Source organism: Alsobacter soli (assembly GCF_003004785.1).
GTDB lineage: Bacteria > Pseudomonadota > Alphaproteobacteria > Rhizobiales > Beijerinckiaceae > Alsobacter > Alsobacter soli.
Map to the genome: position 1 here is coordinate 1 of NZ_PVZS01000033.1, position 53,324 is coordinate 53,324.

Annotated in this window: 60 protein-coding genes and 1 tRNA gene (1 of these 61 running past the window's edge); 37 read left to right on the forward strand and 24 right to left on the reverse strand. The window is 67.3% G+C overall.

Annotation, left to right across the window (positions count from 1 at the left end; translation table 11 throughout):
• Positions 1-1,225: RluA family pseudouridine synthase (locus tag SLNSH_RS20945; RefSeq protein WP_106339632.1), on the forward strand; the 1,225-nt coding region annotated here is incomplete at its 5' end.
• Between the two features lie 68 nt (positions 1,226-1,293).
• Here the strand turns inward: SLNSH_RS20945 and SLNSH_RS20950 are convergent.
• Positions 1,294-1,467, reverse strand: a complete 174-nt coding sequence (locus tag SLNSH_RS20950) for a Flp family type IVb pilin (protein ID WP_106339634.1) — start codon at positions 1,465-1,467, stop codon at positions 1,294-1,296.
• A gap of 188 nt (positions 1,468-1,655) precedes the next feature.
• On the opposite strand from SLNSH_RS20950, the gene SLNSH_RS20955 reads away from it, so the two are divergent.
• The 5 genes from SLNSH_RS20955 (at position 1,656) to SLNSH_RS20975 (ending at position 6,096) form a co-directional block, all read left to right on the forward strand.
• Positions 1,656-2,306: an HAD-IA family hydrolase gene (locus tag SLNSH_RS20955; protein ID WP_106339636.1), complete on the forward strand. Its 651-nt coding sequence runs from the start codon at positions 1,656-1,658 to the stop codon at positions 2,304-2,306.
• 47 nt (positions 2,307-2,353) lie between these two features.
• Positions 2,354-3,145, forward strand: coding sequence for an ATP12 family chaperone protein (locus tag SLNSH_RS20960; protein ID WP_106339638.1), 792 nt, complete (start codon positions 2,354-2,356; stop codon positions 3,143-3,145).
• An 87-nt stretch (positions 3,146-3,232) separates the two neighbouring features.
• Positions 3,233-3,658: an organic hydroperoxide resistance protein gene (locus SLNSH_RS20965; protein WP_106339640.1), complete on the forward strand. Its 426-nt coding sequence runs from the start codon at positions 3,233-3,235 to the stop codon at positions 3,656-3,658.
• 139 nt (positions 3,659-3,797) lie between these two features.
• Positions 3,798-5,330, forward strand: a complete 1,533-nt coding sequence (locus SLNSH_RS20970) for an acyl-CoA carboxylase subunit beta (RefSeq protein WP_106339642.1) — start codon at positions 3,798-3,800, stop codon at positions 5,328-5,330.
• A gap of 136 nt (positions 5,331-5,466) precedes the next feature.
• Complete coding sequence (locus SLNSH_RS20975) at positions 5,467-6,096, forward strand: hypothetical protein (protein WP_106339644.1); 630 nt, start codon at positions 5,467-5,469, stop codon at positions 6,094-6,096.
• Between the two features lie 4 nt (positions 6,097-6,100).
• On the opposite strand, the gene SLNSH_RS20980 is transcribed toward SLNSH_RS20975, so the two are convergent.
• Positions 6,101-7,060 (reverse strand): glycosyltransferase family 8 protein, encoded by a 960-nt coding sequence (locus SLNSH_RS20980; RefSeq protein WP_106339646.1) that lies wholly within the window; start codon positions 7,058-7,060, stop codon positions 6,101-6,103.
• A 222-nt stretch (positions 7,061-7,282) separates the two neighbouring features.
• Here SLNSH_RS20980 and SLNSH_RS20985 point away from each other — a divergent pair, with 222 nt between their 5' ends.
• From SLNSH_RS20985 to SLNSH_RS20995, 3 genes are all read left to right on the forward strand, one after another.
• Positions 7,283-7,726 carry a hypothetical protein gene (locus tag SLNSH_RS20985; protein ID WP_106339648.1) on the forward strand — a complete coding sequence of 148 codons (444 nt, stop codon included), beginning with the start codon at positions 7,283-7,285 and terminating at the stop codon, positions 7,724-7,726.
• A gap of 145 nt (positions 7,727-7,871) precedes the next feature.
• Positions 7,872-9,875 carry an acetyl-CoA carboxylase biotin carboxylase subunit gene (locus SLNSH_RS20990; protein WP_106339650.1) on the forward strand — a complete coding sequence of 668 codons (2,004 nt, stop codon included), beginning with the start codon at positions 7,872-7,874 and terminating at the stop codon, positions 9,873-9,875.
• A 295-nt stretch (positions 9,876-10,170) separates the two neighbouring features.
• Positions 10,171-10,632 carry a gamma-glutamylcyclotransferase family protein gene (locus SLNSH_RS20995; protein ID WP_106339652.1) on the forward strand — a complete coding sequence of 154 codons (462 nt, stop codon included), beginning with the start codon at positions 10,171-10,173 and terminating at the stop codon, positions 10,630-10,632.
• A gap of 7 nt (positions 10,633-10,639) precedes the next feature.
• Here the strand turns inward: SLNSH_RS20995 and SLNSH_RS24705 are convergent, their stop codons facing one another.
• The 4 genes from SLNSH_RS24705 to SLNSH_RS21010 all read right to left on the reverse strand — a co-directional run bounded on the left by SLNSH_RS24705 (position 10,640) and on the right by SLNSH_RS21010 (position 14,366).
• The gene (locus SLNSH_RS24705; protein WP_146140343.1) at positions 10,640-11,095 is read right to left on the reverse strand and encodes a hypothetical protein; all 456 of its coding nucleotides are present in this window, start codon (positions 11,093-11,095) and stop codon (positions 10,640-10,642) included.
• Positions 11,088-12,380 carry an AAA family ATPase gene (locus SLNSH_RS21000; RefSeq protein ID WP_106339654.1) on the reverse strand — a complete coding sequence of 431 codons (1,293 nt, stop codon included), beginning with the start codon at positions 12,378-12,380 and terminating at the stop codon, positions 11,088-11,090. The genes SLNSH_RS24705 and SLNSH_RS21000 overlap by 8 nt, the downstream gene beginning before the upstream one ends.
• 126 nt (positions 12,381-12,506) lie before the next feature.
• The gene (locus tag SLNSH_RS21005; RefSeq protein ID WP_106339656.1) at positions 12,507-13,127 is read right to left on the reverse strand and encodes a glutathione S-transferase family protein; all 621 of its coding nucleotides are present in this window, start codon (positions 13,125-13,127) and stop codon (positions 12,507-12,509) included.
• A 66-nt stretch (positions 13,128-13,193) separates the two neighbouring features.
• Positions 13,194-14,366: an isovaleryl-CoA dehydrogenase gene (locus SLNSH_RS21010; protein ID WP_106339658.1), complete on the reverse strand. Its 1,173-nt coding sequence runs from the start codon at positions 14,364-14,366 to the stop codon at positions 13,194-13,196.
• 127 nt (positions 14,367-14,493) lie between these two features.
• Between SLNSH_RS21010 and SLNSH_RS21015 the strand changes: the two genes are divergently transcribed.
• Positions 14,494-14,973, forward strand: a complete 480-nt coding sequence (locus SLNSH_RS21015) for a methyltransferase family protein (protein WP_106339660.1) — start codon at positions 14,494-14,496, stop codon at positions 14,971-14,973.
• A 238-nt stretch (positions 14,974-15,211) separates the two neighbouring features.
• Here the strand turns inward: SLNSH_RS21015 and SLNSH_RS21020 are convergent, their stop codons facing one another.
• The gene (locus SLNSH_RS21020; RefSeq protein WP_106339662.1) at positions 15,212-16,147 is read right to left on the reverse strand and encodes a glycoside hydrolase family 25 protein; all 936 of its coding nucleotides are present in this window, start codon (positions 16,145-16,147) and stop codon (positions 15,212-15,214) included.
• Positions 16,148-16,241: 94 nt separating this feature from the next.
• The gene (gene mgtE / locus SLNSH_RS21025; protein WP_106339664.1) at positions 16,242-17,651 is read right to left on the reverse strand and encodes a magnesium transporter; all 1,410 of its coding nucleotides are present in this window, start codon (positions 17,649-17,651) and stop codon (positions 16,242-16,244) included.
• 178 nt (positions 17,652-17,829) lie between these two features.
• Between mgtE and SLNSH_RS21030 the strand changes: the two genes are divergently transcribed.
• A complete protein-coding gene (locus SLNSH_RS21030) occupies positions 17,830-18,693 on the forward strand; it encodes a polysaccharide deacetylase family protein (protein WP_106339666.1) in 864 nt (287 codons plus the stop codon).
• Positions 18,694-19,406: 713 nt separating this feature from the next.
• Here SLNSH_RS21030 and SLNSH_RS21035 read toward each other — a convergent pair.
• Positions 19,407-19,493, reverse strand: a tRNA-Leu gene (locus SLNSH_RS21035).
• 109 nt (positions 19,494-19,602) lie between these two features.
• On the reverse strand, positions 19,603-19,857 hold the full coding sequence (locus tag SLNSH_RS25460) for a FliM/FliN family flagellar motor switch protein (RefSeq protein ID WP_342587871.1): 255 nt from the start codon (positions 19,855-19,857) through the stop codon (positions 19,603-19,605).
• A gap of 141 nt (positions 19,858-19,998) precedes the next feature.
• Between SLNSH_RS25460 and lipB the strand changes: the two genes are divergently transcribed.
• The 5 genes from lipB to SLNSH_RS21065 all read left to right on the forward strand — a co-directional run bounded on the left by lipB (position 19,999) and on the right by SLNSH_RS21065 (position 24,415).
• Complete coding sequence (gene lipB, locus SLNSH_RS21045) at positions 19,999-20,712, forward strand: lipoyl(octanoyl) transferase LipB (protein ID WP_245422438.1); 714 nt, start codon at positions 19,999-20,001, stop codon at positions 20,710-20,712.
• A gap of 175 nt (positions 20,713-20,887) precedes the next feature.
• Positions 20,888-23,011: an excinuclease ABC subunit UvrC gene (gene uvrC / locus SLNSH_RS21050; RefSeq protein WP_106339731.1), complete on the forward strand. Its 2,124-nt coding sequence runs from the start codon at positions 20,888-20,890 to the stop codon at positions 23,009-23,011.
• Between the two features lie 56 nt (positions 23,012-23,067).
• Positions 23,068-23,685: a CDP-diacylglycerol--glycerol-3-phosphate 3-phosphatidyltransferase gene (pgsA, locus tag SLNSH_RS21055; protein ID WP_196240293.1), complete on the forward strand. Its 618-nt coding sequence runs from the start codon at positions 23,068-23,070 to the stop codon at positions 23,683-23,685.
• A 9-nt stretch (positions 23,686-23,694) separates the two neighbouring features.
• Positions 23,695-23,946, forward strand: coding sequence for a molybdopterin converting factor subunit 1 (gene moaD, locus SLNSH_RS21060; protein WP_106339672.1), 252 nt, complete (start codon positions 23,695-23,697; stop codon positions 23,944-23,946).
• 1 nt (position 23,947) lies between these two features.
• On the forward strand, positions 23,948-24,415 hold the full coding sequence (locus tag SLNSH_RS21065; RefSeq protein WP_106339674.1) for a molybdenum cofactor biosynthesis protein MoaE: 468 nt from the start codon (positions 23,948-23,950) through the stop codon (positions 24,413-24,415).
• Between the two features lie 20 nt (positions 24,416-24,435).
• Here the strand turns inward: SLNSH_RS21065 and SLNSH_RS21070 are convergent, their stop codons facing one another.
• Complete coding sequence (locus SLNSH_RS21070) at positions 24,436-25,320, reverse strand: S-methyl-5'-thioadenosine phosphorylase (RefSeq protein WP_106339676.1); 885 nt, start codon at positions 25,318-25,320, stop codon at positions 24,436-24,438.
• Between the two features lie 166 nt (positions 25,321-25,486).
• On the opposite strand from SLNSH_RS21070, the gene SLNSH_RS21075 reads away from it, so the two are divergent.
• From SLNSH_RS21075 to SLNSH_RS21085, 3 genes are all read left to right on the forward strand, one after another.
• Positions 25,487-26,320: an aldo/keto reductase gene (locus SLNSH_RS21075; RefSeq protein ID WP_106339678.1), complete on the forward strand. Its 834-nt coding sequence runs from the start codon at positions 25,487-25,489 to the stop codon at positions 26,318-26,320.
• 100 nt (positions 26,321-26,420) lie between these two features.
• Positions 26,421-27,134: a ribonuclease activity regulator RraA gene (locus tag SLNSH_RS21080; protein ID WP_106339733.1), complete on the forward strand. Its 714-nt coding sequence runs from the start codon at positions 26,421-26,423 to the stop codon at positions 27,132-27,134.
• Positions 27,135-27,162: 28 nt separating this feature from the next.
• Positions 27,163-27,993, forward strand: a complete 831-nt coding sequence (locus tag SLNSH_RS21085) for a YdcF family protein (protein ID WP_106339680.1) — start codon at positions 27,163-27,165, stop codon at positions 27,991-27,993.
• On the opposite strand, the gene SLNSH_RS21090 is transcribed toward SLNSH_RS21085, so the two are convergent.
• Both SLNSH_RS21090 and SLNSH_RS21095 read right to left on the reverse strand, forming a co-directional pair.
• Entirely contained in the window at positions 27,953-28,234 is a 282-nt protein-coding gene (locus SLNSH_RS21090) for a DUF3253 domain-containing protein (protein WP_106339682.1), read from the reverse strand. The genes SLNSH_RS21085 and SLNSH_RS21090 overlap by 41 nt on opposite strands.
• A gap of 31 nt (positions 28,235-28,265) precedes the next feature.
• The gene (locus tag SLNSH_RS21095; protein WP_106339684.1) at positions 28,266-28,961 is read right to left on the reverse strand and encodes a DUF599 domain-containing protein; all 696 of its coding nucleotides are present in this window, start codon (positions 28,959-28,961) and stop codon (positions 28,266-28,268) included.
• 124 nt (positions 28,962-29,085) lie between these two features.
• Between SLNSH_RS21095 and SLNSH_RS21100 the strand changes: the two genes are divergently transcribed.
• Entirely contained in the window at positions 29,086-29,517 is a 432-nt protein-coding gene (locus tag SLNSH_RS21100; RefSeq protein WP_106339686.1) for a rhodanese-like domain-containing protein, read from the forward strand.
• Positions 29,518-29,523: 6 nt separating this feature from the next.
• On the opposite strand, the gene SLNSH_RS21105 is transcribed toward SLNSH_RS21100, so the two are convergent.
• Positions 29,524-29,745 (reverse strand): hypothetical protein, encoded by a 222-nt coding sequence (locus tag SLNSH_RS21105; RefSeq protein WP_106339688.1) that lies wholly within the window; start codon positions 29,743-29,745, stop codon positions 29,524-29,526.
• 158 nt (positions 29,746-29,903) lie between these two features.
• Here SLNSH_RS21105 and SLNSH_RS21110 point away from each other — a divergent pair, with 158 nt between their 5' ends.
• The 7 genes from SLNSH_RS21110 to SLNSH_RS21140 all read left to right on the forward strand — a co-directional run bounded on the left by SLNSH_RS21110 (position 29,904) and on the right by SLNSH_RS21140 (position 36,511).
• Complete coding sequence (locus SLNSH_RS21110) at positions 29,904-31,511, forward strand: carboxyl transferase domain-containing protein (protein ID WP_106339735.1); 1,608 nt, start codon at positions 29,904-29,906, stop codon at positions 31,509-31,511.
• A gap of 37 nt (positions 31,512-31,548) precedes the next feature.
• Positions 31,549-32,127 (forward strand): Uma2 family endonuclease, encoded by a 579-nt coding sequence (locus SLNSH_RS21115; RefSeq protein ID WP_106339690.1) that lies wholly within the window; start codon positions 31,549-31,551, stop codon positions 32,125-32,127.
• Positions 32,128-32,140: 13 nt separating this feature from the next.
• On the forward strand, positions 32,141-34,105 hold the full coding sequence (locus SLNSH_RS21120) for an acetyl/propionyl/methylcrotonyl-CoA carboxylase subunit alpha (protein ID WP_106339692.1): 1,965 nt from the start codon (positions 32,141-32,143) through the stop codon (positions 34,103-34,105).
• Positions 34,106-34,183: 78 nt separating this feature from the next.
• Positions 34,184-34,621, forward strand: coding sequence for a DUF1489 family protein (locus SLNSH_RS21125; RefSeq protein ID WP_106339694.1), 438 nt, complete (start codon positions 34,184-34,186; stop codon positions 34,619-34,621).
• Positions 34,622-34,716: 95 nt separating this feature from the next.
• Positions 34,717-34,998 (forward strand): hypothetical protein, encoded by a 282-nt coding sequence (locus SLNSH_RS21130; protein ID WP_106339696.1) that lies wholly within the window; start codon positions 34,717-34,719, stop codon positions 34,996-34,998.
• A 62-nt stretch (positions 34,999-35,060) separates the two neighbouring features.
• Positions 35,061-35,792 carry a vWA domain-containing protein gene (locus SLNSH_RS21135; RefSeq protein WP_196240292.1) on the forward strand — a complete coding sequence of 244 codons (732 nt, stop codon included), beginning with the start codon at positions 35,061-35,063 and terminating at the stop codon, positions 35,790-35,792.
• Positions 35,793-35,797: 5 nt separating this feature from the next.
• A complete protein-coding gene (locus SLNSH_RS21140) occupies positions 35,798-36,511 on the forward strand; it encodes a J domain-containing protein (RefSeq protein WP_106339698.1) in 714 nt (237 codons plus the stop codon).
• A gap of 142 nt (positions 36,512-36,653) precedes the next feature.
• On the opposite strand, the gene SLNSH_RS21145 is transcribed toward SLNSH_RS21140, so the two are convergent.
• Positions 36,654-38,180 (reverse strand): serine hydrolase, encoded by a 1,527-nt coding sequence (locus SLNSH_RS21145; RefSeq protein WP_106339700.1) that lies wholly within the window; start codon positions 38,178-38,180, stop codon positions 36,654-36,656.
• Positions 38,181-38,484: 304 nt separating this feature from the next.
• Here SLNSH_RS21145 and SLNSH_RS21150 point away from each other — a divergent pair, with 304 nt between their 5' ends.
• The 6 genes from SLNSH_RS21150 to SLNSH_RS21175 all read left to right on the forward strand — a co-directional run bounded on the left by SLNSH_RS21150 (position 38,485) and on the right by SLNSH_RS21175 (position 43,530).
• Positions 38,485-38,826 (forward strand): phasin family protein, encoded by a 342-nt coding sequence (locus SLNSH_RS21150; RefSeq protein ID WP_106339702.1) that lies wholly within the window; start codon positions 38,485-38,487, stop codon positions 38,824-38,826.
• 328 nt (positions 38,827-39,154) lie between these two features.
• Positions 39,155-39,571 (forward strand): ATP-dependent Clp protease adapter ClpS, encoded by a 417-nt coding sequence (gene clpS / locus SLNSH_RS21155; protein ID WP_106339739.1) that lies wholly within the window; start codon positions 39,155-39,157, stop codon positions 39,569-39,571.
• 14 nt (positions 39,572-39,585) lie between these two features.
• Positions 39,586-42,072: an ATP-dependent Clp protease ATP-binding subunit ClpA gene (gene clpA / locus SLNSH_RS21160; protein ID WP_106339703.1), complete on the forward strand. Its 2,487-nt coding sequence runs from the start codon at positions 39,586-39,588 to the stop codon at positions 42,070-42,072.
• A gap of 153 nt (positions 42,073-42,225) precedes the next feature.
• Positions 42,226-42,417, forward strand: coding sequence for a hypothetical protein (locus SLNSH_RS21165; protein WP_106339704.1), 192 nt, complete (start codon positions 42,226-42,228; stop codon positions 42,415-42,417).
• 10 nt (positions 42,418-42,427) lie between these two features.
• Entirely contained in the window at positions 42,428-43,177 is a 750-nt protein-coding gene (locus SLNSH_RS21170) for an AzlC family ABC transporter permease (RefSeq protein WP_106339705.1), read from the forward strand.
• Positions 43,174-43,530 carry an AzlD domain-containing protein gene (locus SLNSH_RS21175; protein ID WP_245422440.1) on the forward strand — a complete coding sequence of 119 codons (357 nt, stop codon included), beginning with the start codon at positions 43,174-43,176 and terminating at the stop codon, positions 43,528-43,530. The genes SLNSH_RS21170 and SLNSH_RS21175 overlap by 4 nt, the downstream gene beginning before the upstream one ends.
• On the opposite strand, the gene SLNSH_RS21180 is transcribed toward SLNSH_RS21175, so the two are convergent.
• From SLNSH_RS21180 to SLNSH_RS21200, 5 genes are all read right to left on the reverse strand, one after another.
• On the reverse strand, positions 43,531-43,956 hold the full coding sequence (locus SLNSH_RS21180) for an HIT family protein (RefSeq protein ID WP_106339706.1): 426 nt from the start codon (positions 43,954-43,956) through the stop codon (positions 43,531-43,533). It lies immediately after the preceding gene.
• A gap of 88 nt (positions 43,957-44,044) precedes the next feature.
• Entirely contained in the window at positions 44,045-44,335 is a 291-nt protein-coding gene (locus SLNSH_RS21185; protein ID WP_106339707.1) for a hypothetical protein, read from the reverse strand.
• Between the two features lie 98 nt (positions 44,336-44,433).
• Positions 44,434-45,675, reverse strand: a complete 1,242-nt coding sequence (locus SLNSH_RS21190; RefSeq protein WP_106339708.1) for a GNAT family N-acetyltransferase — start codon at positions 45,673-45,675, stop codon at positions 44,434-44,436.
• Positions 45,676-45,771: 96 nt separating this feature from the next.
• Complete coding sequence (locus SLNSH_RS21195; protein ID WP_106339709.1) at positions 45,772-46,521, reverse strand: glycerophosphodiester phosphodiesterase family protein; 750 nt, start codon at positions 46,519-46,521, stop codon at positions 45,772-45,774.
• Positions 46,521-46,988, reverse strand: coding sequence for a RidA family protein (locus SLNSH_RS21200; RefSeq protein ID WP_106339710.1), 468 nt, complete (start codon positions 46,986-46,988; stop codon positions 46,521-46,523). Before SLNSH_RS21200 ends, SLNSH_RS21195 begins: the two co-directional genes overlap by 1 nt.
• 162 nt (positions 46,989-47,150) lie before the next feature.
• Between SLNSH_RS21200 and SLNSH_RS21205 the strand changes: the two genes are divergently transcribed.
• On the forward strand, positions 47,151-47,981 hold the full coding sequence (locus SLNSH_RS21205; protein ID WP_106339711.1) for a cell envelope integrity EipB family protein: 831 nt from the start codon (positions 47,151-47,153) through the stop codon (positions 47,979-47,981).
• Between the two features lie 10 nt (positions 47,982-47,991).
• On the opposite strand, the gene SLNSH_RS21210 is transcribed toward SLNSH_RS21205, so the two are convergent.
• Together SLNSH_RS21210 and SLNSH_RS21215 are read right to left on the reverse strand one after the other, a co-directional pair.
• On the reverse strand, positions 47,992-49,290 hold the full coding sequence (locus SLNSH_RS21210) for a DNA polymerase IV (protein WP_106339713.1): 1,299 nt from the start codon (positions 49,288-49,290) through the stop codon (positions 47,992-47,994).
• Between the two features lie 3 nt (positions 49,291-49,293).
• Entirely contained in the window at positions 49,294-49,578 is a 285-nt protein-coding gene (locus SLNSH_RS21215; protein ID WP_210202553.1) for a DUF3572 domain-containing protein, read from the reverse strand.
• A gap of 134 nt (positions 49,579-49,712) precedes the next feature.
• On the opposite strand from SLNSH_RS21215, the gene SLNSH_RS21220 reads away from it, so the two are divergent.
• From SLNSH_RS21220 to SLNSH_RS21230, 3 genes are all read left to right on the forward strand, one after another.
• Complete coding sequence (locus SLNSH_RS21220) at positions 49,713-50,084, forward strand: response regulator (RefSeq protein ID WP_106339715.1); 372 nt, start codon at positions 49,713-49,715, stop codon at positions 50,082-50,084.
• Between the two features lie 10 nt (positions 50,085-50,094).
• On the forward strand, positions 50,095-51,471 hold the full coding sequence (locus SLNSH_RS21225; RefSeq protein ID WP_106339717.1) for a PleD family two-component system response regulator: 1,377 nt from the start codon (positions 50,095-50,097) through the stop codon (positions 51,469-51,471).
• Positions 51,472-51,806: 335 nt separating this feature from the next.
• Positions 51,807-52,526: an aspartate/glutamate racemase family protein gene (locus tag SLNSH_RS21230; protein WP_106339719.1), complete on the forward strand. Its 720-nt coding sequence runs from the start codon at positions 51,807-51,809 to the stop codon at positions 52,524-52,526.
• A gap of 79 nt (positions 52,527-52,605) precedes the next feature.
• Here SLNSH_RS21230 and rpmG read toward each other — a convergent pair whose 3' ends face one another.
• A complete protein-coding gene (gene rpmG / locus SLNSH_RS21235) occupies positions 52,606-52,773 on the reverse strand; it encodes a 50S ribosomal protein L33 (RefSeq protein WP_106339721.1) in 168 nt (55 codons plus the stop codon).
• A gap of 172 nt (positions 52,774-52,945) precedes the next feature.
• On the reverse strand, positions 52,946-53,324 hold the 3' portion of the coding sequence (locus tag SLNSH_RS21240) for an NUDIX hydrolase (protein WP_106339723.1). Its footprint extends 359 nt past the window's final position; only the last 379 of its 738 coding nucleotides appear in the window; its start codon lies off the right edge, out of view; its stop codon occupies positions 52,946-52,948.

Consider the following 53,324-nt stretch of genomic DNA (forward strand, 5'->3'; position numbering starts at 1 on the left):
TCCCGCCGGGCGAGGGCAGGGGCCTGCCGCAAAGGCGGCGCGGCGCCCGGCCGCGGGCGCCGAGCGCGAGCGCGTCATCGGGGCCGAGCAGGCCGCGCCGCGGCGGGCCAAGGCCTGGACGGGCGAAGGCGCGGCCGATGCCACGTCACCTCTTCCCGCGAAGACCGCCAAGGCGAGCGCCGGCGGTCAACCTGCAGGCGTGGCCGGAGAGGCGGGCGAGTCTGTCATGACCGCCGTCCAGACCGTGACGGTGACGCCGGACGAGGCGGGGATGCGGGTCGATCGCTTCCTGGAGGCGAGGTTCCCGGGGCTGTCGTTCAGCCACATCCAGCGTGTGGTGCGGAAGGGCGAGCTGCGGGTCAACGGCAAGCGGGTCGAGACCAAGGATCGGCTCGAGGCCGGGCAGGCGGTGCGCATCCCGCCGCTGTCGCTGGCGCCGCCCAAGACGGGGCCGCGCGCCTCCAAGGCGGACGAGGAGACCCGGGCCTACCTCAGGTCGATCACCCTCTACGAGGACGACGACATGATGGTGATCGACAAGCCCATGGGCCTCGCGGTCCAGGGCGGGTCGGGCATGACCAACCATGTCGACAAGATGCTCCAGGCGCTGACCGACGAGAAGGGCCAGACGCCCCGGCTTGTCCACCGGCTCGACCGGGACACGTCAGGCTGCCTGGTGATCGCCAAGACGCGCTTCGCAGCGTCGGCGCTGGCCAAGAGCTTCCGGTCGCGCGATACGCGCAAGGTCTATTGGGCGCTGGTGGCCGGCGTGCCGCGGGTGAAGCAGGGGCGTATCTCGACCTATCTGGCGAAAGGCGAGGATGACGAGGGCGACGCCAAGATGCGGGTCGCGAAACATGGCGAGGAGGGCGCGAGTCACGCCGTGACCTACTACGCCGTCGTGGAGACGGCGGCGCAGAAGCTCGCGTGGCTGTCGCTGAAGCCGGTGACGGGGCGCACGCACCAGTTGCGCGCCCACACGGTCCACATCGGTCACCCCATCGTGGGCGACCCGAAATATTTCGACATCGAGAACTGGGAATTGCCGGGCGGCATCCAGAACCGGCTGCACCTGCTGGCGCGGCGGATCGTGATCCCGCATCCGCGCACGGGCAAGCCGATCGACGTCACCGCGCCCCTGCCGCCGCACATGCGCCAGAGCTGGAACCTGCTGGGATTCGACACGGCGCGGTACGATCCGATCGAGGAGGCGCCGGAGGCGTGATCCGGCGCCCGACCGCGGGAGGGCGCCTGGCCGACCCTTTGGGATCGGTCAGGCGTAATCGCCCGGCTTCACCAAGTGTTGAGGAGGGCTCCGCTGATCTGGTTGAACTTGGTATTCAGATTATTCCGCAGTCCCTGCAGTGAGGCGATGATGCCAATCGCAATGATCGCGGCGATGAGACCATACTCGATGGCCGTGGCGCCGGACTCGTCGCGAACAAAGGACTTGAAAAGCTCGGTCATGATCTTGGCTCCTTGCAATGATGCCATTCGCCTTGGCATGGCGTGACTATGGGTGCGTCCTGTTAATGTCAGGTTTAGCTACCGTTTTTTGTTTTCTTGATTCTTGTTCATCCTGCAGGATGGTGACCGGAGAGTGAAGAGTTGCAGGGCGCTATGGAAGATCCATGTGTGATGCGAAAGAAGGCCCCATGCGCCTGATCTTGTTCGATCTGGACGGCACGCTCGTGGACAGCCAAGACGCCATCGTGGCGTCGCATGCCGAGGCTTTCGCGTCACTAGGCCTTTCACCCCCGGACCGCCGCGATGTGCTCGCGCTGGTCGGGCTGTCGCTGAGGCCCACCTTCGAGACTCTCGTCGGGCCGGACGGGCCGGTGGAGCAATTGGCCGACCTCTACCGAGAGGCGTTTCGGCGGCGCGTTTCTGAGCCCGGGTACCGGGAAGCCCTGTTCGAGGGCGCGGATGCGCTGGTGTGGGCGTTGGCCGTCCAGCCCGGGGACCGCCTGGGCATCGCCACCGGCAAGTCTCGGCGCGGTGTGGCCCGCATCCTCGAGGCGCATGGTTGGACCCGGCTGTTCGCCACCGTGCAAACGGCCGATGATGCGCCCTCCAAGCCCCACCCGGCCATGGCGCTGCAAGCCATGCAGGAGGTTGGGGCGGAACCGGCCGGCACGGTGCTGGTCGGCGACACTTCCTACGATATGGCGATGGCGCGGGCCGCCGGCGCGCGGGCGATCGGCGTCGGCTGGGGGCACCATGCGCCGGAGGCGCTGCTCGCGGCAGGGGCCGAACGCGTGGTCTCCGATTTCGGGGCGCTCGCGGAGGCTCTGCGGGACCGCTGAGCGCGTTCGCGCTGGACAACGGCGGACGGGGACGCCATTTCCCCCTCATGCCTGACGACAGCACCACCTGGTTTCCCGACGACTATGGCGTCGACCCCATCCGCGCGGCCAGGGCCGCCTCCGCGGCCACGCCGCTGCCCCGTCGCTTCTACAAGGAAGCGGGCGTGGCGGAGACGGACGGCGGCTTCGTGCTCGTGCTCGATGGCCGGCCGGCCCGCACCCCCGCCAAGTCGCCGCTGGCGCTGCCAAGCCGCGGGGCCGGGGAAGCGGTGGCGGCCGAGTGGGCGGCGCAGGGGCAGGACATCAATCCCGCGAGCATGCCGCTGACCCGCCTCGTCAACACGGGGCTCGATGGCGTCGCGCGGATGCGGGAAGAGGTGATCGATGAGATCGCGAAATACGCCGGCACCGATCTGCTGTGCTATCGCGCCGGCGACCCGGCGCGCCTTGTGCAGCGCCAGTCCGACGCCTGGGACCCTGTGCTGGACTGGGCGCGGGACGAGATCGGCGCCCGGTTCTTCCTGGCCGAGGGCGTGATGTTCGCCGAGCAGCCGGCATCGTCCCTGGCCGCGGTGCGGGGCGCCGTCGCCGAGGTGATCGACCCGATCGCGCTGGCGGCCCTCTCCACCATGACGAGCCTCACCGGCTCCGTGCTGCTCGCCCTCGCCGTGTCGCGCGGCCGGCTGAGCGCTTCCGAGGCCTGGGCGGCCGCCCATGTGGACGAGGACTTCCAGATGGAGGTCTGGGGTGCGGACGACGAGGCCCTGGAGCGCCGCGCCCGGCGATGGAACGAGATGGAAGCCTCGGCCACCCTGTTCCGGCTGCTGCACGCCCCCTGATCCACAGGGCTCCCTTCCGGCCCAGGCGCCCTATAATCCCCGGGCATCTTCGTCAGGCCGCGCGCCTGTCCCCCGAAGGAGACCCCCATGGACCATCCGAAAGTCGTCTACACCGCCCATGCCTCCGCCACCGGCGGACGTGATGGCCGCGCCGTGTCGTCCGACGGCGTCATCGACGTGAAGCTGTCGGTGCCGAAGGAGATGGGCGGCGGAGGCGGGGCGGCGACGAATCCCGAGCAGCTGTTCGCGGCTGGCTATTCTGCGTGCTTCCTGGGCGCGGTGAAGGCGGTGGCCCGCAAGAGCAACGTCAAGGTGCCGGACGACGCCAAGGTGTCGGCGGATGTCGGCATCGGCCCGATCCCGACCGGCTTCGCCATCAAGGTCGACCTGCGCATCTCATTGCCCGGCATCGACCGCGAGCAGGCGGAGAAGCTCGTGCACGACGCCCATATCGTGTGCCCGTACTCAAATGCGACGCGGAACAACGTCGAGGTGAGCCTGACCGTCGAGTAGGGCTGATGGCGGCGGCCCGGCCGCCACCGTCTTCCCCTTCCGTCGAAGTTCCAAGAGGCGTCCGGCGCGTGCTAAGCAGCCGGACGCTTTTCTTTGCAAGAGGGCGCGCGACTCGGCGCGCCCACGGAGGCTACCGTCGATGAAGGACATCCTCGAGAAGCTCGACGAGCGGCGCGCCAACGCCAGGCTGGGCGGCGGCACGAAGCGCATCGACGCGCAGCATGCGCGCGGCAAGCTGACCGCCCGCGAGCGCATCGAGCTCTTGCTGGACAAGGGCTCCTTCGAGGAGTTCGACACCTTCGTGCAGCACCGCTGCAGCGACTTCGGCATGGAGAACACCAAGGTCCCGGGCGACGGCGTCGTCACCGGCTGGGGCACCATCAACGGGCGCACGGTCTTTGTCTTCGCCAAGGACTTCACGGTGTTCGGCGGCTCGCTGTCCGAGACGCACGCGGCCAAGATCACCAAGATCCAGGACATGGCGCTGAAGATGCGGGCCCCGATCATCGGGCTGTTCGACGCCGGCGGCGCGCGCATCCAGGAGGGCGTCGCGGCGCTCGGCGGCTATGGCGAGGTGTTCCGCCGCAACGTGATCGCCTCGGGCGTGATCCCGCAGATCTCGGTCATCATGGGTCCGTGCGCGGGCGGCGACGTCTACTCGCCTGCCATGACGGACTTCATCTTCATGGTGCGGGACACGAGCTACATGTTCGTGACCGGTCCGGACGTGGTGAAGACCGTCACCAACGAAACCGTCACGGCCGAGGAGCTGGGCGGCGCCAAGGTGCACACCACCAAGTCGTCCGTGGCTGACGGCGCCTGGGACAACGACCTCGAGGCGCTCCTGCAGGTGCGGCGGCTCATGGATTTCCTGCCGGCCAACAACACCGAGGGCTCGCCCGCCTGGCCGAGCTTCGACGCCGAGGACCGGGTCGAGATGTCGCTCGACACGCTCGTGCCGGACAATCCGAACAAGCCCTACGACATGAAGGAGCTGATCACGAAGGTGGTCGACGAGGGCGACTTCTTCGAGATCCAGGAGAGCTACGCCAAGAACATCGTCACCGGCTTCGCCCGCATCGAGGGCCGCAGCGTCGGGATCGTGGCGAACCAGCCGATGGTTCTGGCCGGCGTGCTCGACTCGGACGCCTCCCGCAAGGCTGCGCGCTTCGTACGCTTCTGCGATGCGTTCAACATCCCGATCGTGACCTTCGTGGACGTGCCGGGCTTCCTGCCGGGCACGGCGCAGGAATATGGCGGGCTGATCAAGCACGGGGCCAAGCTGCTGTTCGCCTACTCGCAGGCGACCGTGCCGCTGGTGACCATCATCACCCGCAAGGCTTTCGGCGGCGCCTATGACGTCATGGCCTCCAAGCATGTGGGCGCGGACGTGAACTACGCCTGGCCCACGGCGCAGATCGCCGTGATGGGCGCCAAGGGCGCGGTGGAGATCATCTTCCGCCAGGACATCGGCGACGCCGAGAAAATCGCCGCGCGCACCCAGGAATACGAGGAGCGCTTCCTGTCGCCCTTCGTCGCCGCCGAGCGCGGCTACATCGACGAGGTGATCATGCCGCACGGGACCCGTCGGCGGATCGCCCGGGCTCTCGCGATGCTGGCCGAGAAAAAGGCCGAGCAGCCCTGGAAGAAGCACGACAACCTGCCGCTCTGATTTCGCCGGTAGGTTGCTGTTGGGGGCGCTTTACGCGCCCTCAATCATGTCGGGAGATCGAAACGGGTCCTTAACGCCAGGATGAGCATTTCGCGCGAAATTGACGGCCAACCCGTCCGTTTCAGTGGAGCTTCCCGTGTCGTTTTCAGCTTTCGATCCCGATTTTCACGTCCTCAGCCAAGGTCCAAAGGAGCCCTGCGCCGTCCTGCTCGCGGAAATGCGAGCCTTGCGAACGGAGGCGGCGGCCGGCGCGGCGGTGGCGCACCGCCTGCGCAAGGCGCTGCTGAGCGGCGGATCGCGCCCGGTCAGCCGCCGGGAGGCGGAGATCCTGTGCGAGATCGCGGAAACCACGGCGGAAGGTGGGTCGGACGATTTCGCCGGCCTCTATGCGGCGGCCCTGGCCAACCACCTGCTCGCAGCCGGGTCCGCCGAGTGCGCGCCGTGCCTGGACCGGCGGCTTTGGCTGGACGACGCCATGCTCGCCTGCGTGGGCGAAGGCGAAGATGTCGCCGCGCTGCTGGCCCGGGCCGTCACGGCAGCGCTCTGCGAGGAGGCGCCGTGCGACTGTGCGGGCTGGAGCGCCCGTCCGGCTTCGGACGCCATGCTGACGGATCTGGCCGCGGCGGCCGCGCCGGGCCGGAGCTGGCTCGCCGAGCGCCTCCTGCCGCGGGGCGGGCGTCTGACGCGCGCCGAAAGGCAGCTGGCGGCCGCCATGGCCCCTTGCTGCGATCTGCTCTGCGGCGCTCCTGAAGCCAGGGCAGCCTGAACTTTCAGTCGGCGAACTTCCAGCCGTCGGCGAAATCCACCGTGCCGAGGAAGGCCCGCAGGCGCTCGCGAAAGAGCGCGAAGCGGGCCTTTTCCGTTGGGTCCAAAGTCGCCGGCGACGGGCGAGCCGACCCGGCCAGCTCGGGCCAGGGAGAGCGCTCCAACCAGTCCCGGTAGGCCTGCGCGTGTCCAGCCGCTCCCGGATAGCCGGGCTCCCACGGCTTGGGCCGGTTCACGAAGTGGCGGACCACCGGGCGGATCTCGTCCTCCAGGTCGAGCAGCAGGAAGTCGCCCATGAAGTTGAAGCGCGGCGAGAGCGGCGCAAAGGCGCCGTGGATCACGCTGTTCAGGGCGCTCTGCTCCAGGAACGGGTAGCGGCCCGGCTCGCCCCGCAGCCGTTCCGCGGCCTGCTCGGGGATGCGCGCCTTCGTCCAGGCGTGGCGATCAACGAGCGTCAGGCCGTTGTTGAAGTAGGGCGTGTCCGGCGCGAGTCCGAGGCGTCCCCGATAGGCGCGGAACTCGGCCGTGAGCGGCCCGTCCTCGAAGTCCTTCAGGAAGATCATGTCGTAGGCCGCCGCCAGCGGGAGGCCGCGGAGATCCAGGCTCGCCAGGCTGGCCAGGCCAGGGCGGATCACCTGCATGTCGGCGTCCATGGAGACGAAACGCTCGCAGCGCTCGGGCAGCACGCGGTGGAGGGCGAGGCGGCGGTTGACCGCCGAGGTGAAGTGGCCGCGGGTGGGCAGGTCGGCCACGTGCGCCGCCCAGTCCACCGGAAGGAGCGTGATGCGCGCCCGAAGCCTCGGGTCAAGGCGCTCGAAGCCGGGCGCGGCATCCGCCTCCTCGCAGACGAACAGAATCTCGAGACCGTCCGCGTCGTCCTGGGCGAGCAGCGAGGCGGCCGTGAACACGGCCGGGACGAAATACAGGCGGTCGGGCGTGAAGCAGACGGGGAGGGGAGCGGGCATGCGAGGCTTCCGGAAGTCGTCCCTGAGTAGCGCGGCGCGAGGTCCAAGGGAAATCGAGTCTGCGACTGGATTCAGATTCAAGAAAGCATGCGTGATCAGGCCTGTTTAACCTGAACAACTGTTAGGATTGCCGCCTTAACCTACCATCCATACGTGTGGAGCGATAGTTACTGCACGAAAGAGACACAAGCAGCGACAATAATGCTGCGGAGGCGTAGACAGATGAACGGCAACCGCATCCAGAACATCGCAATCCGAACCATCGAAAAGCAGTCGATCGGCGAGGATGACGTTCGCGAGCTGAAGATCGCCTTGGAAGAGGGCGCCCTGTCCCAGGCCGAGGCTGAAGCGCTCATCCGCATGGAGCGCATGGTGGCCGAGACGTGCCCCTCCTGGGACGCGTATTTCGTCGACACCATCACGGCCCACCTGGTGTGGGAGCGCCGGCCCACCGGCTACGTGAAGGACGAGGACGCCGCATGGCTGACCACCTGCCTCCAGCTCACGCGCGTGGGGCCGGCCCGCAACGTGGGGCCGCTGCTCGTGAACCTGGTGCGCGAGGCCGAGCGGGTCGACCAGTCGATCATCGCCCTGGCGCTGGAGGAGAACCGCGGCCGCCCGGAGCCGCGTGAGGCGGTGGTCGACGTGGTGCGCCGCGCTGCCTGACCGCCTCGCCCCTTCGCCCGGGAAGGCGCGCCGCTGCCCTGCACGGCGCGCTCTTGCGTCTCAGCCCTTCGGTGAGTGGACGCCCCCGTCCCCGCGTCATAGAAACGACGGCGAATCCAGCGTGGCTCTGAGCTCGGGACGGGGTATGTTCGACAAAATCCTGATCGCCAACCGCGGCGAGATCGCCTGCCGTGTCATCAAGACGGCGCGGCGCATGGGCATCAAGACCGTCGCGGTCTTCTCCGACGCCGACAAGGACGCGCTGCATGTCGAGATGGCCGACGAGGCCGTGCATCTCGGCCCGCCGGCCGCCGCCCAGTCCTACCTGCTCATCGACAAGATCGTGGCCGCCTGCAAGGCCACGGGCGCTCAGGCAGTGCATCCCGGCTACGGATTTCTCTCCGAGCGCGCCGCCTTCCCGGAGGCGCTCGCGGCCGCGGGCGTGACCTTCATCGGTCCGAACCCTAAGGCCATCGAGGCCATGGGCGACAAGATCGAGTCGAAGAAGTTCGCCAACGCCGCCAAGGTGTCCACGGTGCCGGGCTATCTCGGCGTGATCGAGGATCCGGCCCACGCCGTCACCATCGCCGACGAGATCGGCTATCCGGTGATGATCAAGGCCTCCGCCGGCGGCGGCGGCAAGGGCATGCGCATCGCCTATTCGGCCGACGAAGTGGCCGAGGGGTTCGCCCGCGCCAAGTCCGAGGCGGCGTCGTCGTTCGGCGACGACCGCGTCTTTGTCGAGAAGTTCATCGTCGACCCGCGGCACATCGAGATCCAGGTGCTGGGCGACAAGCACGGCAACGTGATCTACCTGGGAGAGCGCGAGTGCTCCATCCAGCGCCGCAATCAGAAGGTCATCGAGGAGGCCCCGTCGCCGCTGCTCGACGAGGCCACCCGCCGCAAGATGGGCGAGCAGGCCTGCGCGCTGGCCCGCGCCGTGGGCTACGACAGCGCCGGCACGGTGGAGTTCGTCGCCGGCCAGGACCGCTCGTTCTTCTTCCTCGAGATGAACACCCGCCTGCAGGTGGAGCACCCGGTGACGGAGATGATCACCGGCATCGACCTCGTGGAGCAGATGATCCGCGTGGCCGCGGGCGAGAAGCTCTCGATCTCGCAAGAGGACGTGAAGCTCAACGGCTGGGCGGTGGAGAGCCGCGTCTACGCCGAGGACCCGACCCGCAACTTCATGCCCTCCACGGGCCGCCTGGTGAGCTACCGGCCGCCGGCGGAAGGCCAGACAGGCGACGTCACCGTCCGCAACGACACCGGCGTCTACGAGGGCGGCGAGATCTCGATCTACTACGATCCGATGATCGCCAAGCTGGTCACCCATGCGCCGACCCGCCTGGAGGCGATCGACGCGCAGGCGCGGGCGCTGGACGCCTTCGCGATCGAGGGCATCCGCCACAACATCCCGTTCCTGTCCGCGCTGATGGCGCATGATCGCTGGAAGTCGGGCCGCCTCTCCACCGGCTTCATCGCCGAGGAGTTCCCCGAGGGCTTCAGGCCCATCGCGCCGGAAGGCGAGACGGCGCACCTGATGGCCGCGGTGGCGGCGGCCATCGACCACAAGCTCAACCTGCGCAAGCGCGGGATTTCGGGCCAGATGCGGGCTGCGGCCCCGGTGACCTTCGAGACAGATCGCGTGGTGATGCTGGGCGACCAGCGCTTCGACGTATCGGTGGAGGACATGGCCTACGCCACGGTGGTGCGCTTCGGCGAGGGGCATCATCACGAAGTCTCTTCCGGCTGGCGCCCGGGCGAGCCGGTGTGGCAGGGGACCATCGACGGCGCGGAGGTCGCGCTGCAGGTGCGGCCGCTGCTGAACGGCGTGGCGCTGTCCCATGCCGGCGCGGCGACTCAGGCGCGGGTCTATACGAAGCGCGAGGCCGAGCTCGCCGCCCTGATGCCCGAAAAGGTGGCGGCGGACACCGGCAAGTTCCTCCTTTGCCCGATGCCCGGCCTGGTGAAGTCCATCGCCGTCAAGGAGGGGCAGGAGGTCAAGGCCGGCGAGGCGCTCTGCATCGTCGAGGCCATGAAGATGGAAAACGTGCTACGCGCCGAGAAGGACGCCACGGTCGCCAAGGTGCTGGCCAAGGAAGGCGACAGCCTCGCCGTGGACGCGGTGATCATCGAGTTCAAGTGAATCCGCAGCGGTTTACCTCGACGCCGCCTGTATCCCCTCATCCTGAGGAGCATCGCCCCTGGGCGATGCGTCTCGAAGGACGAGCGACTCCAGTATGTGAGCACGATCGAGCGCTCTGGATCCCTCGTCCTTCGAGACGCCATGCTGCGCATGGCTCCTCAGGATGAGGGGCGTTGGGCGATGACGCCGTCACGCTCTCAGGAGGAGGGTGGGCAGGGCAGGCGAGCGCAAGACCAGCGGGACAGAGACCGTCGCGGCGGTGTAGAGACGGCGGCGGTTAAGCCCGAGTCCCGCCATGCCGCTCTATTTCGCCTACGGCTCCAACATGGACCGCGCCGCCATGGCGCAGCGCTGCCCGAAGTCGACCGTGGTCGGCCTCGCCCGCCTGCCGCGGCATCGTTTCATCATCATGGCGGACGGCTATGCTTCCGTCGTGCGCGACCCGCGTCGGACCGTCTGGGGCGTGCTCTGGGACCTGGCGCTCTCCGACATCCCGGCGCTGGACCGCTACGAGAGCCTGCACACCGGGCTCTACACCAAGATCAACCAGCCGGTGGTGACGGACGGCGGCGCTCGCCGCGCGCTCGTCTATGTCGGTCGTACGGACCGGCCGGGCAAGCCGAAGCCCGGCTACCTGGAAGGCGTGCTGGCGGCTGCGCGGGACGCAGGGCTGCCGCCGGAGTACCTTTATGAACTGGAGCACGGCGAGCCCGCGCCCCGGAAACCCGGGACGCCGTTGTTCAGGGCGCCGATGTGACAGCCATCTAAGCCTTTTTGTGAGGGCCTTTGAAGCTCATCACGGCTTCAAAGAAAAACTCATAATTCTTAGTCACGACATGTAGAGGGGCGTTAAATCTTTTGCGCATAGTATCCTTTGCCTTCTGTATTTTTGTATTTATACGAGGAAATTGAGTGCATACAATCAGAGCTCCAAGAAGTATTTCTTCATTATTTGCGTTTTTTATTTTGTCCGCGGTGGCTATCACCTGGTCAACCGCATGTTCAACGTTTTTACCCTTAAGCTCTACGATCAAATTTCCAACATTGTTGTTTCTGATTATGTAGTCAGCCGCTTTCTGGTTTTTGATTACACAGCCGTCATAGCGCACTATAATGTATTGTTTCCTCTCGGAATTCAGGATTACCGCTTTTCTTCCGCATTCTTCGACTTTGATCCTGGTGTTGTCTGAAAATGAAGTGCATGGCCCAGTTTCAAACATTCTGAGCCTCGATCATCAAGAGATCCGAAAACTCCTCTGAAATATCAGACGAAACTCGGTCGAGATAGTCTCCGTCAACTAGACCGTCATCTCCAAGTACTGACACAACTGTCTTTTGTTCTATCGCATATGCTGCAAACTGACCTGAATTTAGCCAGGCATTACGGGGTATTACTTTGTCGACCTGGGCGGAGTATTTTCGCCTTTGCGCCCTGCCTAGATCTCCCGCTCTAAGTAAGTTATTTATTTTCGCAAGAATATACGGGCTGTGAGTAGTTATAAACATGCCTCGATGTGAGCCGAAGTTGACCAGCGTAGCCAAGTATTCCGCGAGGACACTTTGCGCGCTTGGGAATAGGTGAGCTTCCGGTTCTTCTATGTAAAGAAAGACATTGTCGCTTTCATCGTTCATGAATTCATTTAGTGCAAGCCATAAGGGCAGCAATTCCTGCTGTCCAGATGATAATATCGAAAAAGCGATTTTTCGCCCATCTTCGGCCTCAACGTAAGCTTCGTTCCTTTCGCTTTTAATCGTTCCGCCAAATAGCTTCGCGGCCAGAGCAGTACGATGCGCTATTCTTTCTTTGTTCGGCGGTCGACTCCTATAAACAAACCCTCTCCCAAGAAGCATGTCTCTCATCGTGGTAAAATATCTTCCAAATTGGGCAGTGGCAGGATCTAGGTATCCACCTTGTTCGAAAGCGACAACAGCTTTGCCCATGCTCGTAAAAAATGAGCGGCCAGCAGGTATGAAAAGCTGGGAACTGTAGTAGTCATTCCCGAGCTCGTGCCGCATGGCCTGGACGGCCTTTCTGCGAACATCATAAAATATCTCCCACTCCCGAGAGGTGAATGACTCATCATTCTTTTCGGCAGTCCTCAATTTGAGAGTACGAATTTCATTCAGATAGCGCTCATAGTTGTCCTGGAAATTATCCGAAATCGAAAGGGTCATCGTTCCGCTTGAATTCTTTCTGACGCGACCGCGTTTGAGGATAAAAAGATATGGGCCGAGATGATATTCAATCTGAAAAGCATTGTTACCCCAAGCTGCAGACGGAAAGGCTTTCTTGAAATTCTCGATTAACCGCCGGTGAAATTGTCTATACGTCATGTCCTCCTCTAATGCTGAAAATTGTTCGTCAAGAATGTCATTAAAAAAGTAGATTAGCTTCGAAATAACACTTTTTCCACTAGCTTGTGGTCCAATAAGAAACGTCATTTTCTTTATGTCGACTGAGCCTTCTTCAATGCACGAAAAATGATCGATGACCAGCCGAGACATTGACTTTGTCCTCTCTTCTCGAGTCCAACTTGGGGACTGACGAACGTACGATGTGCGCGTATCCTGCAGTGCCCTAGTTGGAGAACTGTAAAGCTCGTTGCACGCTTGGTTTCATGTCACGTCAGCCTAAAGGATAGGAAGCGGAAAAGCCTGCTGCGACGCGGTTCCTTCGGCCAACTCCCGATACCACCGCTCCACATGCGGCCGCGCCTCGCGCCGAACGGGCATGTTGAGCCAGCGGTGGACCTGCGGCCCGACCACGCACTCCGCCATGGTGAACTGCCCGCCACCCAGCCATTCGTTGCGGCCCAGGTGCTCGTCCAGCATGGCGAGCGCCTCCTCGGTGGCGGCGCGGGACGCCTCGACCGCCGCCGCGTCGCGCTTGTCCGGCGCGGTGCGGACGAGGCCGTGGAAGACGGGGCCCATCGCCTTGTTGAGCACCGTCTGCTGCCAGTCCATCCAGCGGTCCGCCAGCGCCCGGGCGCCCGGGTCGACTGGCCAGAGCGAGCCTGCGCCGTGCTTGGCCGCGAGGTAGCGCACGATGGCGTTGGACTCCCACAGCACGAGGCCGTCGTCCTCCAGGGTTGGGACGAGGCCGTTGGGATTCATGGCCCGGTACTCGGGCGTCCCCACCACGCCAAAGGCCCCGCCGGCCTCCCGGCGCTCGTAGTCGAGGCCGAGGACGTCGGCGGCGTAGACGACCTTCTGGACGTTGACGGAGGTGATGCGTCCCCAGATGACGAGCATGGGCGGGGGTCCTTCTGCTTGGGAGGAATGGGGCCGGGACAGGCCGGCCACGACGGCGGGTGCAGGTCAGGCGGTCTTGGCGAACAGCTCGCGCCCGATCAGCATGCGGCGGATCTCGCTGGTCCCGGCGCCGATCTCGTAGAGCTTGGCGTCGCGCAGCAGGCGGCCTGTGGGGTAGTCGTTGATGTAGCCGTTGCCGCCCAGCAGCTGTATGGCGTCCAACGCCATCTGGGTGGCCTTCTCGGCGGCGATCAGGATCGCCCCAGCGGCGTCCTCGCGGGTGGTCTCGCCGCGGTCGCAGGCCTTGGCGACGGCGTACACATATGCCTTGCAGGCGTTCATCGTGACGTACATGTCGGCGAGCTTGCCCTGGACGAGCTGGAACTCGCCGATGGGCCTGCCGAACTGCTTGCGCTCGTGGACATAGGGCATCACCACGTCCAGCGCCGCCTGCATGATGCCGAGCGGCCCGGCGGCCAGCACGGCGCGCTCATAGTCCAGGCCGGACATGAGCACGTTCACGCCCTTGCCAACATCGCCGAGGACGTTCTCCTCCGGGACCTCGCAGTCCTCGAACACGAGTTCGCCCGTGTCGGAGCCGCGCATGCCCAGCTTGTCGAGCTTCTGGGCGGTGGAGAAGCCCTTCATGCCCTTTTCGACCAGGAAGGCCGTGATGCCCTTCGGGCCGGCCTCCGGATCGGTCTTGGCGTAGACGATCAGCGTCTCCGCGATGGGCCCGTTGGTGATCCACATCTTGGAGCCGTTGAGGACGTAGCGGTCGCCCTTCTTCTCCGCGCGGGTGCGCATGCTGACCACGTCGGAGCCGGCGCCCGGCTCGGACATGGCGAGGGCGCCGACGTGTTCGCCGGAGATGAGCTTTGGCAGGTACCTGCGCTTTTGCGGGTCCGTCCCGTTGCGGCGCAGCTGGTTGACGCAGAGATTGGAGTGGGCGCCGTAGCTGAGGCCCACGGAGGCGGAGGCGCGGGAGACCTCCTCCATGGCGACCACGTGCTCAAGGTAGCCCAGGCCCGAACCGCCGTATTCCTCCTCCACGGTGATGCCATGGAGGCCCAGGGCGCCCATCTTGGGCCAGAGGTCCCGCGGGAACTGATTCGTGCGGTCGATCTCGGCCGCGCGGGGCGCGATTTCGCTCTGGGCGAAGCCCGCCACGGTTTCCCGGATGGCGTCGGCGGTCTCGCCGAGGTCGAAGTTGAACGGGCGCGGAGCGTTGGCCAGCATGTCCCTGCGTTTCCTCTTGTGCGAAGGCTGTTTGCTGCAGGATAACCCGGACGCCGGCCGCGTGTAGAGGCCGGCGCGCACGGGGCGTTTTCGAGAAAGCCCCAGGTTCGCGGGGAGGGGGAGCGGAATGGCGAAAGACATCGGCGAGAGGCCCAACACGATCCCGTGGCCGCCGCTGATCTATTCCGCCGCGCTGCTGGTCGCCTGGGGGCTGGAGCAGGTGGACCCGTTCCTGTGGCTCGACCGGCAGCTGCGCCTCGTGCCCGAGTGGGCAGGCCTGGGGCTGTTCGGCCTGGGCGTGCTGATGGACTTCGCGTGCTTCATCGTGTTGCGCCGGCACGGCACGACGGTGTTGCCGAACGCGCCGAGCCGCAATCTGGTGACCACGGGGCCGTACCGGTGGTCGCGCAATCCCATCTACGTCGCCAACACGGTGGCCCTGATCGGCTTCGCGCTGGCGCTGCGCTGGGGCTGGCTGCTGTTTCTCGCGCCGGTCACGGTCGCGGCCGTGAACTGGCTGGCCATTTCTCGGGAAGAGGCGCACCTGGAGCGCCGCTTCGGCCAAGCCTGGCGGGACTACGCCGCCAAGGTGCGGCGGTGGTTGTGAGGCTGTAGGATTCAGCCGTCCTTGCGAGCGCAGCGAAGCAATCCAGGAGCCGCAGGCCGCCGCGGTCATCACCTGAGACGGTGGGCCCTGGATTGCTTCGTCGCGCAGCTCCTCGCAATGACTGAAGATGCAGCCTTGGAGCCGGTAGGGCGGTCCCCACCCAGCCCTTCCCGCTGCCCGGGAGAGGGGACCAGTCGCGGCTCGGCGGCCCGTGCGCCTTGCAGCGGTGTCGCGCTTCTCAGAACGGCAGGTAGCTGCGCACCGAGGCGGTGGTGTCCACCTCGGCGACGGCGGCCGGCGGCGTCAGGCCGCCCGGCAGGGAGACAGGCGTGGACTGGGGCGCCATCGGCGCGGAAGACGCCACGGCGGTGTTCAGGCCGTCGTCCCGGCGACGCCCGCCGCCGCTGCCGTCCAGGAACGCAACCCACTGCTGCTCGGTGCCGTGGAAGGCGTTGCGATCGACGTCGCCCTTGATGCCGGGCACGCGGCCGGTGGTGGTCCACTGCCACAGGGCGTATGGCCGGCTCGCGTAGCGCTCGTGGGGTTCGGCGGCGACGCTGCGGATCCAGAAGGGATAATCCTGCAGTTCGCCTTCCAGCACGTCCTTGTGGAAGGTGATGTCGGTGTAGATGATCGGCCGCTTGCCGGTGTGGCGCTCCAGCTCGGCCAGCATGATCTTGATCTTCTCCAGCGCCAGCTCGCGCGGGATCTTCTTCGGGCAAGTCTGGGACGAGCCGTTCCACTCCACATCCAGCACGGGCGGCAGCGCGTCCGGGTCGGTCGGGATGTGCTGGACGAACCAGCGGGCCTGCTCCTGGGCGGAGCGGCACCAGTACACGAAGTGATAGGCGCCGACCGGCACGCCGGCGGCCTTGGCGCCGGCCCAGTTGCGGCTGAAGGCCGGGTCGATGTGGTCGCCGCCCTCCGTCGCCTTGATGAAGGCGAAGCGGGTGCCGGCGTTTCTCACCTGGTTCCAGTCGACCTCGCCTTGCCAGCGGGACACGTCGATGCCGTGGATCGGGAGGGACTTGGCGCGCGCCACGCCCGGGTGGGGCTTCACATCGCCCTTCCGCGGGTAGTAGTCGGGCGCCATGGTGCAGCCCGCGAGCGCCACGGAGAGAGTGAGGGCGACAGCGCCAAGAAGGCCTGCAGTCGAACCGGACAAGATACGCATGAGGCTCGCCGCTCGGTTGACGGGAACGCGATACCCAGCATTTCGACCGAAGGTCTTAAGAAAGAGGAAATACGAAGCTTCAGCTGATTGCAACTCAGCTGAGACCGAACCACAACGTTGCGATGCCCAGGAAGGCGAAGAAGCCGACCACGTCGGTGACGGTGGTGACGAAGACGCCGGAAGAGACGGCCGGGTCGGCCCCGAACTTCTCCAGCGTCAGCGGGATGAGGATGCCGCCGAGCGCTCCGGCCACCAGGTTCACCAGCATGGCGATGCAGATCACCAGGCCGATGTTCCAGTCGTGGAACCAGATCGAGGCGACCAGGCCCGTGAGCAGGCCGAAGCCGATCCCGTTGATGAGCCCCACGAAGCTTTCGCGCAGGGTCACGCGCAGCGCGTTCCCGGCCCCGAGTTCTCGCACCGCAAGCGCCCGCACCGCGACCGTCATCGTCTGGGTGGCTGCGTTGCCGCCCTGGCTCGCCACGATGGGGGCGAGCACGGCGAGCGCGACCATCTTCTGGAGCTGACCCTCGAACAGGCCCAGCACAGCCGAGGCGATAAAGGCCGTGATGAGGTTGACGAACAGCCACACGAAGCGGCTGCGGGCGATGGTGGCCACGCGATCGGAGAGCTCTTCCTCCGAGCTCACGCCGCCGAGCGCCTTCACGTCCTCGTCCGCTTCCTCCTGGATGACGTCCACGACGTCGTCGATGGTGATCACGCCGACAAGGCGCTCGGCCTCGTCCACGACGGGCGCCGAGACGAGGTTGTATCGCTCGAACACCCGGGCGACCTGCTCCTGGTCGTCGGTGGCGTGCACGCGGCGCCGCTCCGTGTTCATGAGCGTGTCGACGCGGGCGATGCGAGGGCTGCGGACGAGCTTGTCGAGGAAGATCTGGCCCAGGAGCCGGTGGCCGGGATCGACCACGAAAATCTCGAAGAAGCTGTCCGGCAGGTCCTCGGTCGCGTGCAGGTGATCCAGGGTCTGGCCGGCGGTCCAGAAGGGCGGCACGGCGACCAGCTCCGTCTGCATCAGACGGCCGGCGGAGTCCTCCGGGTAGTCGAGGCTTTTCTGGAGGGCGATGCGCTCGGTAGCCGGGAGGCCCTCGAGGATCTCGTCCTGGTCCTCCTTGTCCAGGTCCTCGAGAATATAGACAGCGTCGTCCGACTCGAGGTCCTTCACGCCCTCGATGACGGTCTCGGTCGGGAGCTCCTCGAGAAGCTCCTCGCGGACCGAGTCGTCGACCTCGGTCAGGGCGGCGAAGTCGAAGACGTCGCCGAGCAGCTCGATCAGGCGGGCGCGGACGTCGGCCGGCAGGGCCTCGATCAGGGCGCCCTGGTCGGCCTCGTGCAGCGGGCGCACCAACTCCTGCGCTCGATCGGCGTCGCCGGCGTCAATGGCGTCCGCGACGGCCTGGACGAAGTCTTGGGCGACGTCGCCCTGCTCGTCGCGGAAGGCGAGAATGCGCTCTGCCGACTTGGTCTGGTCGTCGATGTCCAGCATGCGAATTGTTCCGAGTCGGACGCGAGCCTGCGGCCTTGTATCATCCGGAATCGCCGGCGCAACGCGCGCGAGGGTGGCCGGGCGTCACCATTTCATCATCGCCGGACCACGCGCGTTGTGTCTGCGGGGCGCCTCAATCGCGTGCTAGGACTATTCGTTCCAAAGGCGGACGCATCGCATGACCGATCTCCCATCCCGGCGCGCGGTCGCTGCCGGACTGTTTGCGGCCGCCACGCCCTGGCCGTCCCTGGCGGCGGCCTGCCCGGCCGACAGGCTCGGTAACGCCCGCATTCTGCATGTCGGAACGAAGGGCGGGCTGCAGGTTGGGCTGAAGACCTATCCGGCGGCGCTGCCTCTGGGGCCGAAGGAGGTCGTGCTCACCTTCGACGACGGCCCCGCGCCCGCCACGACTCCGCGCGTGCTGGACGCGCTCGCGTGCGAGGGAGCCAAGGCGACCTTCTTCCTGATCGGGCGCAACGCGCAGGCCCACCCGGCGCTGGTGCGGCGGATCCGGGACGAGGGACATACGCTTGCCTGCCATACGTGGTCCCATCCGTGGACCATGCGGGACCTGTCCGAAAGCGCGCAGGTGCGCCAAGCGGAAGACGGCTTCAAGGCCATCGCGGCCGCGCTTGGCGAGCCGGACGCCAAGGCGGGGCAGGGCGCGGCGGCGCCGTTCTTCCGCTATCCCGGCTTCGCCGATACCCACGCCGTGAACGCCTGGGCGGCGGAGCGCGACATCGGGGTGTTCGGCTGCGACCTGTGGGCGTCCGATTGGACGAAAATGACGCCGGAATTCCAGCTGGCCCGCATGCTCGAGCGCCTGCGCCACGCCGGGCGTGGCGTGATCCTGCTCCACGACATCCAGCCCCAGACGGCGGCGATGCTGCCGGCCTTCCTGCGCGCGCTGAAGGGGGAGGGCTACGGTCTGGTGCACCTGCAGCCCGGGCCGGGCCGAATTGAGACCGTCGCCGCGCCCGCGGGCTGGACCAGCGAGACGGAGCGGATCATCGCCGGGGTGCGGCGGCACCGGGGGGCTTGAGATCGCTCGGAAGTTGACCCCGTTCGACGATTTCGCAGCCAGCTCGCGCTAGGAGCGCCCGAAGAATCTGCTCGATTTCGGAGAACGGCCTGTCGAGGTGAACCAGTGGCACGTTCGTGTCCCAGACTGCCGATGGATTACCGAATATGTTTCGCTCCTGGCCACGGAGCGCTGCGCCAGAGCGCGTCCGCAGCAAAAGTCGCTGCATTTTAGAAGCATCGAACTGAGCCGTTTGCACGTCTGACCATTCGATGCGTCTTTCAAATGGCCGCCGTGTGATCCCATCGCCGTCGATCGTGAGGAGAGGGCCTCTGCGCCAAAACCATCGGAGTGTCGGATTGCTCGCTACCGCAATCATGTACACAGGCGCGAGAAACACCATCGTTCCCAACATCGTGGTGGCCGTTCCCTGATAGACCGGGAACACTGCCGCCCATAACGCACAAAAAATGCATACCGTGAAATATGTTGTACATATGAATACGCCTACGGGATGAACATAGAGATTGACCGGAAGAGCCACTCTTATTTGGCGCTTGCCCGTAATTCCAAAGCGTTGAGAAATCTCGATATCATCTCTTTGCATGTCGAATGACCCGCTTCTACCAAATATGATAATAATCAAAATTAAAATATTCGAATGCACCAAAAACGAAACGGCGGCGGATCGCTGGGATCCACCGCCGTTCGGAGCCCGAAGGCTCGGAAGAGAATGGTGCGGTCGAGAGGACTCGAACCTCCACTCCGGTTAAAGAACTAGCACCTCAAGCTAGCGCGTCTACCAATTCCGCCACGACCGCAATTGCTCTGATCAGGGCGCCCCCGACCGGAACGGCGCTCCGTGTAACAGAAGGATTCAGGGTCGACAAGCGCCGTTTGCGGCGGCGAAGCGGAAAAGATGGCGCCGCGTCAGGCGCTGAGCTTCTCACTGCCGGGACGGCGCAGGAGTTCCTTGACCTCCACCGTAATGACCGTGCCGCTGACCACCACGGTGCCCTTCGCGATGGGCATGTCGTTGGCCAGGATCTCCACCTCGTCACCCTCGGCCGAATCGAGCGCGATCACGGCGCCGCGGCCCATGCGCAGCAGCTGGTGGATGGGCATGCGCGAGCGGCCGAGAACGATGGAGATGTCGACGCCAACGATGTCCAGACCGGATGCCACTCGCCGCTCCACAGAAACCCGAAACCTAATCCGGATCGGCGCGCTGGTGGAAGCGGCTGTCCGGGGTGCATAGATGGAGAGGCGCGGCGCTTCTTGGCCGCCGCCTCGGGTCCAGTGAAGCGACAACATGGTTAATGTGCCGTGAAGATCAGGGATGAACTCGCCGAGCGGTTGTGGCCGGCCGAGGGCTTGCCGCCTGTGGAGTGGGCGACCACGCCGGGGCTGGTCCCCTATGAGGACGCCGTGCGCGTCATGGAGGCGCGGGCGGAGGCCATCGCGGAGGGCGTCGCGCCCGAGTGCGTGTGGCTGCTGGAGCATCCGCCGCTCTACACCGCGGGCACGTCGGCGCGGGACGAGGACCTCGTCGACCAGCGATTCCCCGTGCATCGCACGGGGCGGGGAGGGCAGTTCACCTATCACGGACCCGGCCAGCGCGTGGCTTACGTCATGCTCGACCTGAGGCGGCGTAAGCCCGACGTGCGGGCCTTCGTGGCGGCGCTTGAGGCCTGGGTGATCGGGACGCTCGCGAGCTTCAACGTGCGCGGCGAACGCCGCGAAGACCGGGTGGGCGTGTGGGTGCGCCGGCCCGAGAAGGCGCCCGGGGCCGAGGACAAGATCGCGGCCATCGGCATCCGGGTGCGCAAGTGGGTGACCTTCCATGGCATCAGCCTGAACGTCGAGCCGGACCTGTCGCACTTCGGCGGCATCGTGCCGTGCGGGATCTCCGAGCAGTTGTACGGGGTGACGAGCCTCGTCGACCTCGGGCTGCCGGTGACGATGCACGACGCCGACGTGGCTTTGCGCGCCGCGTTCGAGGACGTGTTCGGGGCGACGGCGCTGTCGCGGGTGGGGTGAGGCGTTTCCCTCCGTCCTTGCGAGAAGCGCAGCGACGAAGCAATCCAGGGGCGGCGAGACGCATCGTCCCGCTTTGCGCCTGATTGACCCTGGATTGCTTCGCTTCGCTCGCAATGACGGAAGCCGGGCCTCGTACGCGCTTTTTTCCGGGCGCGCTTCGTCCTACATGTGCCACATGGCGTCAGCACCCCGCACCACTCGCCCGGCCGCAGAGCCTGCGCCGGACACCTTCGACGACGACACGGCCGAGGACGAACTCGAAGCCGAGGCCGAGCTCGATTCGGAGATCGAGGAACAGGGCTCCGATCTCGACATCGACTTCGAGGGGCCTGCCGGCAGCTCGCGCGTGAAGGCCGGCGTGGAGGTGATCCGCGCCTTCTGGAAGACGCTGCCGAATGGGCCGGGCGTCTACCGGATGATCGACGCCGATGATTGCGTGCTCTACGTCGGCAAGGCGCGCAGCCTGAAGAAGCGCGTGGCCACCTATGCGCAAGGCCGGGGGCATTCGACGCGCATCCTGCGGGTGATCGCCGAAACGGCGCGCATGGAGTTCGTCACCACGCAGACCGAGACCGAGGCGCTGCTGCTGGAGGCGAACCTCATCAAGCAGCTGAAGCCGCGCTTCAACGTGCTGCTGCGCGACGACAAGTCGTTTCCCTACATCCTGCTGACGGGCGACCACGTCTCGCCGCAGCTCACCAAGCACCGCGGCGCGCGCAACCGCCCGGGAGACTATTTCGGACCCTTCGCCAGCGTGTGGGCGGTGAACCGCACGCTCAACGCCCTGCAGCGCGCCTTCCTGCTGCGCTCCTGCACGGACAGCTACTACGAGAACCGCACGCGCCCCTGCCTTCTCCACCAGATCAAGCGCTGCTCCGGGCCCTGCACCGGGGAGATCGGGCACGTGGAGTACGCCCGCCTCGCCGCCCAGGCCCGGGACTTCCTGCGTGGCAAGAGCAAGGGCGTGAAGGGGCAACTCGCCGCCGACATGCAGGCCGCGGCGGAAGACCTGGAGTTCGAGCGGGCGGCGCGCTACCGCGACCGCCTTGCCGCGCTCTCCGCCATCCAGGGCACCCAGGACATCAATCCCCAAAATACGGAGGAGGCTGACGTCTTCGCCCTCCACGAGGAGGCGGGACAGTTCTGCGTGGAGGTGTTCTTCTTCCGCAACTTCCAGAACTGGGGCAACCGAGACTACTTCCCGAAGGCGGACAAGACCACTCCAGCCACAGAGGTGCTGGCCGCCTTCGTGGCGCAGTTCTATGACGACAAGCCGCCGGCGCGGCTGGTCCTGCTGTCGCACGACGTCGAGGAGCGCGAGCTGCTGGAGGAGGCGCTCAGCGCCCACGCAGGCCACCGCGTGGAGGTGAACGTCCCGAAGCGCGGCGAGAAGCGGGACCTCGTGGAGCACGCCGCCAAGAACGCCCGCGAGGCGCTGGGGCGGAGGCTGGCGGACACGTCCTCGCAGCAGAAGCTCATGGCTGCGCTGGCCCAGGCCTTCGGCCTGCCCCGGGCGCCACGGCGGATCGAGGTCTACGACAACTCGCACATCATGGGCACGAACGCGGTCGGCGGCATGATCGTGGCCGGGGTGAACGGATTCTCGAAGGCGCACTACCGCACGTTCAACATCAAGTCGGAGGAGCTCACGCCTGGCGACGACTACGGCATGATGCGCGAGGTGCTGCGGCGGCGGTTCAGCCGGCTGGTGAAGGAGAACCCGCGCGAGATTTCCTCGCGGTCCGGCGAACATGACGTCCCGGCTCCTGGATCCCCTTCCCGCGCCTTCGGCGCGCCGGGGATGACGGCGGTTGAGCCCGAGGCGGACTCGGGCGAGATGCCAGCCTGGCCGGACCTGGTGCTGATCGACGGCGGCCGGGGTCAGCTCGATGCGGCCCGGACCACGCTGGAAGAAATCGGCGTCACGGAGGTTCCGCTGATCGGGGTGGCGAAGGGACCGGACCGGGACGCGGGGCGGGAGACGTTCTTCATTCCCGGCCGGGAGCCGTTCAAGATGGCGCCGCGCGACCCGGCGCTCTACTTCGTGCAGCGGCTGCGTGACGAGGCGCACCGGTTCGCCATCGGCACGCACCGGGCGAAGCGCAAGCGCGAGTTCACCAAGAGCCCGCTGGACGAGATCGCCGGCATCGGGCCCGCGCGCAAGCGGGCGCTGCTGCTGCATTTCGGCACCGCCAAGGCCATCGCGCGCGCCTCGCTCGAGGACCTCGCCAAGGCCCCGGGCGTGAACGCGTCGACGGCGCGGGCGGTGTACGACTACTTCCACGAGGGCCGAGGATGACGCATGACGCGGACCTGCGTCACTCGCCCGCGTCGGTTGACGTCTCCGGGGGCGGCATGCTCTCTCCGAGTCCCTTGACCCTGGCGGGCGACATGCGGCGGGCGAACCCTCTCAACCTCCCGAACGTGCTGACATACGGCCGCGTCGTCGCCGTGCCGGTGGTGACCGCGCTGATGTTCTGGCCGGAAGAATTCTGGATGCGCTGGGCCGCGCTGGGCGTCTTCGTGCTGGCCGGCGTGACCGATTTCTTCGACGGCTATCTGGCCCGCGCCTGGCAGCAGCAGTCGACGCTTGGCCGCATGCTGGATCCCATCGCGGACAAGCTCCTGGTCTCGGCGACGCTTCTGATGCTGGTCGCGGACCGCACCATCCAGCGCTGGGACATCTGGGCGGCGATCGTCATCCTGTCGCGCGAGATCCTGGTGTCCGGCTTGCGCGAATACCTGGCGGAGCTGCGCGTCAGCGTCCCGGTTTCAACGGTCGCAAAGTGGAAAACGACGCTGCAGCTTTTCGCGCTGGGGTTCCTGATCGTGGGGCCGGCGGGCGAGCACCTGCTGCCCGGCACGGTGGCGATCGGGATCGGCCTTCTGTGGGTATCGGCCATCCTGACGCTCTATACGGGGTACGACTATTTCCGCGCCGGCATCCACCACATCGTGGACCATGGCGCCTGAGGGGCTGCGATGAAGGTCGTCTATTTCGCGTGGGTGCGGGAGCGGATCGGCAAGCCGGAAGAGGAGGTCTCCCCGCCCGAGAGCGTACGGACCGTGGCGGACCTCGCCGGGTGGCTCGCCCAGCAGGGCGAGGAATACGCCTACGCCTTCGAGAACCCGGCGGTGGTGCGCGCCGCCATCAATCGCAAGCACGTCAAGCCGGACACGCCCATCGCGGGCGCCGCCGAGATCGCCTTCTTCCCGCCGATGACGGGCGGCTGAGATGAGTAACGTCCCAGTCAGCGTCCGCATCCAGGCCGAGCCGTTCGATACGGCGGCGGAGGTCGCGCGGTTGGCGGAAGGGCGGACGGACGTGGGGGCGGTGGTGACCTTCACCGGCCTGTGCCGGGCGGAGGGCGGGCGCCTCGCAGCGCTGGAGCTCGAGCACTATCCCGGCATGGCCGAGGAGGAGATCGGCCGCGTTGCCCAGGAGGCCGCCGCGCGCTGGCCGCTGCAGGGCGTGGTCGCCATTCATCGCCATGGCCGGGTCGCGCCGGGCGAGCCCATCGTGCTGGTCGTCACAGCCTCGGCCCACCGGGCCGCCGCTTTCGAAGCGGCCGAGTTCCTGATGGACTACCTCAAGACCCGGGCGCCCTTCTGGAAGAAGGAGCACCACGTCGACGGGACGGCCGGCGACTGGGTGGAGGCGAAAGACGCGGACGACAAGGCTATGGAGCGGTGGGGCCGGTAGGCCTGCTCCCCTGGCCGCGTTCAGGCGTTTTTCGGGCCCAGCACGCGCCCGGCCACGGCGTCCAGCTTGGCGAGTAGCGCCGGATCGCGGGCGCTCGGGGCAGTCATGATGGCGGTGTCCAGGGCCTTGTGGGAGCCCGCGGGGCAGGGCTCGCGCTCGGCGGGGAAGCCGGCCGCCAACCTCGCGACGAGGCGGCGGGCCTTCTCGGTGTTTCCGTGCATGACCTGGATGACGTCGGCCACGTCCACGGCTCCGTGCTCCGGGTGCCAGCAGTCGAAATCGGTGACCATGGCGAGCGTAGCGTAGGTAATCTCAGCCTCGCGGGCGAGCTTGGCCTCGGGCATCGCGGTCATGCCGATGACGTCGTAGCCGAGGTGGCGATAGGTGATGGACTCGGCGTAGCTGGAGAACTGCGGGCCTTCCATGCAGACGTAGGTCCCGCCCTTTCGGTAGGGCACGCCTTCCGCTTCGGCGGCCGCGGCCAGGCGCTCCGCGAGGCGCGGGCCGACTGGATGGGCCATGGAAACGTGGGCCACGCAGCCGGTTCCGAAGAACGTGCTTTCCCGGCGGTGGGTGCGGTCGACATATTGATCCACCAGGACGAAGAGACCCGGTTGCAACTCCGGCTTGAAGGAGCCGCAGGCGGAGAGCGACACGATGTCGGTGACGCCGGCGCGCTTCAGGGCGTCGATGTTGGCGCGATAGTTGATGTCGGAGGGCGACAGCCGGTGGCCGCGGCCGTGCCGGGGCAGGAACACGATCTCCGTTTGGCCGATGCGGCCGAAGCGCAGCGTGTCGGAAGGCTCGCCCCAGGGCGTCGCGACCGCCTCCTCGCGGATGTCCGTGAGGCCGGGCAGGTCATACACGCCCGATCCGCCGATGATGCCCAGAACGGCTTTGGTCATCGCAGTCTCCCGCTCGATGGCGGTGACACTAGAGGCCGACGGGAGTCGTGGGAAGGCGGCCTGCGATCGCGCTCACATCCCCGGCAAGCCTCTCGGCCGGCCCCCGGTGACAAACGCCGGCGGCGGCCTACTTCCGTCGAAGGCAGAGTTCATCCAGGAGACCTCCATGTCAGCACCCGCCATCGTCGAGGCGAAGGGAGCGCGGATTCCGGCGCTCGGACTCGGCACTTTCAGGGCCGAGGGTCAGGCCTGCGTGGACGCCGTGGTGACCGCTCTCCAGGTGGGCTATCGGCACGTGGACACCGCGGCCATGTACGGCAACGAGGTCGAGGTCGGGGAGGGCCTGCGCCGGGGCGGCGTGCCGCGTGACGAAGTGTTCGTCACAACGAAGGTGTGGTGGACGGACATCGCGCCCGGCAAGCTCCAGGCATCGGCCGAGGCCAGCCTGAAGCGGCTCGGGCTCGACCACGTCGACCTGCTTCACATCCACTGGCCGAATCCGGACGTGCCCTTGGCGGAATCCATCGGCGCGCTTTGCGAGGTGAAGCGGCGCGGGTTGGCGCGCCACATAGGCGTCTGCAACTTCACTGTCGCCATGCTGGACGAGGCCGTGCGGCTCTCCAGCGAGCCGCTCGTCGCGCTTCAGTGCGAATACCATCCCACCCTGGACCAGCATAAGGTCCGCGCCGCCGCGCGGCGGCACGGCATGGCCTTCACGTCCTATTCGCCCATCGGCAAGGGGACGGACACCGAGGCGAAGACCGTTCAGGAAATCGCTGTCGCGCACGGCAAGACGGGCGCACAGGTGGTGCTGCGCTGGCACATCCAGCAGCCCGGCGTCACGGCGATTCCGAAGTCGGCGACGCCAAAGCGGATCGTCGAGAACTTCGGCATCTGGGATTTCTCCCTGTCAGAGGACGAAATGGCGGCGATCTCGCGGCTGGCGCGGCCGGACGGACGCATGATCAGCCCGGCGTTCGCGCCCAAGTGGGACGATTGAACCAGCCATGCGGCTGGGCATCGGCGCCGCGCCTGCAGGCGTCTTGCGCGCGCGGCGGACGGGCGCCACTCTCCGCCGCCTGCAACAGGACCCCAGCCGCATGACCATCGACGCAGCCACGATCGCCGCCTTCCAGACCATATCCACGGCGACGATCACCACGGTGCTGCTGAAGAAGGGCCTTCGGAAGCTCTGGATGCGCGGCCCGGCGCCACTGCCCACGGCGGAAGGCAAGCGGCTCGTCGGACCCGCCTTCACCATGCGCTTCGTCCCGGCCCGCGAGGACCTCGCGACGCCCGAATCCTGGTCCTCGCCGCGGTCTACCCGGGCCGCGATCGAACACATGACCGAGGGTTGCATCGCGGTGGTGGACGCCATGGGGAGCACGGACGCGGGCATCTTCGGCGACATCCTGGTCGCCCGCATGGCCAAGCGCGGCGTGACGGCGCTGATCACGGACGGGGTGATGCGCGACATCGCCGGCGTGCTCGGCGCGGGCCTGCCGGTGTGGTGCCGTGGCACGGCGGCGCCGCCTGCCGTCGCGGGCCTCACTTTCGTGGGGTGGCAGGAGCCGATCGCTTGCGGCGGCGTGGCGGTTTTCCCCGACGACCTGATCGTGGCCGACGCGGACGGCGCAGTCTGCATCCCGGCCGCTTATGTGGAGACGGTGCTGAAAGAGGGGCCCGAGCAGGAGCGACTCGAGGCCTGGATCATGACCGAGGTGGAGCGCGGCGTGCCGCTGCCCGGCCTTTATCCGGCCAACGCCGAGACGAAGGCCCGCTACGAGGCGTTCAAGGCTTCCAAGGCGAATTGAGCAAGGCCAGCCCAGGGGGGCCTGAGACGTGTACTTCGTGCTCTCCAAGGTGCTGTGGTTCATCGCGGCGCCGGCCAATTTCCTTGTACTGGCGACTCTCGCCGGCGCGTTGCTGGCCTTTACGCGCTGGAAGCTGCTCGGACGTTGGCTGGCCCTTGGGGGATCCGGGCTGCTGCTCCTCGTCGGCATCCTCCCGGTCGGCACCTTGCTGATCCTGCCGCTGGAGCAACGTTTCCCGCCTTGGCGTGACGACGGAACACCCTTCACCGGCGTGATCGTGCTCGGGGGCGCGCCCGAGCCGGAGCGGTCACGCGGGCGTGGTCAGTTGCTCGTCGACGAAGCCGCCGAGCGGCTCATCGCCATGGCGGACCTGGCGCGGCGCTATCCGGACAAGCCTGTGATCTTCACGGGCGGCTCCGGCGACCTCCTGAACCAGGCCGACACCGAGGCGGCGGTGGTGGAGCAGCACGTCGCCGAACTGGGCGTCCCGCCGGGACGCATCCAGTTCGAGGGCAAGTCCCGCAACACCTACGAGAACGCCCTGTTCACGCGGGACGTGGTGAAGCTTCAGCCTGGCCAGCGCTGGCTGCTCGTGACGTCCGCCTATCACATGCCCCGCTCGGTGGGTCTGTTCCGCGCGGCGGGGTACGACGTCGTTCCGGTTCCGGTGGACTACCGGACCGTTGGCCAGGGCGATTATCGGATCTCGTGGACCGTCGGCGAGGGGCTGAGGCGGACGGAGGTGGCGACGCGGGAGTGGATCGGACTCATCGCCGAGCGGCTCCTGGGCCACACCCGCGTGCTGTTTCCCGGGGCGCTCACTGCGGACGCGGCAGGCCGATCCGGTACACGCCCTTGAAGTCGTCCGGGTCCACCGGCTTGCCCTTGCGGTAGATCACCACCTTGCCGGCATGGGCGAGGCGGACGGCCGCCCTGCGGACCGGGATCATCAGCGGCCCCCAACCATCGGGGTGCGGGCCGCCGAGCTTGCGGGCGACTTCGGACGGGCAGATCGTCTTCTCGGCCCCGCGCTCGGCCGTGAGCTCCACGATCGTGGCTTCGAGCGTTTCGGCAGGGATCTTGGGAGCGGGCGCGGTCATGGCTCCTGCCTGCGCTTCCGGCCGCGGTTCGTCAAGCGGAGCCGGAATCGGCGAGGGCGATCACCGAGCGCAGCCCGTCCGACCGGAACTGGCGCATGTACATGACGACCAGGACCGCCGCCGTGGACAGGATGAACACGGAGGGAGACCAGAACCAGCCGAGGTAACCCAGCGCGAAGAAGAAGGCGCGCTGGCCGCGGTTGAAGTGGCGTCCAGCCGCCGTCGCCATGCCGGCGACGCTGCGGGCATGTCTCAAGGCTTCAGGAGACTGGGCCTGCTCCGCAGGCGGCGTGGCGCCCAGAAGGATCGCCGCGTAGTTGAACAGCCGGTAGCTCCAGGCGAACTTGAAGAAGGCGTAGACGAAGATCACGGCAAGCCCGATGACCTTCATTTCCCACAGCCCTCGCTGGGTCTCGATGCCGAGCGGCAGGTCAGCGAAAACGCGCAGGATGTCATCGGCCGCCCTGAGCAGCGTGAGCGAGCCGCCGACCGCCAGCAGGGACGTGGAGGCGAAGAACGCCGTCCCGTTCTGCAGACTCGCCATGATCTGCGTGTCGATGATGCGCACCTCGCGCGCCAGCATCTGCTCCATCCAACGCAGGCGATAGTCGTGCATGATGCCGTTCAGGCTGCGGCCGCCCCGCCAGCCCTCCACCGCCATGGCGTAGCCGACCCAGGCGACGGCGAAAAAGGCGACGGCGAAGATGTCGAACGGATTCAGGATCATGCGCCCAGCATGCCGCCGGCGCGCGGAGGCGCGCAAGGCTCCTGAAGCGCATCTGGCGCGCCGCTCGCGGCGTTGACGCAGGCGGGCCCGTCGCGACATCCTTGCCGCTCCAGGGAGACCATCGATGCCGCAGATCATCAGCAAGGGCTACAAGGCGCTGCTCGCCGAGGCGAACGCCGTGGTGGACACCATTCCGGCCAGCGAGGCCATCGGGCTTGCCGGGCGCGAGGACGTGGTGCTGGTGGACCTGCGCGACCCGCGGGAACTGGAGCGCGAGGGCAAGGTGCCCGGCGCATTTCATTGTCCGCGCGGGATGCTGGAGTTCTGGATCGACCCGGAGAGCCCCTACCACAAGCCCGTGTTCGCGGAGGACAAGCGGTTCGTGTTCTTCTGCGCGGGCGGTTGGCGCTCGGCGCTGTCCGCCCGCACCGCGCGGGAGATGGGACTGAAGCCCGTGGCTCACATTGCGGGCGGGTTCGGAGCCTGGAAGGAGGCGGGCGGGCCGGTGGAGCCCGTCGTCCCTCGCGGGAAGCCGGAAGGCTCGGCGAAGAGCTGAGTCGCATCAGAGCTTTCCGAGAATCTCCTCGATCGCCGGGTTAGCGCCCTCGGGAGCAAGGGCGCCAAGCAGCAAGCCTCCCGTGGCGTCGTCCAGCAGGGCTGACGCGGCCGCGAAAGCGAGCAGCCCGAGCGCGCGAGAGATGGAATTCGCGCCGGGGCGGCGCATCAGCCACCCCATCCATCCGCAAAAGACCGCCATGGCCAGGCTGATCGCGTGGTGCGCCATGCTGTGCTCCCGGGGACAGTCTACCCGACGGTGGTTTTCGAGAGGTTGCCCGTGAGCGAGGGCCAAGGCGTCCGTGCGCGGGCGCCTGATTGCCTTCCCACAAGCTTCCGGCATGATCGGCGGGCCCGAATCCGTTCGCCGGGCGCAGGGGATTGTGCGTGGCCGTTCTATCCAGCGTCGTCGACCGTCATTCACCCGAGTTCCAGGCCAACGCCGCGCAGTGGCGGCAACTCGCGGACGAGTTGCGCAGCCGCCGCGAGGCGGCTGCGGCTGGCGGTCCGCCCAAGGCGCGCGAGCGGCACCTCGCGCGTGGCAAGCTGCTGCCGCGCGAGCGTGTGATGCGCCTGCTGGACCCGGGGTCGCCTTTCCTGGAGATCGGCGCCCTGGCCGCCTTCGGGATGTATGACGACGCGATCCACGGCGCCGGCATGATCGCCGGCATTGGGCGCGTGGAGGGCCGCGAGGTCATGGTGGTCTGCAACGACAGCACCATCAAGGGCGGCACCTATTACCCGATGACGGTGAAGAAGCATCTCCGGGCCCAGGAGATCGCGCGCGAGAACCGGCTCCCCTGCGTCTATCTGGTAGACTCAGGCGGCGCGAACCTGCCGCACCAGACGGAGGTCTTCCCCGATAAGGAGCACTTCGGCCGCATCTTCTACAACCAGGCGACTCTGTCCTCGCTGGGGATCCCCCAGATCGCGGTGGTGATGGGCTCCTGCACGGCGGGCGGGGCCTATGTGCCGGCCATGTCGGACGAGACGGTGATCGTGCGCAAGCAGGGCACCATCTTCCTGGGCGGGCCGCCGCTGGTGAAGGCCGCGACGGGGGAGGAGGTCTCGGCCGAGGATCTGGGCGGCGCGGACGTGCACGCACGCACGTCGGGCGTGGCGGACCACTATGCGTATGACGACGCGCACGCGCTGGCGATGGCGCGGCGCATCGTGGCGAACCTGAACACCCGCAAGCCTGACGACATCGGCCTGAGCGAGACGGAGGAGCCGCTGCTCGATCCCGACGAACTCGAAGGCCTGGCGCCCACGGACCTGAAGAAGCAGTACGACATCCGCGAGGTGATCGGCCGCCTGGTGGACGGCTCCCGTTTCGACGAGTTCAAGGCGCTCTACGGGACCACGCTGGTGACCGGCTTCGCCCGGCTCTGGGGCATGCCGATCGGCATCGTGGCCAACAACGGCATTCTCTTTTCCGAGTCCGCCCTCAAGGGCGCTCACTTCATCGAGCTCTGCGCCCAGCGCCGCATCCCGTTGCTGTTCCTCCAGAACATCTCGGGTTTCATGGTGGGCCGGCAGTACGAGGCCGGCGGCATCGCCAAGGACGGGGCGAAGCTGGTCACCGCAGTGGCGTGCGCCCGGGTGCCGAAGATCACCGTGCTGGTCGGGGGCTCCTTCGGGGCCGGCAACTACGGCATGTGCGGCCGGGCCTACGGGCCGCGGTTCCTCTTCTCCTGGCCGAACTCGCGCATCTCGGTGATGGGCGGAGAGCAGGCCGCCAGCGTGCTCGCGACCGTGCGGCGCGACAACATCGAGGCCGAGGGCCGCAAATGGCCGGCGCGGGAGGAGGAGGCGTTCAAGGCGCCCATCCGCGCCCAGTACGAGACGGAGGGCAACCCCTACTACGCCACCGCGCGGCTGTGGGACGACGGCGTCATTTTGCCGTCCGAGACCCGGCGCGTCCTCGGGCTGGCCTTTTCGGCCTGCCTCAACGCCCCCGTGGAGGAGACGCGCTTCGGCGTGTTCCGGATGTGATTTCGAGTGTGACGCTTTTCAGGAAAGGATTGATGGCATGGCGGAGGCGGCGCAAGCTCAAGCAATGATGAACGTCGCTGAGTACCTGTCCTTTGCGGATGCCCACCCGCAGCAGCGTTTCGAGCTGCTGGCGGGCATTCCCGTGGCGATGGCGCCGGCGACAATCAACCATAGCCAGATCGCCGGGAACATTGACGCGGCATGCCGCCGGCAGGTGCGCGACCGAGGCTGTCAATCTTACCAAGGCGCCGGCGTCGCCAGCGCAGACGAGGCCAGCTTCCTTCCTCAGCCTGACGTGATGGTCCGGTGTGGTCCCGTGGATGGCCGTCGGCGTTGGGTTTCGGATCCGATCGTCGTCATGGAGGTGCTTTCGCCCTCCACTATGGCCGACGACCGAGGCTACAAGCTCACGACCTACATGGATTTCCAAAGTCTCCGGCACCTCGCCCTCGTTGATCAGGATGAGGTGCGCGTCGAACATTGGGCGCGGTCGGATCAGGGCGTCTGGAGCGAAGGCCCTGAGGTGCTGAACTCGCTCGAATCGCGGCTCGTCCTGACCGCTGTCGGGGCAGACCTGCCCCTTTCAGAAATCTACGCGGGCGTGACGTTCCGCTGAAATGCGAGCATCCATGTTCTCCTCCGTCCTCATCGCCAACCGCGGCGAGATCGCCTGCCGGATCATCCGCACCGCGCGGCGGCTCGGGATGCGCACGATCGCCGTCCATTCCGAAGCCGACGCGGACGCGCTGTTCGTGCGGGAGGCGGACGAGGCGCACCTGATCGGACCCGCGCCGGCGCGGGAGAGCTATCTCGTGGGGGCGCGAATCCTCGAGGTGGCGCGCGAGGCGGGGGCGGACTGCATCCACCCCGGCTACGGGTTCCTGTCCGAGAACGCGGAATTCGCCGAAGCCTGCGCCAAGGCGGGCGTCGTGTTCGTGGGCCCGCCGGCTTCGGCGATCCGCGCCATGGGCCTCAAGGACGCCGCCAAGCAACTCGTCGAGCGCGCGCATGTGCCGGTGGTGCCGGGCTATCATGGGCCGAAGCAGGATCCGGCGTTCCTGCGGGAGCGGGCGGCCAATATCGGCTTTCCTGTGCTGATCAAGGCCGTCGCGGGCGGCGGGGGCAAGGGGATGCGCCGGGTGGACCGGCTGATCGACTTCGAGGAGGCGCTGCAGAGCGCCCAGCGCGAAGCCGCGAACGCCTTCGGCGACCCGCGGGTGCTGGTCGAGAAGTACGTCCGCGCGCCGCGCCATGTCGAGATGCAGGTCTTCGCGGATCGGCACGGCAACGTGGTGCATCTGTTCGAGCGTGACTGCTCCCTCCAGAGGCGGCACCAGAAGGTGATCGAGGAGGCGCCTGCGCCGGGCATGACGGCCGAGGTTCGCTCCGCCATGGGCCGGGCGGCCGTGGAGGCGGCGCGGGCCGTCGGGTATGTCGGCGCCGGAACGGTGGAGTTCATCGCGGATGGGTCGAACGGGCTCACCCCCGACGGCTTCTTCTTCATGGAGATGAACACCAGGCTGCAGGTCGAGCATCCGGTGACGGAGGCGATCACGGGTCTGGATCTGGTCGAACTGCAGTTCCGGGTTGCGGCTGGAGAGCGGCTGCCCTTCAGCCAGGACGACCTCAACATCGAGGGGCACGCCGTCGAGGCGCGGCTCTACGCCGAGGATCCGGAGAAGGGCTTCCTGCCCTCGACGGGTCGCCTCTGGGCCTTGCGTTTTCCGGACGCCGAGCGGCTGCGGATCGACGCGGGCGTCGCCGAAGGCGATGCCGTCACGCCCTTCTACGACCCGATGATCGCCAAGGTGATCGCGCACGGGGACACGCGCGAGGACGCGCTGGAGCGGCTGGCGACCGCCCTTGGCGAGACGATCGTGGCGGGGCCGCGCTCCAACGTGGCGTTCCTCAAGGCGCTCTGCGAGGCGCCCGAGTTCCGCGCCGGTCATTTCGACACGGGGTTCATCGACCGAAACCTGGAAGCGCTGGGGGCCGCGCCCAAGCCGTTCCCGGCCGCCGCGGCCGCGGCGGGCGCGCTCGCGCTTGTCGCCCGCCAGACCGAGCGAAGCTTGGCCTCGGCGGGCGTGGCGCGGCGGGGGCCTGCGTCGCCCTGGGACGTGGCGGACGCCTTCCAGCTCTCCGGCGAGCGGCGCATCGGCCTGCCGCTCACGGTGGAAGGCGAGCGCGTGGACGCCACGCTGGGCTGGGACGAGGAGGGGCCCAGCGTCGAAATCCCTGGGCATCCCGTTCCGGTGGGGCAGCATGAACTCTCGATCGTTGAGACGGACGAGGGGCTGATCGTCCTCGACGCAGGCCGGCAGACCAGCGTTCGGCTCTACGACGCCCTCGACCATGCCGCGGACGAAGTCGATGCCGGCGGCGTCGTGAAGGCGCCCATGCACGGCAAGGTGGTGGCGATCTTCGTGACCGAAGGCGAGGTCGTGGAAAAGGGCCAGCGCCTCGCCGTGGTCGAAGCCATGAAGATGGAGCATGCGCTGGTGGCTCCTCGGGCCGGCACCGTGATCGAGATCGCGGCCGAGGCGGGCCAGCAGGTGCCCGAGGGCGCCAAGTTGGTGGTGGTGGAAGAGGCCTGATCGCAGGCCATCCCCGCATTTCACAACCCGCCTCCATGCCACGTTGTGGTTCGACCGCGGCGGCGCTAGGAGTTGGGCATGGCCCTGCACCTGCTCAAGCTCTGCGTCGGCTGCGACTCGATCGCGGACCTGGAAAGCTGGATCGAGGAGAACGCCGCCCTGTCGCGTCGCCTCGGCCGGGAACACCAGCAGTCGCATACGACCCGCATGGTTCCCAAACGCATCGCCGAGATTCTGGACGGCGGGTCCCTGTATTGGGTCATCAAGGGTCAGGTCGCCTGCCGCCAGCCCGTTTTGGACGTCCAGCCCTTCACGGACGGAGACGGGATCGGCCGTTGCCGCCTGATCCTGGAACCGGTGGTCACGCCGGTCGAACCGCGCCCGTCCAGGCCCTTCCAGGGCTGGCGCTACCTGGAGGCCAAGTCCGCTCCGCGGGACCTCGGATCTTTCGGCGCGGGGCTCGCGGCGTTGCCCGAGACGTTGCGCCGTGAACTCGCGGAGCTCGGGCTCCTGTGATGCCGGCCGGAGACGGGGGACGACCAGCACGCGAAACGCCACATAATCTCCGCAGTTGGAGCGCTCCCGTGTATAAGCGCGGAAGGGGGCGTTTCATGCGATTCTTGGTGATTGTGGCTGGAACGGTGGGGAGCCTCGCGGCTGGCGAAGCCATGGCCATGGACCGTTCCTGCGCTGTCACCGAGGTTGCTCCCGGCGTGAAGATGCGTTCCGGCTCGTGCTCGAATGTGTTCGACAGCCGGCCGCAGCCCTACCAGGAAGTCTCGCCTCAAACTGTCGGCCCGCTGATGACCGGCCGTCCCGCCACCCTGCGCTTCGGCAATTCGGAGGTGCGGATGGGTGGGCAGGCGCGCTTCGAGATGCAGCGCGGGCGCTAGTCGCATCCCTTCCAGTTGCATTCGACCGCCCGCCCGCCAATGTAAGCGCGAGCGGAGTCGGAATGAGCGACAGCAAGAGCCAGAACGAGGTTGCGCGCGGCGCACGCGGGGCGGTCGAAGTTCCTTCAGATCGGGGCGCGATCGACGCGTTCCTGCAGAGCGCGCGCAGTCTCGGGCCCACCCGAAACGGCAAGCGCGGCAGACTCGTGTTCGCGCTCGACGCCACGATGAGCAGGCAGCCGACGTGGGATCTGGCTTGTTCGCTTCAGGGCGAGATGTTCTCCGAGGCGGCTCGGGTCGGCGGGCTAGACGTCCAACTCGTGTATTTCCGGGGCTTTTCCGAGTGCCGCGCGTCGCGCTTCGTCGCGGATCCACGGGCGCTGACCGGCCTCATGCAGCGCATCGATTGCCGGGGCGGCCACACGCAGATCCAGCGGGTGCTGGAGCACGTGCGCAGCGAAGGCCGTGACGCGCCTGTCCACGCGCTGGTGTTTGTCGGGGACGCCATGGAGGAGCGGCTGGACGACCTGTGCGCCGTCGCCGGCGAACTGGGCCTCAGGGGCGTCAAGGCTTTCATGTTCCACGAAGGCGGTGACCCGGCGGCCGGCCGAGCCTTTCAGGAGATCGCGAGGCTCACGGGCGGCGCCTACGCCCGGTTCGACGCGTCGGCGCCGGGCCAACTCGCCGCTCTCCTGCGCGCCGCCGCCGCCTACGCGGCCGGCGGGCGAGCGGCGCTGGAGGACCTGGCCCGACGGGACACAGGCGCGCAGCGCCTCCTCGGGCAGATGAGGTAATCGACTTGGCTCTGCTCCTCGGCGTCGCGGTCCTGTTCGTGCTCTGGTACGTGGGCCACAACTACTCGAACGCGAACCCCAAGGTCTTGGCCAAGGTCGCGCGAACCGCGGGCGGGATCGCCAGCCTGGCCGTGGCCGCTCTTCTGCTGTTCCGGGGCCGGATCGACATGGCGATCCCGGTGGGCGGCTTCGGGGCCTGGCTCCTCGGCATGAAAGGCTTTGCGGTCCCCGGCTGGGGCGCACGCACCCAAGCGAGCCCGGGGCGACAATCGCGGGTGCGCTCCGCGATGCTCGAGATGACGCTCGACCACGACACAGGCGCGCTGGGCGGGCGGGTGCTCGCTGGAGCCTATGCGGGCCGCGCCCTCGATGATCTCAGCGAGACGGACCTGTCCGTCCTGGCGCGCGACTGCCTCGGGGGCGACCCCGAGGGCTCACGGCTTCTGGAGGCTTATCTGGACCGCCGGTTTCCCGGACGGCGTGAAGCACGACAGGGCGACGCGCACCCGGGGGCGACCGGTCGTCGCCGCGACGCGGGCATGCCGACCGAGCAGGAGGCCTACGAGATCCTGGGCCTTCAGCCGGGCGCGGGGGATGATGACATCCGCCGCGCGCACCGCGCTCTCATGAAGAAACTGCATCCCGACCAGGGGGGCTCGACGTATCTCGCCACCCGGGTGAACCAGGCCAAGGACGTTCTGCTGAACCGGCATCGCTGATACTCCACGCGCGTTCCGGTGGTTTCCGCTGTCTTCTGTTTGGATTGGACTCGGGCTGAAACACTCCCGAGACGCCGCCTGTCATTGGCCCGCGCCGCTTTCTGCGGCGTCTATCGGCCCTTCTCGCCTGCCTTGAGGCGGCTCAGCCCTTCACGGCGAAGCAGGAGAACCCGCTGCGCTTGAGCTGCTTGCAGGCGCTCTGGGCGTCGCCCTCGTCGAAGCCGGAGAAGCGGGCGCGGTAGAGCGTCGAGCCGTCCTTGGTGACCTTCTCGGTGAAGGGCGAGGCCTTCGAGAGGTGGCGGTTCTCAGCCTTGGCGCGGGCCAGGATCTCCTTGGCCTTGCCCTCGTCGTCGGTGGCGCCGAGTTGGATCACCCAGCCGGAGATCGTCGGCTTGGCCGGAGACTTCTCGATGCGGGTCTCCGCCTTCGGCTCCGACTTGGCCTCGGCCTTAGGCTCTAGCCTCGCCATCTTGACGTCATCCGCCTTGACGACCGGCTGGGCGCCCACGACCCAGCGCATGCCGCTGGACGGCGTGGTGGTCGATCCACCCGCCACGGAGGCGACAACCGGGCGGGCGCCCGTCACGTCGATGACCCTGCGCGGTGTCGGGCTCGGCTCGGCGTTGCGGGCCGCGACCTTGGGCGCCGACGCGACGGCGGCCGTGGTGAGGGGCGTGTTCTCGTCGGCGGAGGCGACCCGGACCCTGGGCGCGGGCTCAGGCTCACGGATCTCCTTAGCCTCGCGTACCGGCGCCTCGCGGCGCGGCTCGGCGGCGGCGGTTTCCGTCATGGCCGGGGCGGTGCGGGCGCCGGCATAGGCGCGCTCGATGTTGTCGTCCAGCAGGGCGACCATCTGGTGGTCGCGAGCCGCGGCCGAGCGGCCGCCGAGTACGACGGCGACCACGTGCCGGTTGTCGGTCTTCACGGAGGTCAGCAGGTTGAAGCCGGACGCGCGCGTATAGCCGGTCTTGATGCCGTCCATGCCCTCGACCCGGCCGAGGAGGTGGTTGTGGTTGCGGTGATAGCCGCCGCGGTAGGCGAAAACCGGCGTCGAGAAGTAGTGGTAGTACTTCGGAAAGCGATCCTGGATGGCGCGACCCAGCGTGACGAGGTCGCGGGCCGTTGTGATGTGCCCAGGGTTGGGCAGACCCGACGCGTTGCGGAAGACCGTGTGCCGCATGCCGATCTGGCGCGCCTTGCGCGTCATCATGTCGGCGAACTCGGCCTCCGAGCCTGCGATGTTCTCGGCGATCGTCACCGCGATGTCGTTGGCGGATTTCGTCACCACCGCCTTGATGGCGTCCTCGACCGTGATGGTCGAGCCCGGGCGAAGGCCCAGCTTGGAGGGCGCCTGGGCGGCGGCGTGGGCGGTGACCTTCAGCTCCGAGTCGAGCGAAAGCCGGCCCTTCTCCAACTGCTCGAACAGCAGATAGAGGGTCATGACCTTGGTGACGGAGGCCGGGTGACGCGGCGCGTCCTCGTTGACGGCGTGCAGGATTCGGCCCGTCTTGGCGTCCATCACCATGTCGGCGTAAGGCGGATTGTATCCTCCGGCCGCATGGTGGCGGCGCCGTGCTTCGGCCGGGGAGGCGATGACCGCGATCGCAGAAGCCGTCACGACGACCGAGGCGAAAGTCCCGAACCGCCCCGTGAAGCAACCCCAACGCATACCCATACCCAGGTCCCCGTGTGCAACGGCTCCACCCACTGAGCCGGGCCACGCGACGCTCAGGGGGCGAGGGGAGCCCACTGTCGCATCCGCGGCACAGGGGAAGACGGTATCGAGTTGGGGTTACGCAGCGGTTAAAACTTCAACCGGAGCGCTAGCCTCCGCGCGCATGTTGCACTGCAACAAAATCCTTGACACACGTTGTGCGCTGCAGCTAGAAACGCCCTATCGGGTTTGGCGTCGTGTATCGCGTCTCAGGCCGGAACCCAGGATCCCGCGCATCGCGCATTGGTAGGGGTGCATCATGGCTACGCAGTTCGAAGATTTCCAGAAGCTCGGCAAGGACAACGTTGACGTCGCCCTCAAGAGCTTCGGCGCCACGTCCAAGGGCGTGCAGGCGATCGCCACCGAGACGGCCGACTACTCCAAGAAGGCCTTCGAGAGCGCCTCGGCCCTGGCCGAGAAGCTGGTCGGCGCGAAGACGCTGGACAAGGCGTTCGAGATCCAGAGCGACTATCTGAAGTCCACCTACGAGGGCTTCGTCGCCTACGCTTCGAAGGTCGGCGACCTCTACACGAACCTCGCCAAGGAAACGGCGAAGCCGTACGAGGGCCTGTTCGCCAAGGCGACCGGCGCGGTCAAGTAAGCCGCCGGCGACCGCCGCGACATCGTTTCGCAAGAGGCCCGGGGCAACCCGGGCCTCTTTGTTTTCCAGGACCGATGGAGGCTCCGGGCGAGGAAGGCAGCGCCCCGCCGGCCATGGGTGCGAGCGTCTCCAAGCTGCGTCATCATCACCCGAGACATCACCTTACGACCGGTCTGGCGAACCGGATGCGGGAGGACTAGATTAACGGAACCGGCCGTGTCGCTCCTGGGTTGGGCTGCGGTCGCCGCTTCCGGAAACGGAGGCGAGACCGTTCCCTCCGGAAGAGACCGCCGTTCTCGCGATGGACCTCAAACTGATCCTTCCCGACATGGTTCTCCGCATCAAACGTGCGCTCCTTCGGGGCAGGCACCTGGCCACAGGGCTGATCAGGACGGATCCCTTGCGAGCCGCCGAGCGGCGACGAGGCACAGGGCGACCCGGCGACGGCGGCTCGGGCACCGCCGTCATCACGCAAACCAGGACCCGGACTAAGCGTCCGAACCTGTACCGCGTGCTGCTGCTCAACGACGACTACACGCCGATGGAGTTCGTGGTTCACGTGCTCCAGCGGTTCTTCAACAAGGATGCGGACGAAGCCACCCGCATCATGCTCCATGTCCACCAGAACGGGGTGGGGGAGTGCGGCGTTTTCACGTACGAGGTCGCGGAGACCAAGGTCACGCTCGTGATGGACTTCGCGCGAAAGCACCAGCATCCTCTGCAATGCGTGATGGAAAAGAAGTGAAAGGCTGAGGCCCGATGCCGTCCTTCTCTCGCAATCTCGAACAAGCGCTCCACCGGGCCCTGGCGCTGGCCAACGAGCGCCACCACGAATACGCCACCCTCGAGCACCTGCTGCTCGCGCTCGTCGACGACCAGGACGCCGCCGCCGTGATGCGGGCCTGCAACGTCGACATCGAGGCGCTCCGCCGCAACCTCACCGAATATGTTGACGCCGAACTCGGCAACCTCGTCACAGACGGCAGCGACGACTCCAAGCCGACCGCCGGCTTCCAGCGCGTGATCCAGCGCGCCGTCATCCATGTGCAGTCATCCGGCCGCGAGGAGGTCACCGGCGCCAACGTGCTGGTCGCCATCTTCGCCGAGCGCGAGAGCCACGCCGCGTACTTCCTGCAGGAGCAGGACATGACGCGCTACGACGCCGTGAACTATATCTCCCACGGCATCGCCAAGCGTGCGGGCATGTCGGAGACCCGCACCCCCCGCGGCGCCGAGGAAGAGCAGGCCGACCGCTCCCCGGGCGGCGACGAGGGCGGCGCCGGCCCGAAGAAGAAGGGCGAGGCGCTGGAGGCCTATTGCGTCAACCTGAACAAGCGCGCCAAGGAAGGCCGCATCGACCCGCTGATCGGGCGTGAGTCCGAGGTGCAGCGCACCATCCAGGTGCTGTGCCGTCGCCAGAAGAACAACCCGCTTCTGGTGGGCGACCCGGGCGTGGGCAAGACCGCGATCGCCGAGGGCCTGGCGCGCAAGATCGTCACCCATGAGGTCCCCGAGGTGCTGGCCGACGCGACCGTGTTCGCGCTCGACATGGGCACGCTGCTCGCCGGCACCCGCTACCGCGGCGACTTCGAGGAACGCCTCAAGCAGGTGATGAAGGAGATCGAGAACCACCCTAAGGCGATCCTCTTCATCGACGAGATCCACACGGTGATCGGCGCCGGCGCCACCTCCGGCGGCGCCATGGACGCGTCCAACCTGCTGAAGCCCGCGCTGGCCCAGGGCACGCTGCGCTGCATCGGATCGACGACCTACAAGGAATACCGCCAGTACTTCGAGAAGGACCGGGCGCTGGTCCGCCGCTTCCAGAAGATCGACGTGAACGAGCCGTCGGTGCCGGACGCGATCGAGATCCTCAAGGGCCTGAAGCCCTATTTCGAGGAGTTCCACCACATCCGCTACACCAACGAGGCGATCAAGGCCGCGGTGGAGCTGTCGGCGCGCTACATCCATGACCGCAAGCTGCCGGACAAAGCGATCGACGTGATCGACGAGACTGGCGCCTCGCAGATGCTGCTGCCGGAGACCAAGCGGAAGAAGCAGATCGGCGTGAAGGAGATCGAGGCGGCCATCGCCTCCATGGCGCGAATTCCGCCCAAGACCGTCTCCAAGGACGACGCCGAGGTGCTGAGGAACCTCGACGAGACCCTGAAGCGTGTCGTCTATGGCCAGGACGCCGCCATTACGGCCCTCACCTCGGCGATCAAGCTGGCCCGGGCGGGGCTGCGCGATCCCGAGAAGCCAATCGGCAACTATCTGTTCGCCGGCCCGACGGGCGTCGGCAAGACGGAGGTGGCCCGCCAACTCGCCGCGAGCCTCGGCGTGGAGATCATCCGCTTCGACATGTCGGAGTACATGGAGCGCCACACCGTGAGCCGCCTGATCGGCGCTCCTCCCGGCTATGTGGGCTTCGACCAGGGCGGACTGCTGACCGATGGCGTCGACCAGCATCCCCACTGCGTGCTGCTGCTGGACGAGATCGAGAAGGCCCATCCGGACCTGTTCAACATCCTCTTGCAGATCATGGACCATGGGAAGCTGACCGACCACAACGGCAAGCAGGTCGACTTCCGCAACGTGATCCTGATCATGACCACGAACGCCGGCGCGGCGGAGCTCGCCAAGCCCGTGTTCGGCTTCACACCGTCAACCAAGCGGGACAGCAGCGACAACGAGGCGATCAATCGCCTGTTCGCGCCGGAATTCCGCAACCGCCTCGACGCTATCATCTCGTTCGGCCAGTTGCCGAAGGAGGTCGTGGCCAAGGTGGTGGACAAGTTCGTGCTGCAGCTCGAGGCGCAGCTCGCGGACCGCAACGTCACCATCGAGCTCGCCGACGAGGCGCGCGAGTGGCTGGTGGAGCGCGGCTACGACGAGACCATGGGCGCACGTCCCATGGCCCGCCTGATCCAAAGCACCATCAAGACGCCCCTGGCGGACGAGGTGTTGTTCGGGCGGCTCAAGGATGGCGGCGCCGTTCGGGTCATCGTCCAGGAGAAGGACGGGAAGAAGGAGCTCGGCTTCGAGTTCCCGGCGGGCCCGGTCACGCCCAAGCCCGAGAAGGACGTCGAGGAGGCGACAAAGACGCGGGCCAAGCGGGCCTCGAGCCCTCGCAAGTCTTCGCCTCGGCCCAAACTTAAGAAGGGCCCTGGCGAGCCCGGCGCGGGCGGCTCCGACGGCGGCAAGCCGGTGAGCACCGTCCCGAAGGTGCCCCTGGTGCGCAGCTGAGGCCTTTCGGCAACGCCGGCCAGCGCCGCTTGTGTGGCGTGGCTTGGCGGGTTTCAGACCCGGCGCCATTCGGCTAAAGTCCAAACGATGGGCGGAACGGTCGCGTTTCGCCCATCGGCTTGTTCAGCGCACGGCATCGGGCGGAAGAAACGAATGACGTCCTGGTTCGAGAAGCGGCGGCAGCGGCGGCGCAAGCGCGAGCGCATGGAAGAGCTGCTGGCCTGGATCGTGGTGCCTGCGATGGCCTTCGGCCTGTACTGGGGCTGGTTGCAGGTGCGAGACCAGCTCAAGGCGACCCCGATCATGAACATTATCAGCGGCAAGGATAAGGGCGCGGGCCCATGAGCCTGGCCCCATGGCCCTGATCGCAGACAGCCCTCCGCAAGACGCTACCACACGCTCGGACATGGGCTGGGCCGTGCGCGGCGCCCGTGACGCGCTGGCGTTGCCGGCGTGGGTGGTCGGCCTGTCGCTGATCGGCGTCGGAGGTCTGGCGCAGGCGGTCGGGCATCCCGTGTGGGCGGCCATGGCCTCCACGCTGTTCGTCTGGGCCGGTCCCGCCCAGGTGATCTTCTATGGCGGCCTTGCGGCTGGCATGACCGCGCCCGCCCTGGCTGCGGCCATCTGTTTCTCATCCGTTCGGTTCTTTCCCATGACGGTCGCGCTCATGCCGCTGCTGCGGCGGCCGGGGCAGGGGATCTGGACCCAGCTGGCGGCGGCGCACTTTGTGGCCGTGACGGTCTGGACGGAGGGCCTGCGACGGCTGCCCGCCAAGCCGGTCGAGGCGCGCTTGCCCTACTACGCGGGCTTCGCGGCGGCCTGCATTTCCCTGAGCACGATCACCACCGGGGTGGGGTATTTCCTCGTGGGCGCCCTGCCGGCGCCATTGGCGGCGGCGGTGCTGTTCGTGAGCCCGATTTATTTCACCGTCTCGATCAGCGCCGGCGCGCGGGTCCCGGCCGACTGGCTCGCCATCGGGCTGGGCTTCGTTCTGGAGCCCATGTTGCGTCCGCTGCTCGGCGACGCGTTCGACCTGCTGGGGGTGGGGCTGGTGGGCGGCACCGCCGCCTTCGCGGCAGGGCGGCTGCTGGAGGCGCGGCGGTGACGCTCGACCTTTCCGCCGTGCATGGATCGGCTTGGCCCTATGTGCTGCTTGTGCTCTGCGGCGTGGTGCCGACCGAGATCTGGCGCACGCTCGGCGCTGTCGCCTCGCGTGGGCTGGCGGATGGCTCGCCGGTCCTGACCTGGGTCCGGCACGTCTCGACGGCCCTGCTGGCCGCGGTCGTCGCCAAGCTGTTGCTGACGCCGAGCGGTGCGCTCGCCCTCGTGCCCTGGTGGGGGCGCGTCGGCGGCATCGCGGCCGGGTTCGGGGCGTTTTTCCTGTTCAGGCGCTCGTTCTTCGCCGGCGTCCTGGTGGGCGAGGCGGTGCTGATCGCCGCCGCCTCGTTGTGGGGCTGATCAGCCGGCCAGCGCGGCGCGGATCTTGTCGGCGTGAGCCTTGAGCGCCTCGGGCTTCTCCATCTGGCCCGTGTGAGGCCGCAGGGGAACGCCTTCCCAGCGCGGCAGCACATGGATGTGGATATGGAACACCACCTGTCCGCCGGCGCTCTCGTTGAACTGCTGGATGGTGAGGCCATCCGCGTCCATGCCAACCTTCACGGCGCGGGCGACCTTCTGGACGCTGACCATCAGGCGCGAGAGATCCTCGGGCTTGATGTCGAGGATGTTGCGCGCCGGCGTCTTCGGGATCACCAGCACGTGGCCGTCCGCCCGGGGCATGATGTCCATGAAGGCGAGGGTCGCCTCGTCCTCGTAGACCTTCTCGCAGGGCAATTCACTGCGCAGGATCTTGGCGAAGACGTTTTGGGAGTCATAGTCGGTCATCAGCGTCCATCCGCAGGCGCAAAGCGGCTCCAGCCGCGGCCGGGTCCGGTGTGGCCCCGGCGCCGGCCGGCGTCAAGCGGGTGGCGCCTCAGTCGTCGAAGAAGCGCTCGAAGGTGGGGTCGAAGCAGACATAGACCGGGCAGGCCCCTGACCGCGTGGGGACGAACTGGGTCTTCACAGCCTGTCCAGGCAGGCAGGCTGTGGCGTTCACCACGTAGCGGTCGTAGGTGTACCCGCCCGTGCCGAGCACAATGCCGCCGTTCGCCGCGATGATCTGGTGGACCTGGCCGCAGGTCATGGCAGGGGTCTGCGGGCGGCCTTGCGCCAGGGCAGGGGAAGCGGCCGCCATGACGGCCAACACGAATCCGAAGCGCTTCATGCTTGTCTCCCATCAGGCCCGCCCGGGGAGCCTCAATCCCTTGAGATAGTAGAGGGTTCCGCGCCGGCAAAGCCTTGATCCGGCGCAGTCGCCTTGCATCACGCCTTTCTGAACGGCGCGTGCTCCTCGTACTCCTCGTGGAGGCTCTCCACATAGGATCGCTCGCGGGCGAGATAGTCGGCGACGGCGCGCCGCAGGGCCGGGTCGGCGAGGTCGTGCGCCGAGTAGGTCGTCACCGCGCGGTAGCCGCGGGCCAGCTTGTGCTCGCCCTGGGCGCCGGCTTCGACACGCGCGAGCCTGCGGCCAATGGCGAAGTCGATGGCCTGGTAGTAGCAGACCTCGAAATGCAGGAAGGGGTGGTCCTCGATGCAGCCCCAGTTGCGGCCATAGAGCGTGTTCGCGCCGATGAAGTTGATGGCCCCGGCCACGTATCGTCCCGCCCGTTTCGCCATCATCAGCAAGATCCGGTCGGCCATGCGCTCGCCGATCAGGGAGAAGAACGTCCGGTTCAGGTAGGGTCGGCCCCACTTGCGCGAGCCGGTGTCCATGTAGAAGGCGAAGAATGCGTCCCAGTGGGCCTCGGTGATGTCACGGCCAGTCACATGCTCGATCGTGATCCCGTTCGCGACCGCGTCGCGGCGCTCCCGTCGGATCGCCTTGCGCTTGCGGGAGGCGAGCGCTTCCAGGAACTGCTCGAAGCTTCCGTAGCCTTCGTTGAACCAGTGGAACTGCTGGTCCGTTCGCTGCAGGAATCCACGGCGGCCGAGGTCCTCCCAGTCTTCTTCAGGCAGAAATGTGAGGTGGACGGAGGACGCCCCCGCCTGGGCCCGGACCGCCTGCAGGCCGTGGACCAGCGCCTCGCGCGCCTCCGCGTTGCGCGGGCCGGGTCGCACCAGCAGGCGCCGACCCGTCGCAGGCGTGAACGGCACGCTGACCTGCAGCTTGGGATAATAGCGGCCGCCGGCGCGATCGTAGGCGTCGGCCCAGCCGCTGTCGAACACGTATTCGCCGCGGGAATGGCTTTTCAGGTAGCACGGCGCGCAGGCGAGCAACGCGCCGCCGGGCCCCTCCACCAGCACATGCGCTCCGCCCCAGCCGGTGCGTCCCACCGCGCAGCCAGACTCCTCCAGGGCCGAGAGGAAGACATGGGAAATGAACGGGTTGTCCGCATCTTCCTGAGACGCTGATTCAGGGCTGCGGGACGCGCCTGGGGCGCTTTCGGCGCCCGCGTGCGGATTGGCGCAGGCGTCCCACTCGCGCGCGTCCACGGCCTTGAGGCTGGTCGCGACCTTCAGGGTGAGATCGGATGCGAGGTCGGGGGAGGTGGAAGGGCCGGGCATGTGCCTGTTCGGGAAATCCTTCCCCTCAAGCTAGGCGCTGCCGCGCGACAAGCAAGCGGGGCGGGTGGTCGCGGCGCGCAGACGCGCCGCATCCGGTCAGGGCACGAAGCCTTCGAAGACCATCTGGTCCGCACCTGCAGCGGCCCGCTCCCGGTCTTCGGGCGTGCGCACGGTCCAGGTCATCACCGGGAGTCCGACCGCCTTTCGGCACAGGTAGGGCGCCGCGCTCTGAAGGTCCTGGACCTGCCAGGACAGGAAATCCGGGCGGCTCCGTTCGTAGTGAAGCAGGTTCGCCATGGCGTGCTTCTGCAGGGGAGAGAGCCTGGCGTATTCCCCATGGTCGTAGCGGTTCTCGGCCACGATCCCGCGGGGACGGTCGGGCGCGAGCTCGCGCAGCGCGGCCACGATCTCCGGGTCGAAGCTCTTGATCGCCACAGGACCATCGTAGCCCTTCAGCACCTCGGCCGTGCGCCGGGCAAGCCTCACGTCGCCGTCGAAGGCGCTCTTGATCTCCAGGACGAGCGGCACGCGGCCGCCCAGCACGGCGAGGAAGTCGCCGAGGGTCTGGATGCGGTCCGAGGTGTCCTTCAGGGCGAGGCCGCCGAGCTCGGCCGCCGAGCGTTCGGCCACCCGGCCGGTCCCGTCCACGGTCAGCCGCTCCAGGGCGAAGTCGTGGAACACCACGGCGTCGAGGTCCCGGGTGAGCTGGACGTCGCATTCGATGGCGAAGTTCCGGTCAATGGCGGCCCGCGCCGCGGAGGCGGTGTTCTCCACCACCCCCTGGGCGCGGTCGTGCAGGCCGCGATGCGCGATGGGGCGGGCGACCAGCCAGGCAGGAGCGGCCATCAGGCTACCTCGAACATGGCTTCGACCTCGACAACCGCGTCCATCGGCAGTTCGGCCACGCCGACCGTGCTGCGCGCGTGGCGGCCCTTGTCGCCGAGCGCCGCCACCATGAAGTCGGACGCTCCGTTCATGATCGCGGGGATCGCCGCATAGGTCGGCACGGCGTTGATGAAGCCTCCGAGGCGGACGCAGCGGGTAATGGACTCGAGCGATCCGAGAGCCGCCTTCGCCTGGGCGAGAATGTTGATGGCGCAGAGCTTCGCGGCTTCGGTAGCCTGCTCGGCCGAGACCTCGGCGCCGAGCTTGCCCTTGTGCTCGGGCGCGAGCTTGCCGTCCACGCCGAAGCAGAGCTGCCCGGACACGACCAGCAGGTTGCCCGTGCGGACGCACGGGACGTAATTGGCGACGGGGGCGGCCGGGGTCGGGAGGGTGACGCCCAGTTCCTTCAACTTGGCTTCGATGCTCATGGAGGCCTCTCTGGCGGAGACGACGGCGCGCGCGGGCGCGGGCCGTCGTTGTCGCGCATCATCGTACGGGCGGCAAGGCGCCGCGCGGGCCCGGATTGCCGCCCCAGACCGCAAAGCCTATCTTGGACTGGCCGGCGTCCCGTCGCGGAAGAGGAGTTCACCATGTCCTGGCGCGTGATTTCGGCCGCTCTGGCCCTCGCCGCCGCTTGCGCGACGCATCCCGCCGCTGCGGCGGGGCCCATCATGGCGCCGCACCGGGCCACCTATGATTTGTCACTGTCGAAATCGGCCGGGAACAAAGGGGTGGAGGCGGCCCGCGGCCGCATCGTGTTCGAGTTCACCGGCTCTGCATGCGAGGGCTACGCCCAGACATTCCGGCAGGTCACCGAGCTGAGCGGCGGCGAGATTGGCACGCGGCTGTCCGACATGCGCACGACCACCTTCGAGGCCGGAGACGGCTCCAGTTTCCGCTTCAATACGGAATCGCGCATGGGGCAGGCGCCCGTGGAAGCGACCGACGGCTCGGCCGAGAAAAAGCCCGACGGCGTCGCGTTGAGCCTGCGCAAGCCTCAGCCCGGCCGCACCACCATCAAGGGGGATATCGTGTTCCCCACCGAGCAGATGCGCCTCCTGATCGAGGCCGCCAAGGAGGGCAAGTCCACCGCCTCGATGAAGCTCTACGATGGCTCCGAGGGCGGGAAGAAGGTCTACGACACGTTCGCGGTGATCGGCCATGCGGCGTCCCACGACAAGGACGGCGACTTGGAAGAACCGCTTCGGCAGGCCGGGTGGGACAAGCTCGATCGCTGGCCGGTGTCGGTGAGCTACTTCGAGGTCGGCACCCAGGATACGCAGCAGCCCGTCTACACGCTCTCCTTCGAGCTGCTGGAGAACGGCGTCTCGCGCAAGCTGAAACTCGACTATGGCGATTTCGGCCTGCAGGGCGAGCTCAAGCGGCTCGACGTGATGTCGGCCCCGCAGTGCACGCAGTGATGAGCGGCCGCTAGTGTTTCTCGCGTTCCGCGCGTGCCCCGAACACGAGGCCGCGCATGACGGCGTCGCCTCCGAACTTCTCCCGCAGCCGGTCGATGGCGCGCTCGACGCCGGCGTCCCGCGGGGCCGTGACGTCTACGAGATCGCCGCGGTCGGCCTCCTCGGCGGGACCGAGATCTGAGGCGCCGATGCCGATCAGGCGGAAGCGCGCGCCGTCGCATTCCCGGACCAGCATCTCGCGGCCGATGTCGAAGATGCGGGACGCGAGCTGGGTTGGCGGAAAGCCCGAGCGGGCGCGGGTCCGGGTCCGGAAATCGGACGTCTTCATCTTCAGGGTGAGGCCCCGGGCGGAAAAGCCGGATTTCCGTAGCCGAAGCGCCAGCTTCTCGGAGAGGCGCAGCAGGATGGGGGCGAGGCGCTGCGGGTCGGCGATGTCTTCGTCGAACGTCGTCTCCGCCGAGATGCTCTTGGTCTCGCGCTCCGGCTTCACCGGCCGCCGGTCCTCGCCGCGCGCGAGCCGGGCGAGGCGCAGGCCCTCCTCGCCGTAGCGGCGCGCCAGATCGGAATCGGAGAGACGCTGGACATCGGCGATGAGGCGCAGGCCGTCGCGGGCCAGGCGCTCCTGGGTCACCTTGCCGACGCCTGGAATGATGCCGATGGGCCGCCCGGCCAGAAAGGGGACGACCTCCGCCTGCCCGATCACGGCGAAGCCGCGCGGTTTGTCCAGGTCCGAGGCGATCTTGGCGAGGAACTTGTTGTACGAGAGACCCATCGAGACCGACAGGTCGAGTTCGCTTTCCACATGCCTGGCGAAGCGCATCAGGGTCTCGGCCGGGGCGGAGCCGTGCAGGCGCTCCGTGCCGGAGAGATCGAGGAAGGCCTCGTCGATGGATACAGGCTCCACTGCGGGCGTAAGGTCCAGCATCATGGAACGGATCTGTCGGCCGATGCGGGAATATTTCTCGATGTCCGGCTTGATGACGACCGCGTCCGGGCAGGCTTCCAGCGCCTTGAACATGGGCATCGCGGAGCGCACGCCATACGTGCGGGCGATGTAGCAGGCGGTCGAAACCACTCCGCGCTTGCCGCCGCCGATGATGACGGGCTTGTCCGCAAGTTCAGGGTTGTCGCGCTTCTCGATGGCGGCGAAGAACGCGTCGCAGTCGATGTGAGCGATGGCGAGCGAGTCCAGTTCCGCGTGGCCGAACACCCTGGGCGAGCCGCAGGCCCGGCACCGCGGTCGGGGCCCTGGCGCCGCGGCGAAGCGCGCCAGGCAGTCGCGGCACAGCAGGGCAGCGCGCGTCTCCATGGCTCAGCCCTCGCGCAGCCCCATGGCGTTCGGACCGGCAAGCACGTCTCGGGCGGCCAGAACCTGCTCGGGCTGCTGGCCGGCATTGGCCGAGAAGGTGAGCAGGAGCGACTCGTCGGAAACGAGGTGGTCCAGCACCGCGAGCAGGAAGCCAGGCTCTCCCGCGGCGCCGCGGAGCGTGTCGGGCGTGAGACCCGTCAGGGCCATGAAGCGGTCGAGTCGCTCGGGATCGGAGGCGAGGAAGCCAAGCGCCTCGATGGCGATCCGCTCCGCCGATTCGCGGTCCATGCGGCCCGGTCGGGCCGCCCTCGTGAGGCCGGGTTTGTGTTTCATCAACATGTTGAGGCTATAACACCGGAAACGTTGCGGGACGCGGCGGGCGCCGGCGTGACCGATTGTGGACGGCGTCCAGGGACATGCCAATGGCGAAAACCGTTTTGATCGTTGAAGACAACGAGCTCAACATGAAGCTCTTCAACGATCTGCTGGAGGCGCACGGCTACCACACGCTCAAGACGTCGAGCGGAGTCGAGGCCATCGAACTGGCCCGGCAGCATACGCCCGACCTCATCCTCATGGACATCCAACTCCCGGAGGTTTCCGGCGAGGACGTCATGCAGTGGATCAAGAGCGACGACGATCTCAAGGCCATCCCGATCATCGCCATCACGGCGTTCGCCATGAAGGGCGACGAGGAGCGGATCCGCCGCAAGGGCTGCGAAGCCTATCTTTCCAAGCCGATCTCCGTCGGCAAGTTCATCGAGACAGTGCGCATCTACCTGGGCGACGCCTGAGGGCCATTCAATGACCGCGCGCGTATTGGTGGTCGATGACCTCTTACCCAATGTCAGGCTTCTGGAAGCGCGTCTGAGCGCCGAATATTTCGAGGTGCTGACCGCCAGCAACGGCCCGGATGCGATCACGATCTGCGACCAGGGCCTGTGCGACATCGTCCTGACCGACGTCATGATGCCGGGCATGGACGGGTTCGAGGTCACACGCCGGCTCAAGGCCAATCCGGCCACCGCGCATATACCGGTGGTGATGGTCACGGCGCTCGACCAGCCGAGCGACAGGGTCAAGGGCCTCGAGGCCGGGGCTGACGACTTCCTCACCAAGCCGGTGAACGAGATCGCGCTGATCGCCCGCGTGCGCAGCCTCGTGCGCCTCAAGGCGATCACCGATGAACTGCGAAGCCGCGCCGCCACGACCCGGGACGCCGGGATGGGGGACCCGCTCGTCCAGGCGGTGGCCGATACCGGGCTTGGCGGGCGCATCCTGATCGTGGACGACCGGCCGGGCTCCGCCGACCGCCTTGTCTCGACGCTGTCGAACCAGCATACGGTGACGCTCGAGCCCAACGCCCAGCAGGCGCTCTTCGTCGCTGCGGCCGAGGCCCCGGATCTCGTGGTGGTCTCGCTGGATCTCGTCGACTACGACGGGCTGCGCCTGTGCAGCCAGTTGCGCTCGGTGGAGGCGACCCGGCACCTGGGCGTCCTGATGCTCGCCGAAGCCGAAGATAATGCTCGCATCCTGCGCGGCCTCGACCTCGGGGTGAACGACTACCTTGTGCGGCCGATCGACCGGAACGAACTGCTGGCTCGCGCGCGGACCCAGGTGCGCCGCAAGCGCTACGCCGACCGTCTTCGCGAGACGGTGCACGCCACCATCGAGCTGGCGATCGTCGATTCGCTGACCGGCCTGCACAACAGGCGCTACCTTGACAGCCATTTTGGGGCGCTCGTTGACGAAGCGCAGAACCGGGGCCGGCCGCTCTCGGTGCTGGTGCTGGACATCGACAAGTTCAAGTCCGTCAACGACACCTATGGGCATGACGCCGGCGACGACGTATTGCGGGAATTCGCTCAGCGGGTCCGCAAGAGCCTGCGCTCGCCTGACCTCGTCGCACGCTATGGCGGCGAGGAACTCGTGGTGGTGATGCCGAATACGCCCCTGGAGACAGCGCGGGCGGCGGCCGAGCGCATCCGGGCCCGGGTAGGACAGGAGCCGTTCGCTATCCACAAGGGAAGTTCGAGCATTCCGGTCACGGTCTCCATCGGCATCGCCTCTCTCGATCGCCTCGACGACACCCCGGATTCGCTCGTGAAGCGGGCGGATCAGGCGCTTTACAGGGCCAAGGAAGAGGGGCGGAACCGGGTGATCACCAACCAGGCCGCCTGATTCCCGGCCGCCCGGACGGGTTTTCCTTTACCTTAACGGCGCGTAAACGGCCGCACCTGCGAACAGGGAGTGGACAAGCGCGCTCCTTTGGATAGTCTCTCCTCACGGAACGAGGACGCAGCTTGCTAGTGGCTTCCTCGTCACGTCTACCCCTCGGAATGCTCAGGTCCGCCGCATCTCCTGGGTCCCGTGGGGTTCGGCCGGCGCGGAAATGGACGGAGTGGCCTCCTCGCGGTCCATTTCCGGCCGGCCACCTTCTCCTCGAATCAGCCTCCGACACTTGACAGCCCGCCGCCGCGCAGCGATGGGCCATGAACGCTCCATGGAGGCCAGCGATGCGGATACTCGGGCTGATCGGCGGCATGAGCTGGGAGAGTACGGCCCTCTACTACCGCCATCTCAATGAGATCGCCCGCGACCGGCTTGGCGGCCTGCATTCCGCAAAGGTCCTGCTCTGGTCCTTCGACTTCGCCGAGATCGCCGAGTGTCAGAGCCAGGGCGACTGGGACGGGGCCACTGCGCTCATGATCGACGCGGCCAGGCGCCTTCAGGCGGGCGGGGCCGAGGCGCTCGTGATCTGCACCAACACCATGCACAAGATGGCGGAGGAGCTCGAGCGGGCCTCAGGGCTCCCGGTTCTCCACATCGCCGACGCAACGGCGCAGGCCATCCGAAGGACTGCGTGCGCCCGTCCGCTGCTGCTCGCCACGCGCTTCACCATGGAGCAGGCGTTCTATCGAGAGCGCCTGCGGCAGCGCCACGGGATCGATTGCGTGATCCCGGACGAGGCCGACCGGGCGCTCGTCCATCGCATCATCTACGAGGAGTTATGCCGCGGCGTGGTGTCGCCCGATTCGAAGGCGGCCTATCTCGACGTGATCGATCGGCTGCGGCGCAGCGAAGGCGTGGACGGCGTGATCCTCGGCTGCACAGAGATCACGATGCTGATCGGGGCAGGGGATGTGGATTTTCCGGTCTTCGACACCACGCGCCTGCATGCCGAGAGCGCCATGGCTTTCGCCATCGACGGAGCAGCGGCGCCGTCGCGCAACTGAGCAGGTTGCAGGCACACAAAAAAGCCGCCCAAAAGGGCGGCTTCGTCGTTCAAGCGAGGGGCGCCGGAGCGCCCGCGACTCACTTGATCTTGGCTTCCTTGAACTCGACGTGCTTCTTGGCGACCGGGTCGTACTTCTTCTTGGTCAGCTTGTCGGTCATGGTGCGCGAGTTCTTCTTCGTCACGTAGAAGAAACCGGTGTCCGCGCTCGACACGAGCTTGATCTTGATGGTGGTCGCCTTGGCCATGGCGGTCGTCCTTCGTCCTGTTGCCGCCGGGCGCGGCGTCTGGTCGGCGCGGCTTCGAGCCCGTTCGGGCTCCCCGCCATCCAACCCGTGTCCATGAAATAAGCGGGCCGGTCACGGGACCGGCCTTGCGTGCGCGCAACCTACGCATCGCGGGGCGGATGTCAAGAAGGGCTCACAGCTCGTCGCGGCGGAACTTGCCCTGGACCTCGTAGTAGAAGGGCACGGGCAGCCAGGGGGCGAGGCCGCCGTCGAGGCGGGCCTGGAGCTCCTTGAGGATCACGCCCGTGATGGTCGGCAGGTCGAGGCTCTGCGCCTCATCCAGGTCCACCCAGACGAGTTCGACCAGCTCCGAGTCGGGCCCGACGACGCCGTCCACCCTGTGGGCGATGTCAGCGGCCTCGGCTGCGAAGAATCGCGTGTCGAAGCGCTTGGGGCGGCGCGGCGGCGTGATGGCGCGGGCGATGAAGTGCAGGTTCTCGAGCGTTGGGAACACGCCGTGGCCGGCGAACTCGGACCAGGGTCCCTCGGGCGTCTCCTCCGGAGCGCCGTAG

Coding starts and splice junctions, on each gene's coding strand:
- SLNSH_RS20950 (WP_106339634.1), bottom strand. CDS start 1,467: ATGACCGAGCTTTTCAAGTCCTTTGTTCGCGACGAGTCCGGCGCCACG.
- SLNSH_RS20955 (WP_106339636.1), top strand. CDS start 1,656: ATGCGCCTGATCTTGTTCGATCTGGACGGCACGCTCGTGGACAGCCAA.
- SLNSH_RS20960 (WP_106339638.1), top strand. CDS start 2,354: ATGCCTGACGACAGCACCACCTGGTTTCCCGACGACTATGGCGTCGAC.
- SLNSH_RS20965 (WP_106339640.1), top strand. CDS start 3,233: ATGGACCATCCGAAAGTCGTCTACACCGCCCATGCCTCCGCCACCGGC.
- SLNSH_RS20970 (WP_106339642.1), top strand. CDS start 3,798: ATGAAGGACATCCTCGAGAAGCTCGACGAGCGGCGCGCCAACGCCAGG.
- SLNSH_RS20980 (WP_106339646.1), bottom strand. CDS start 7,060: ATGCCCGCTCCCCTCCCCGTCTGCTTCACGCCCGACCGCCTGTATTTC.
- SLNSH_RS20985 (WP_106339648.1), top strand. CDS start 7,283: ATGAACGGCAACCGCATCCAGAACATCGCAATCCGAACCATCGAAAAG.
- SLNSH_RS20990 (WP_106339650.1), top strand. CDS start 7,872: ATGTTCGACAAAATCCTGATCGCCAACCGCGGCGAGATCGCCTGCCGT.
- SLNSH_RS20995 (WP_106339652.1), top strand. CDS start 10,171: ATGCCGCTCTATTTCGCCTACGGCTCCAACATGGACCGCGCCGCCATG.
- SLNSH_RS24705 (WP_146140343.1), bottom strand. CDS start 11,095: ATGTTTGAAACTGGGCCATGCACTTCATTTTCAGACAACACCAGGATC.
- SLNSH_RS21000 (WP_106339654.1), bottom strand. CDS start 12,380: ATGTCTCGGCTGGTCATCGATCATTTTTCGTGCATTGAAGAAGGCTCA.
- SLNSH_RS21005 (WP_106339656.1), bottom strand. CDS start 13,127: ATGCTCGTCATCTGGGGACGCATCACCTCCGTCAACGTCCAGAAGGTC.
- SLNSH_RS21010 (WP_106339658.1), bottom strand. CDS start 14,366: ATGCTGGCCAACGCTCCGCGCCCGTTCAACTTCGACCTCGGCGAGACC.
- SLNSH_RS21015 (WP_106339660.1), top strand. CDS start 14,494: ATGGCGAAAGACATCGGCGAGAGGCCCAACACGATCCCGTGGCCGCCG.
- SLNSH_RS21020 (WP_106339662.1), bottom strand. CDS start 16,147: ATGCGTATCTTGTCCGGTTCGACTGCAGGCCTTCTTGGCGCTGTCGCC.
- mgtE (WP_106339664.1), bottom strand. CDS start 17,651: ATGCTGGACATCGACGACCAGACCAAGTCGGCAGAGCGCATTCTCGCC.
- SLNSH_RS21030 (WP_106339666.1), top strand. CDS start 17,830: ATGACCGATCTCCCATCCCGGCGCGCGGTCGCTGCCGGACTGTTTGCG.
- uvrC (WP_106339731.1), top strand. CDS start 20,888: ATGGCGTCAGCACCCCGCACCACTCGCCCGGCCGCAGAGCCTGCGCCG.
- pgsA (WP_196240293.1), top strand. CDS start 23,068: ATGCTCTCTCCGAGTCCCTTGACCCTGGCGGGCGACATGCGGCGGGCG.
- moaD (WP_106339672.1), top strand. CDS start 23,695: ATGAAGGTCGTCTATTTCGCGTGGGTGCGGGAGCGGATCGGCAAGCCG.
- SLNSH_RS21065 (WP_106339674.1), top strand. CDS start 23,948: ATGAGTAACGTCCCAGTCAGCGTCCGCATCCAGGCCGAGCCGTTCGAT.
- SLNSH_RS21070 (WP_106339676.1), bottom strand. CDS start 25,320: ATGACCAAAGCCGTTCTGGGCATCATCGGCGGATCGGGCGTGTATGAC.
- SLNSH_RS21075 (WP_106339678.1), top strand. CDS start 25,487: ATGTCAGCACCCGCCATCGTCGAGGCGAAGGGAGCGCGGATTCCGGCG.
- SLNSH_RS21080 (WP_106339733.1), top strand. CDS start 26,421: ATGACCATCGACGCAGCCACGATCGCCGCCTTCCAGACCATATCCACG.
- SLNSH_RS21090 (WP_106339682.1), bottom strand. CDS start 28,234: ATGACCGCGCCCGCTCCCAAGATCCCTGCCGAAACGCTCGAAGCCACG.
- SLNSH_RS21095 (WP_106339684.1), bottom strand. CDS start 28,961: ATGATCCTGAATCCGTTCGACATCTTCGCCGTCGCCTTTTTCGCCGTC.
- SLNSH_RS21100 (WP_106339686.1), top strand. CDS start 29,086: ATGCCGCAGATCATCAGCAAGGGCTACAAGGCGCTGCTCGCCGAGGCG.
- SLNSH_RS21105 (WP_106339688.1), bottom strand. CDS start 29,745: ATGGCGCACCACGCGATCAGCCTGGCCATGGCGGTCTTTTGCGGATGG.
- SLNSH_RS21115 (WP_106339690.1), top strand. CDS start 31,549: ATGGCGGAGGCGGCGCAAGCTCAAGCAATGATGAACGTCGCTGAGTAC.
- SLNSH_RS21120 (WP_106339692.1), top strand. CDS start 32,141: ATGTTCTCCTCCGTCCTCATCGCCAACCGCGGCGAGATCGCCTGCCGG.
- SLNSH_RS21125 (WP_106339694.1), top strand. CDS start 34,184: ATGGCCCTGCACCTGCTCAAGCTCTGCGTCGGCTGCGACTCGATCGCG.
- SLNSH_RS21130 (WP_106339696.1), top strand. CDS start 34,717: ATGCGATTCTTGGTGATTGTGGCTGGAACGGTGGGGAGCCTCGCGGCT.
- SLNSH_RS21135 (WP_196240292.1), top strand. CDS start 35,061: ATGAGCGACAGCAAGAGCCAGAACGAGGTTGCGCGCGGCGCACGCGGG.
- SLNSH_RS21145 (WP_106339700.1), bottom strand. CDS start 38,180: ATGCGTTGGGGTTGCTTCACGGGGCGGTTCGGGACTTTCGCCTCGGTC.
- SLNSH_RS21150 (WP_106339702.1), top strand. CDS start 38,485: ATGGCTACGCAGTTCGAAGATTTCCAGAAGCTCGGCAAGGACAACGTT.
- clpS (WP_106339739.1), top strand. CDS start 39,155: ATGGTTCTCCGCATCAAACGTGCGCTCCTTCGGGGCAGGCACCTGGCC.
- clpA (WP_106339703.1), top strand. CDS start 39,586: ATGCCGTCCTTCTCTCGCAATCTCGAACAAGCGCTCCACCGGGCCCTG.
- SLNSH_RS21165 (WP_106339704.1), top strand. CDS start 42,226: ATGACGTCCTGGTTCGAGAAGCGGCGGCAGCGGCGGCGCAAGCGCGAG.
- SLNSH_RS21170 (WP_106339705.1), top strand. CDS start 42,428: ATGGCCCTGATCGCAGACAGCCCTCCGCAAGACGCTACCACACGCTCG.
- SLNSH_RS21180 (WP_106339706.1), bottom strand. CDS start 43,956: ATGACCGACTATGACTCCCAAAACGTCTTCGCCAAGATCCTGCGCAGT.
- SLNSH_RS21185 (WP_106339707.1), bottom strand. CDS start 44,335: ATGAAGCGCTTCGGATTCGTGTTGGCCGTCATGGCGGCCGCTTCCCCT.
- SLNSH_RS21190 (WP_106339708.1), bottom strand. CDS start 45,675: ATGCCCGGCCCTTCCACCTCCCCCGACCTCGCATCCGATCTCACCCTG.
- SLNSH_RS21195 (WP_106339709.1), bottom strand. CDS start 46,521: ATGGCCGCTCCTGCCTGGCTGGTCGCCCGCCCCATCGCGCATCGCGGC.
- SLNSH_RS21200 (WP_106339710.1), bottom strand. CDS start 46,988: ATGAGCATCGAAGCCAAGTTGAAGGAACTGGGCGTCACCCTCCCGACC.
- SLNSH_RS21205 (WP_106339711.1), top strand. CDS start 47,151: ATGTCCTGGCGCGTGATTTCGGCCGCTCTGGCCCTCGCCGCCGCTTGC.
- SLNSH_RS21210 (WP_106339713.1), bottom strand. CDS start 49,290: ATGGAGACGCGCGCTGCCCTGCTGTGCCGCGACTGCCTGGCGCGCTTC.
- SLNSH_RS21215 (WP_210202553.1), bottom strand. CDS start 49,578: ATGGACCGCGAATCGGCGGAGCGGATCGCCATCGAGGCGCTTGGCTTC.
- SLNSH_RS21220 (WP_106339715.1), top strand. CDS start 49,713: ATGGCGAAAACCGTTTTGATCGTTGAAGACAACGAGCTCAACATGAAG.
- SLNSH_RS21225 (WP_106339717.1), top strand. CDS start 50,095: ATGACCGCGCGCGTATTGGTGGTCGATGACCTCTTACCCAATGTCAGG.
- SLNSH_RS21230 (WP_106339719.1), top strand. CDS start 51,807: ATGCGGATACTCGGGCTGATCGGCGGCATGAGCTGGGAGAGTACGGCC.
- rpmG (WP_106339721.1), bottom strand. CDS start 52,773: ATGGCCAAGGCGACCACCATCAAGATCAAGCTCGTGTCGAGCGCGGAC.